This window comes from Nocardiopsis kunsanensis DSM 44524, from assembly GCF_000340965.1.
In the GTDB taxonomy this organism is placed as follows: Bacteria; Actinomycetota; Actinomycetes; order Streptosporangiales; family Streptosporangiaceae; genus Nocardiopsis; species Nocardiopsis kunsanensis.
The window spans coordinates 1-57,042 of sequence record NZ_ANAY01000031.1 but is presented as its reverse complement, the minus strand read 5'-3'; the positions used below and the strand labels follow the sequence as shown (position 1 = coordinate 57,042).

Genomic DNA, 57,042 nt, shown 5'->3' with positions numbered 1-57,042 from the left:
GACCTCGCGCCCGTCCTTCCGGGGGAGGTTGAGGTCGAGCAGGATCAGATGGGGCCGGGGTGCCTCGGCGTACTCCCCCTCGCGGCGGAGGAACCGCAGGGCTTCGACGCCGTCGGAGACCACGTGGAGGCGGTTGCCCACCTTGTGTTCCTCGAACGCCTCCTTGGTCATCAGGACGTCACCGGGGTCGTCCTCGACCAGCAGCACCTCGATCGGATGCACCAACATGACCTCGCTCACGCTTGCAGACCCCCGGTGACCGGGGGGACCCCTAGTCGTCGGAGGAAACCGTACCGCTGTCGGATCCCTCGGAGGGGCCCGTTCCGGCACCGCCGGGTTCGGAGCCCTGGCCGTCCTCGGCGCGCTCGTCCCCTTCCTCCTCGGCCCCCACGGGCAGGGACCAGCATATGCGGGTTCCGCTCCGGCCGGGCTCGCGCTCGGAGGTGTCCAGCCAGATCCGGCCACCGTGGAACTCCACGATCTTCTTGCACATGGACAGGCCGATCCCGGTACCGGAGTACTTGTCCCGGGTATGCAACCGCTGGAAGATCACGAAGATGCGGTCCGCGTACTGCGGTTCGATCCCGATCCCGTTGTCGGTGCAGCAGAAGATCCACTCCTCGCCCTCCCGGCGCACGTCGACGTGCACGCGGGGCGGTTCCTCGCCGCGGAACTTCACGGCGTTCCCCACGAGGTTGAAGAAGACCTGGGTCAGCAGGGTCCGGTCGCCTTCGATGGTGGGCATGCGGTCCCCGGTGACCTCGGCGTCCGCGTCCTCCAGGCGCGCGGAGAGGCTGGTGAGGGCGTCGGTGAAGGCCCTGTCCAGGTCCACGGGCGCGAAGTTCTTGGTGCGCCCGACCCTGGAGAAGGCCAGCAAGTCGTTGATGAGGGTCTGCATGCGTTTGGCGCCCTCGACCGCGAAATCGATGTAGGAGTCGGCACGGTCGTCGAGTTGTCCCCGGTAGCGCCGTTGCAGGAGCTGCACGAAGCTGGCGATCTTGCGCAGGGGCTCCTGCAGGTCGTGGGAGGCCACGTAGGCGAACTGCTCGAGTTCGAGGTTGGAGCGGCGCAGTTCCTCGGTCTGGGTCTCCAGGAGCGTGGACTGTTCCTGGAGTTTGCGCCGGGCGAAGGCGACCTCGTCGAGGTCCTGGACGATGCGTTCGCGCATGGAGTCCACGTCCTTGCCCAGACGCACGATCTCGGGCGGCCCGTGCAGGACGATCCGGTGGGCGTAGTAACCCTCCGAGACCTGGCTCATGTGTCCGGCCAGTTCCTCCAGGGGCCTCAGCACCCACTGCTGGAGCATGACCCACAGGAACACCGACAGGAACACCACGACCAGCCCGACCAGGACGAGCAGGGCCACGACCTGCTGGGTGGCCAGGGTCAGACCACTGCGGGCCTCGTCGATCTCCTCCTGGAGCTGCTGGCTGGTGGCGTCGCTGACCCGGTTGAGTTCCAGGAACAGGACCCGTCCGCGTTGCAGATCGGCCTGGGAGGGGGTCTCGCCGTTGCCGACCTGCTCCAGAGCGGGTGCGGCGAACTCGTCGGACCAGACCTCGCCGGCCTCGAGGAGTTCGTTGACGTTCTCGGCGACGTCGGGGTTCTCCTCGGCGAGCTGGGTGAGCTCGGCCTGGTGCTCCAGCAGGTTGAGGCGGGCCTCGACATAGGGCTGGAGGAAGTCGCGGTCCTGGGTCAGGATGTAGCCGCGCAGGGCATGGTCCTGGCTCAGGTAGGAGGCACGGGTCTGTTCCACGGCACTCAGGGCGGGCGTGAGCGAGTCGACCTGCATGTTCAGTGAGTCGCGGGCCTGGAACGCGGCCAGGGTGATCACCGAGACCGCAACGGTCAGTACCACTGCGACGACGGTGAGCAGGCTGGTGACACGGCGGCGCAGGCTCCAGGACTCGTGGGTGGAACGCACGCGCGGGCGCGGGGTCGCGTACACGAACCGGGTCCCGGCGTCGGAGCGGCGCCGGCCGCTCGCCGAACCCTCGGGGTCCTCCTCCGGGTCCGCTCCCCCGGCCTGGGCCGTGCCCTCCCCCTGCGCGGCGGGAACACCGTCCCGGGGGCCTTGGTGTCCTTGTGGGTTCTCGTGGTCGCCGGAGCCTGTGCCGCCTCCGGCGCTCACTGCGGGTCCCCGTGCTTGACCAGGAGCATGGCCACGTCGTCCTGGAGGGGGCCGCCGTTGCTGCGCTCGGCCTCGTCGACCACGTACTCGGGCAAGTGGTTCAGGGACACGCCCTGGTCCACGACGCGGGCCACGAGGTCGCGCAGTCCCCCGACCTCGAGGCGCTCGGGCGGTCCGTTGTCGTACGCGTCGACGAGCCCGTCGGTGTAGAAGAGCACGCTGGAGCCCTCCGGCAGCGAGAAGACGTCGGGCTCGGTGCCGGGATCCACGGGAAGGACCCCGAGCGGGGGCTGGGGCGAGGCCGGGACGACCTCGACCGCACCGTCGTGCAGGACCATGGGAGGCGGATGGCCCAGTACGCGCACCCGCATCCGGTCGGTACCGGTGTCCAGGCTGGACATGCACAGCGTCGCGTACATCTCCTCCTGTGCGCGTTCGCTGACCAGGATCCCCTCGAGGTGGGAGAGCACCTCGCGCTCGGCCACCCCGCCCATGATGAGAGCGCGCCAGGCGATACGCAGGCTGACACCGAGGGCGGCCTCGTCGGGGCCGTGGCCGCTCACGTCGCCGATGAGCACGTGGGTGGTGCCGTCCTTCTCGACGGCGTCGTAGAAGTCGCCGCCCACGAGCGCGCGTTTGCGGCCGGGGCGGTAGTAGGCACGGTGGCTGAGGGGGGAGCGTTCCAGCAGCACCTGTGGCAGCAGGCCCCGTTCGAGGCGCATGTTCTCGCGGGCGCGCATACGGGCCTCACGGAGTTTGCGCACGTTCTCGTCGGCGCGTTTGCGTTCGACCGAGTAGCGCAGGCTGCGCGCCAGCAGGGAGCCGTCGACCTGGCCTTTGACGAGGTAGTCCTGGGCGCCGGCAGCGACCGCGGCCAGACCCTCGTGTTCGTCGTCGAGCCCGGTCAGGACCACCACGGCCGCCGAGGGTGCGGCGTCCAGGATCTGCCGCAGCAGGTCCAGGCCGTGCGCGTCGGGCAGATTGAGGTCCAACAGGACGCAGCCGCGGAAGTTGCGGAGCTCGGGTCTGGCGTCCGCGAGTGTCTCGACCCAGGTGATGCGGGTGGTCAGGACCGTGTCGGCGAGCAATTCCTCGGCCAGCATGGCATCACCGGGGTCGTCCTCGACCAGCAGTACGTCAACCGATTCGACGGTAGCCTCCACCCGCTTGTTCAGGACGTCGTCGCCGCCCGGAGGGGCGGACCCGTGCGGCCCGCCGTCATGGGCAGCGCCGACGCCGGGGACGGCGCCCGCCGCTCCCTTGCCGTTCACGGACACGGGACCGTGTCCCGGGCTCCTGGTTTCCACTCATCGCCTCCGGTCGGGCCGGACGGTGTCGGCGTTGATCACGCCGACCGGTCCGAGCCGACAGCTCGGGGTCCTCCGGTCGGTTCCGACCACACGACACTCAAACGATAATCGCCGTTTCGGTCGCTTGACCAGCGAGCGCAGCGAGACACATCCGATGCCGGCAGCCGGAACCGTTTCCCCATTGTGCACGCGGTCACACCTCTGGAGGGTCATTGCGCCCGTGATCGGGCAAGCCACGCGGGCGCGGAGCCGCAGGTCCGCGGGGGCCGCGTTTTTCTGACAGCTTGTCGTATACCTATTGACAGTACTCCCTCGGGAAGTGACATCATGTCAGGAAAACGCCGACGGAAAGAGCGGAAGACCACGTTGAGCGCCACGGCCGCGGCACCCCCGACCCGACAGAGCCCTTCCTCCTTCTCCGAGCGACTCAAGTCAGCCACCTGGGGCGATCACGAGGCAGCCGAACAGCACGGGTTCACCCAGGCCCTGATCGAGGGCGACCTGCCCCTGGACGGGTACACCGCCATGGTCGCCCAGCACTACTTCGCCTACCTCGCCCTGGAGGAGGTCGGCCGCGCACTGAGCGGCCACCCCGTCACCGCGCCTTTCCTCCAGCCCGAGCTCGAACGGGTTCCGGCCCTGGAACAGGACCTGGCCCACCTGCTCGGCGACGGATGGCAGGACCTCGTCCGTCCCAGCGCCCCCACCCGTACCTACGTGGCCCGGCTGCACCAGATGGCCGACCACCCCGCGGGGTTCGTCGCACACCACTACACGCGCTACCTCGGCGACGTGTCCGGCGGACAGTTCATCTCCAGGGCCGCCCGCCGCACCTACGGACTGACCGACGGCGCGGGGGTGCGTTTCTACGATTTCCGCGCGCTGGGGAGTCTGCCGAAGTTCCGTGCGCGTTACCGGGAGAGCCTGGACGCCCTGGAGCTGCCCGAGGCCGAAGAACACTTCCTGCTACGCGAGGCACGTCTGGCCTACCAGCTCAACACCGAGGTCCTGGCCGACCTGGGACGCGTGTGCACACCCTGAGCCCCGGGGCGGGCGCCCGACCGTGTCCCACGCGGCGCATCAGCCGCCGGCGCGCCCTGCCCGGGGCACACTCCGTGCCACCATGGGGACCATGCCCAAGATCACCGCCCCCACCATCGCCGCGCACCGTACCCGTACACGCGAGCGCATCATGGAGGCGGTCGACACACTCATCCAGACCCAGGGCATCGACCGGGTCTCCATGACCGACGTGGCCGGAACCGCCGGCATCACCCGCACGGCGCTGTACAACTATTTCCCCGACAAGCCCGCGCTCCTGCTGGCCTTCACCGAGCAGATCAACAACACCTTCGTGGAGCGCTACCGGCAGGAACTGCCTTCGGGGGTCTCGTGCGCGCGTCGCCTGTCGGCCTTCGTCCGGCTCCAGCTGGAGGGCATCGTCAAGCACCCGCATCCGCCGGCGGCCGAGCTCGGCGCGAGCCTGGGGCCGGACGCCTACCAGCGCCTGGCCGACCACGTGGCCCCGATGCAGCGCCTACTCGCCGAGATCCTGGAACAGGGCGCCTCCGCCGGGGAGTTCGACCCCCTGCCCGCGCACCCCACGGCCGGGCTCACGCTGTCCATGGTCGGGTCCCAACGCATCCCGCTCGTGCGGGGCGAGGCCGACCTCGACCGCACGCACGCGCTCATCACCCGGTTCACCCTGCGCGGCCTGGGCGTTCCCACCGAAACGGTGGAGACCGTCGTACCGAAAACGGCAGCGGAGAGTGGCCGGGACTGACCCAGTGCGATAAAGGCGGACCCGGAACCCGGCCCGTCGCGTTGACCAGTTGGAAACCGAGTCGCTACCGGACAGATATTTCCGTAAGAATCAGGGGCCCCGGACCGAACAATCGACTCGTGAGGCCCTGACGTGACCCTGGTTCTGATCCTCATCGGCGCCGCGCTGGTCGCGGTCGCCACGTTCAACAAGATGCCGCAGTTCGTCCCCGGAAGGGTCGTGCCCCCGCGCGTACCGTCCCGGCAGGGGGCAGCAGCCACCTCCGAACGGGTGGAGTACCCGCGTGTGCGGATCGCCTCGGCCCGCCTGACCGAGAACGGCCGTGCGCTGCTCACCACGATCGGCGGCAGCGCCCTGATCATCGCCTTCTTCCTCACCCTGTCCGGTTTCTGAGACCGGCCAGACGCACCAGCATGCCGCCCGCGGCGGTCGCGGCCACGCCCCCGGCCACCACGGCGGCGGTCGCCATGCGGCGGCGGGACCTGGTGCCGTGGCGGGCCGCGCGCTCGGCGATCATCCGGTCGGTCTCCCCGAAGGCTCCCCCGCACAGCAGCGGGTCCAGCTCGACCGGGCGCCACGGCCGTCCCCAGGCGCGCGGCGCCTCCAGACCGCCCGGGAGCGGGAGGGTGCGCGGCTTCCGGCGGGCCGGTTCGGGGCCGTTCGCACGCGGGGCGGACAGCACACGCGGCGGCGCTCCCCGGTAGCGCAGGGTGCCCGGGGCGTTGGCGATGAGCTCCACCAGGAGCATCGCGCAGGCACGGGCGTCCCCCAACGCCGTGTGCTGGCCCGTGGGCCAGTGGCCGCTGAGTGCGTGTGAGGCCCGGGGCAAGGAGTAGCGTTCCAGCTCGACCTGGGAGCGCAGGGCCCGCAGTGTGCACAGGCCCGCCTGCCCCTCGGGAAGGCCGGCGGGGACCAACTCCGAGCCGAGGAAACGCTGCTCGAAGTCGAGGTTGTGACTGACCACGACCGCACCCGAGAACAGGCGGGTCAGGTGCGGTACGAGGTCGGCGACCGTGGGCGCGCCCACCACGTCGCCTGCGCCGATGCCGTGGAACTCCTGTCCGGAGACCTCGGCGCGCGGGTCGACCAGACTGCTGAACTCCTCCACGACCTTGCCGTCACCGCGCACACGCACCACCGCGACCTCGACCACCCGGGCGCCCGAGCCCGGATCCAGGCCCGTGGTCTCCATGTCGAGCACCGCGTACTCCAGGTCCGCCGCCCGTACACCGACCCTTCGGCGGGTCAGCGCGCCCGTCCGCAGCGTTCCCATCGTCGTGTCCACCCTCCTGGCCGTCGTTCGTCCCGGTCAGCGCCCGGGTACGGCATCCGACCCTACTGCCCACCTCGGACATGCTTTTCCGGCCGACGCGCGGATGAGCGCCGCTCCGGGAAGAAAGCCCCCCTGTGCAACGTTCTGGGCCGGTGCATCCCCCGGGTGCACGAGCCCAAGGGTGTGTTCGGTGACACGCCCCGAGACCCCCCGCTGCGCCGTCCGCGCAACCGGGGCCACGACGAGCAGGAGAGCGCCTCCCATGTCCCAGAACCCGATCCCCGAGTACGTACCGCTCGCGGAAGCCGTCCGATCAGGGATGCGGGAGAACGTCCACTACGGGGCGGTGGTCGGGCTGAATGCCGACGGGAGCATCGGCTACGCCCGCGGACCCGTGCACCGGCCGATGTTCCCGCGTTCCTCGGCCAAACCGTTCCAGGCAGTGGCGATGTTGCGCGCCGGGGCGGACCTGGAGGGCGAGTCGCTGGCGATCGCCGCGGGCAGCCACGGTGGGGAGGAGTTCCACGCCGCCGAGGTCGGACGGATGCTGGCCAAGGCGGGGCTGGCCCCCGACGCACTCCGGTGCCCTGCCGACGTCCCTGGCTCCGCCGAGGCGCGGACCGAACACATCCGGGCGGGCCACGGGCCCGACCCGGTGCTGATGAACTGCTCGGGCAAACACGCCGGGTTCCTGACCGCGTGTGTGCGCAGTGGGTGGAGCACCCACGACTACCTCGAGAACGGCCATCCCCTGCAGGTACTGGTGCGTGAGGTGATCGAGGAGCTGTGCGGTGAACCGGTCGCCCACACCGCCGTGGACGGCTGCGGGGCCCCGCAGTCGGCCGTCACCCTGGCCGGGCTCGCACGGGGCCTGTACTCGATGCGCACGGCCCCCGCCGGGGGCCGGGAGCGTGCCGTGCTCGACGCGATGACCGAGCACCCCGAGTACGTCTCGGGCACCGGCCGGATCGACACCGACCTCATGCGACGGATGCCGGGCCTGGTCTCCAAGGTCGGCGCGGACGGGGTCCTGGTGCTCGGCGCGCCCACGGGGGAGACGGTCGCGGTCGAGATCAGCGACGGCGACGCCCAGCTCAGGGCCCGTACGCTGGTCGGACTCGACGCCCTGCGTGCACTCGGGGTGGACGTCTCCGCCGTGGCCGACCGGCTGCGTGTGGCCGTCCCGGGCGGCAGGGAAACCGTGGGCGAGGTCCGGCCGCTCTGACAACGGCCCGTCGAAGGCATCGGCCGGACGGGGCCCACACCCACCGGCCCACGGCAGACCAACGGACACGAAGGGAAGTGGCACACGGTGCGGGAGAGCATGGACCGGATCGTCGTCGTCGGCGCGGGGATGGCCGGGCTGCACACGGCTGAGGCGCTGCGCGCCCAAGGATACCTGGGAGGGTTGACGATCGTCGGGGAGGAGGAGCACCGCCCCTACTCCCGTCCCCCACTGTCCAAGGAGGTCCTGACCGGGGTGGGGCTGGCCCCCTCGGGCGGGGACCCGGGCTGGCTGGCCGGGCACCGGGCGCTGCAGCTGCGTGACGAGACCGTGGTGGAAGCGATCGGGGCCGACTTCCGGCTCGGGCGTTCGGCCGTGGGCCTGGACACCGACGCCCGGCGCGTGCATGTGCAGGGGCCCGAGGGCGAGGAGGAATCGCTGTCCTACGACGCTCTGGTCGTCGCCACGGGCGCACGGGCCCGCAGACCGGAGACCGACCTGGCGGGTGTGCACGTGCTGCGCACCCTCGACGACGCCGAGGCGGTGCGTTCGGAGTTCGATTCCGGGGGCCGCCTGGTGGTCGTCGGGGGCGGGTTCGTCGGCGCCGAGGTGGCCGCGAGTGCCCGGGCCGTGGGCATGGACGTGACCCTGGTGGAGGCCGAGCAGACCCCGCTGACCCGGGTCGTGCATCCGGCCGTGGGCGAGGTCCTCACCGAGCTGCACCGCGAGAACGGCGTGGACGTACGCCTCGGGGTGAGCGTGACCGGGTACGAGGGCGGTTCCCGTGTGGAGCGGGTGCGCCTGTCCGACGGCAGCACGGTCCCGGCCACGCTGGTGGTCGCGGGGATCGGGGTGCACCTGAACACCGAATGGCTCCGGGGCTCCGGCGTGGAACTGTTGGAGGACGGTTCTGTGGCCTGCGACGAGTACTCGGCCACCTCGGCCCCGGGTGTCTACGCCGTGGGCGACCTGGCGAACTGGCCGCATCCGCGCTTCGGCGGCCGGATCCGCCTCGAGCACTGGACCAACGCCGCGGAACAGGGTGAGATCGCCGCACGCAACATACTCGCGTGGGCCGCGGGTGAGGAGCCCACACCCTTCACCCCGGTGCCCTACTTCTGGTCGGACCAATACAAGATGAAGATTCAGCTGCTGGGCCAGGGCACCCCGGCGGATCAGGTCTCCTTCGTCCACGGTTCACCCGATGACCGGAAGTTCGTGGCCTTCCTCGGGCGCGACGGGATGCTCACCGGCGTGGTCGGGTTGCGTTCGACGCCCCGGACCATGCGCTACCGCCGGCTCCTGGAGGAGCCCACCACGTGGGAACAGGCGCTGGCCGCCGCCGGCAGCAGCTGACCCGGGGACGCGACCGGGCGTGCCACCGCGTCCACGGTGGGAGGGGCTCACGACCCCTCCCCCGGGTCACTTCACCCGTGGACGGTGATGGCCCGCTTCGGGCAGAGCCGTTCGGCCTGGCGGACCTTCTCGTGCAGTTCGGGCGAGGGCTCCTCCGTGAGCAGGTACAGGAAGTCGTCGTCCCGGACCTCGAACACCTCGGGCGCCCGGCCCATGCACAGGGCGTTGCTCTCGCACTGGTCGTGGTCGACCTCGACTCGCACGTTCGTGTTCCTCTCCTTCGCGCGGACGTTCCACGACCCTAGAACACCCACGTTCCACACACATCGGGATCGGGGCCGCCACATAAAGGGTTCAGCCCCAGAACACGTACACGGTGCAGACTCTCCCCCGCCACAAGAAACCCAGACGCTCCACCACACAAAGGGCTTAGCCCCAGCCCTCTATGTGGCTGAGCATCCGGGTCTCTTATGGACCGGGAGACCCAGCACCGTGCACCTGCCCTGGAGCCCAGCCCCTCGTGTACTGGAGCACGGAAACCCCCTTGGAGCGGGGGTTCCCGTCCCCGTCACCCCTGCGCGAAGCGGTCGGTGGCGTCCAGCAGCCGATCCATGATCCCGGGTTCGCTGAAGGCGTGCCCGGCGACATCGACGATGTGGAAATCCGCCTCGGGCCATGCCTTGTGCAGGTCCCAGGCGGTACGCATCGGGGTACACACGTCGTAGCGGCCCTGCACGATCACGGCGGGGATGTGGCGGATCCGGTCGGTGCCCGCGATGAGCTGGCCGGGGGTGAAGAACCCGAGGTTGTGGAAGTAGTGGTTCTCGATCCGCGCGAACGCGAGCGCGTACTCGGCTCCGGCGTGGTGCTCGCGCAGCTCGGGGTCGGGGCGCAGCTTGACCGTGGAACCCTCCCACACGCTCCACGCCCGGGCGGCCTCCAGGCGGGTCTCCCGGTCGGGGGCGTTGAGGCGCTCGGCGTAGGCGGCCACGAGGTCGCCGCGCTCCTCCTCGGGGATGGGGGCGAGGTAGTCCTCCCACAGGTCGGGGAAGAGCATGGAGGCGCCGTGCTGGTAGAACCAGGCGATCTCCTCCTCGCGCAGGGTGAAGATCCCGCGCAGCACCAGTTCGGTGACCCGCTCGGGGTGGGTCTGTGCGTAGGCCAACGCCAGGCAGCTGCCCCAGGAGCCGCCGAAGACCTGCCAGGACTCCACCCCGACCATCGCTCGCAGGCGTTCGATGTCCTCGACCATGGTCCAGGTGGTGTTGCGCGACAGGTCGGTGTCCATAGCGCTCGCGTGCGGGGTGGAACGGCCGCAGTTGCGCTGGTCGAACAGGAGGATGCGGTACTTCTCCGGGTCGAACAGGCGCCGCTGGTTCGGGTTGGTTCCCCCGCCGGGGCCGCCGTGCAGGAACACGACGGGCTTTCCCCCGGGGTTTCCGCTCAGCTCCCAGTAGAGGCTGTTGCCGTCGCCGACGTCGAGCATGCCGGAGTCGTAGGGCTCGATGTGCGGGTACAAGGTGCGCAAGGTGCGGGCCTTTCCGTGGCTGTTCGTTGTCGTGCGCCGAGTGCGGCGCGGGATGTGCGGGCCGGCCACGGGGCCGGACCGGCCGTGCGGTCCCGGGCGTTCAGATACGGGCGAGGAGTTCGGCCTTCTTGTCGGTGAACTCCTCGTCGGTGACCAGGCCCTCCTCGCGCAGCCGTCCGAGCTCGCGGATCTTGGCGAAGACCGTCTCCGCGTCGTCACCGCCGGCGGCCTCGATCGCCTCGGGGCCGGACCCCGGCCCCGGACCGGCCCCGTCCTCCTCCCCGACCACGGCCCCGGCCAGGTGGGCGTTGACGGTGGCGGCCATGAGGAGGGCCTCCTCGTTGCCCTTGACGCCGTGGGTCGCGAGGGTGAAGAAATCGTGGCTGATGTCGGTGGCCCCGGGGATGGTGACCCCGCGCAACACGATCCGCAGCCACCCCTCGCTGAGGTCCACGGGCGGCTGCCAAGCGGCCCGTTCGATCTCCGGCAGCGGGTACTCCCGCTGCTCCTCGGTCTGCTTGGCGGTACTGGCGAAGAAACCGTCCCAGCTCAGCCGCACGCGGGACCCGTCGAAGACCGCGCGGCCCTCCCCCGTGCGTGCCTGGAACGGCAACCGCGCGACCAGGCCCCGGCAGACCGCTGCGGGGTCGGGCCGCTGCGCCGTCTCCCGTTCCATCCGCGCGGAGGCGGAGATCTGGTCGGCGAAGTACTCCGCGATCAGTTCCTTGTCGTGGGCTCCGGTGAGCAGCAGCGGGGTCAGGTCCTCGCTCTCGAAGGCGCCCAGTCCCGTGTAGGGGTCGGCGCCCTCGACGAGACGCAGACGCATACGCCAGCCCTGTTTGCGGTCGCCGCGGTCGAAGTCGACGTCCGCGACCGCAGCCAGAGGCACCGTGCACGACCCCAGGGCCTTGAGGAGTGCGGGCACACGGCGTCCACCGGAGAAGGACATCCGGAGCTCCTCCGGGCCCAGCCGCCATGTTCCGTGTCGTCCGCGCAACTCCTCCATGGGCGACATCCTACGGCGGTAGGGCAGGGCCCACATCCCCGGAGACGGGCAGGCCACCCACGCCCGCGCCCCGGCACATCCCCTCCGCGCTGCTCCCCCGCCTCCTGCGGCAGGCGTCACCGATTCCGTTACCGGGTAGGAACAACCGCACGGTCCGTCCGGGCGGGGCACGGTCACTCACGTCCACGGCCCCGCCCTTCCCGTCCCAGTGATCCGGAGGGCGAAGCGATGTCGAACGAAACCTCCGCCGGTGCGGCGGAGTTCCGCGCCGCGCGTGACCTGCTCCTGGAGCTGCGTCTGGAGCAGGCCACCGCACACGACCGGTTCACCTGGCCCCGAACCGACGAGTTCAACTGGGCGATCGACCACTTCGACGACGTCGCCGAGCGCCGTCCCGACCGCACCGCCCTGTGGATCATCGAGGAGGACGGTGCCCACGACCGCTACACGTACCGGCACATGTCGGAGCGTTCCAACCAGGTCGCGAACTGGCTGCACTCGCAGGGGGTGCACCCCGGCGACCGGGTCATGCTCATGCTCGGCAACCAGGTGGAGCTGTGGGAGTGCGTACTCGCCGCCCTCAAACTCGGCGCGGTGCTGTGCCCCACACCGGTCGCCCTCACCGAGACCGATCTCGTGGACCGCCTCGACCGCGGCGACATCTCGCACGTGATCTGCGGTCCGCCCGAGACGGAGAAGTTCGCCGGGCTGAACGGCCACTGGACCCGCATCTGCGTGGGTTACATGGAGGGCTGGCTCAGCTACGCCGACTCCGAGTACGCGGGGCTGGAGTTCCGTCCGCCCGAGCCCGTGGGGCCCGACGACCCGTTCCTGCTCTACTTCACGTCGGGGACCACGGCACTGCCGAAACTGGTCACACACAGCCGCGTCTCGTACCCGGTCGGGCACCTGTCGACGATGTACTGGCTGGGGGTACAGCCCGGCGACGTGCACCTGAACATCTCGGTTCCCGGATGGGCCAAGCACGCCTACAGCAGTGTCTTCGCGCCTTGGAACGCCGAGGCGACGGTACTGGTCCTCAACCACTTCGGGTTCGATCCCGTGCGCCTGCTGGACGAGCTCGTCGAGCGCGGGGTGGACACCCTGTGCGCTCCCCCGACGGTGTGGCGCATGCTCGCGGAGCAGGACATGGCCTCCCGCGACGTGCAACTGCGCGAGGTCGTCTCCACCGGCGAGCCGCTGACCGACGAGGTCGTGGAGAAGGTCCGCGCGGCCTGGCACCTGACGGTGCGCGACGGCCTCGGGCAGACGGAGACGACGATGCTGGTCGGCAACGCTCCGGGCCAGGTCGTGGTTCCGGGTTCGATGGGGCACGCCCTGCCCGGTTACGACGTGGTGGTCCTGGACCAGGAGACGGGGCGGCCGACCCGGGAGGGGGAGCCCGGTGAGCTGTGCGTGGACCTCGGGCGGAACCCCGTCGGGGTGATGCAGAACTACACCGACGACATGGAGCTCTCGCACAGGACCACCCGGGGCGGGGTCTTCCGCACGGGCGACATCGCGGTCCGGGACGAGGAGGGGTACCTCACATACGTGGGTCGTACGGACGACATGTTCAAGGCCTCGGACTACAGAATCTCACCATCTGAGCTGGAGAACACGCTGTCGGACCACCCGGCCGTGGCGGAGGTGGCGGTGGTGCCTTCCCCCGATCCGCTGCGCTTGTCGGTGGTCAAGGCGTTCGTGGTCCCGGCCGACGGTGTGACTGCGAACGAGGCGACCGCACGCTCCATCCTGGAGTACTCGTGGGAGCGGTTGTCCCCGTACAAGCGGGTACGACGTCTGGAGTTCACCGAATTGCCCAAGACGGTCTCGGGTAAGATCCGACGGGTGGAACTGCGGCACGCGGAGGCCGATCGCGGGCACGTCGTCGACGGGTCCCGCAACCGCCGCGAGTTCTGGGAAGAGGATCTCGCGGACTGACCGATCGGCTCCCCCGATGAACGGACACCCCGCCTGTCTCACTCCATGAGACACAGGGCCGGTCCGCTCAGCCGGAATCGGCAGCGCCTGCGCAGCGTCCGTTCCAGACAGCGTCCGTTCCTATGAGTGCGGATCCAATGAGCACGGAAAGTCCTGCCGGTGCACTGTGGCCCGGCACGGACCCCCGTGACACGCGTACCGAGGGGAAGGCAGCATGCCGAGCACGAACGACACCAGGGTGGCCAGCTACCAGCCGCTCATCGCACCCAAGGACCTCCTGGCCGAGCTTCCCCTGGGTGCCGAGAGCAGTGCCCTGGTGGCCGAGTCCCGCGCCGAGATCAAGCGGGTGCTGGACGGCGAGGACGACCGCCTCCTGGTCGTGGTGGGCCCGTGCTCGGTGCACGACCCCGCCTCGGCGATGGACTACGCCCGGCGCCTGAAGGCCTTCGTGCCGTCGGTGCGCGACGAGCTGTGCGTGGTCATGCGGGTCTACTTCGAGAAGCCCCGCACGACCGTGGGGTGGAAGGGCCTGATCAACGACCCGGCCCTGGACGACACCTACGACGTGCACCGCGGCCTGCGCACCGCCCGCAAGCTGCTGCTGGACATCAACGAGCTGGGCCTTCCCGCAGGCACCGAGTTCCTCGACCCGATCACCCCGCAGTACATCGCCGACGTCGTCTCCTGGGGCGCGATCGGCGCACGCACCACGGAGAGCCAGGTGCACCGCCAGTTGAGCAGCGGCCTGAGCACCCCGGTCGGGTTCAAGAACGGAACCGACGGCGACGTGCAGGTGGCCGTGGACGCCGTCGGTGCGGCCGCGGCCTCGCACACGTTCTTCGGTGTGGACCCGCGCGGCGCGGGTTCGGTCGTGGTGACCGACGGGAACCCGGACGGCCACGTGATCCTGCGCGGCGGCCGCGGCGGCCCCAACTACGGGCCCGAGTCCGTGGGCCAGGCCCTGGACGTCATCGAGGGCGCCGGTCTCGCCCGCCGTTTGATGATCGATGCCAGCCACGCCAACAGCGGCAAGGACCACAAGCGCCAGCCCGGTGTGGCGGCCACGATCGGTGAGCAGCTGGCCGAGGGCGAGAAGGGCATCGTCGGTGTGATGCTGGAGAGCTTCATCGAGGAGGGCAACCAGAAGCTCGGCGACCCCGCGGAGCTGACCTACGGGCAGTCCATCACCGACAAGTGCATGGGTTGGGACACCACCGAGAGCGTGCTCTCGGACCTGGCCGAGTCGGTGCGCCGGCGCCGCAAGGCCTGACCCTCCGGTCGACACGGTGGCCGCAACCTCCCGGAACCCGGGATGCTGCGGCCACTGTCAGAACCCGGGCGGGGCTGCAGGGCCCGGCCGGCGGCCCCCTTCCCAACGGATGTCCTTGACGGTCTCTCCGCCCTGCAGCACGAGCTTCACGTTGTCAGGGTCACCCAGGAGCGAGACGTCGGCCAGCGGGTCGCCGTCGCACACGACCAGATCGGCGAGTTTTCCGGCCTCCACCGTCCCGACGCGGTCGTCGGTGCCCACCAGTTCCGCCGCGTCCCGGGTACCCGCCACGATCGCGGCCATCGGGGAGAGCCCGACCGAGACGAGCTGGGTGAGTTCCCGCAGGTTGCGGCCGTGCTCGCTGATCCCCGCGTCCGTCCCCATGGCCACGCGCACCCCGCGCTCGACGGCGCGGGAGACACAGCGGTAGGTCTCCTCCGTCAACGCACGCTTGGTGTCGACGGCCTTCTGCGACATGAGGTGGAGACGCTCCTCGAAATAGAACGTACTGAGGGTGGGTACGAGGAACGTCCCGTTCTCCAGCATGAGGTCGATGCCCTCGTCGTCGACGAGGTAGCCGTGTTCGATGCTGGCCGCACCGCCGCGCACGGCGTTGCGGACACCGGCGGCGCCCTGCGCGTGGGCGGCGACCGGTCGCCCGCCGTGCCTGGCGGTCTCTGCGACGATCGCGGCGATCTCCTCCTGTGTGAGGCCCTCGTCGGTGGGTCCGTCGGAGGGGCTGGTCAGGCCGCCGGTGGCACAGACCTTGACGACGTCGGCACCGTCCCGCACCAGTCGGCGGGTGGCGACCACGGCTTCCTGCGGGGAGTCGGCGATCTCCGCGCCGGTGTGGGCGCAGTCGTGCGGGTTCTGCCCGGAGGGCAGGGTGAAGTCGGCGTGCCCGCCGGTGTGGCTCATCAGGCGCAGCGCCATGTTCATGCGCGGCCCCCGCACGAGGCCGCGTTCCTGGGCCGCCCGGAACCCGGCGTCGGCACCGCCGAGATCGCGCACCGACGTCACCCCGGCCTCCAGTGTGCGTCGCATACGGTCACCGGACTCGAACGCGTGCAGGCTTCGCGGGACCGACGCGTTGTTGGCCGCCAGCTCCTTGCCGCTCTCGAAACCGATGTGCACGTGGGCGTCCACGAATCCGGGCAGCACGGTGCGCCCGCCGAGGGGCACCTCGAGGTCGCCCGGCCGGGGCTGCGGGGCCTGCTCGCGCGGGCCCGCGTGGACGATGGTGCCGCCCTCGACCACGATCACCGCGTCGGCGACGGGGGAGGCTCCGGTCCCGTCGACGAGGGTGAGGTCGCGGTACAGGGTCCTGGCGGCGGTCATGGGCAGCTCCTCTTTCGGACGGGGGCGGGGGGATCACCACGTGTCACTCAGCGGTACGGCGGAACCGGTACCACGTCGGCGAGGTCCTGTTCATCGGCCATCCCGTACCGGCGGTCTCCGCGTCCTCCACGGAGAGGAGTTCCCGTCCCGGGAACGCCGCCTCGACCCGCAGCCCGCCGTGCGCGGCCCGGGCCCTGGAAGCAGCCGATGTCGAGGAAGAGGTCGAACGTTTCCAGGTCGGCCGGCTCGAGGCCGGTCGCATCCCCTACGACGTAGGTGATCTCCGCCGGGCCCCGGCGCCGAGCGGCCCCGACGGTCTCGGGCCCGATGTCGACGCCCACCGTTTCCCACCCGTTCCGGACCAGTTCGGGGGTGAACCGGCCACGTCCGCAACCGATGTCCAGGGCCCGCCCGGGAGCGCTCGAGAGCTCCCGTACCTCCCGGGCGAGCAGGGCGTCGAACTGTGCCCCGCTGGTGGCGCCGGGACGCTCCCACGGGGTGGGGCCGAGGCGGTACATCCACGCGTATTTCGTCATGGCTCCATGTCAGAGCAGGGCCGTACGGCCCTCAGGACGGGAACACGTCCAGTTCGTCGAGCAGTTCACGGCCGAGGGGTTCGCGCAGCTCCATCTGCTCCTGGCCTGCGCCCTCCAGGCGCAGGGCGAAGGTGTGCAGGCCCTCCCGGCCCTCGACCCAGCCGACCCACCAGCCCGGGGACCGATCGGCGTCGGCGTTCCAGCCCTCGGTGGCGTACAGGGAGCGTTCCTGCTCCTGCTCGCGCAGCACGACCTCGTGCAGGGCCTGCTGGTGCTCCACCTGCACCGGCAGTTCGGCGCGCGCCAGCCCGGCCAGGAACACCGTCTGCTCCAGCGGCGAGATCTCCAGCGGGCCCTCCAGCCACTCCTGGCCGTTCCCGTTCCCGTCGTCCATGGCACGGTTGCCGTAGTCGAACCGGTCCACCCACGTGTGCAGGTCCCGGGACCCCATCCGTTCGGCGAGCTCGCGCTGCACCGCCACGTCCGAGTCGGGCAGGGCCTCGCGCAGGCTCCTGGCACCGCCGGAACCCTCGTGTTCGATCTCCTCGTCGACGTCGGCGACCTCACCGGTCTCCAGGGCCACGAGGCTGTTGAGCAGCTCGAAGGTCGGGCCGGGGACCGAACGCTCCCGGGCCGACTCGGAGCCCACGACCGTGGACGTGCCGTTGTCGGCGTCGTGCAGGACGAAGGTGCCCTCCACGCCGGCCTCACCGAAGACCGTCTCCAGGTCGTCGCGCTCCTCGGTGGGTACGTCTCCGCGGCCCATCTGGCTCACGTCGGCGGAGTTCTCCACCTCCTCGGGCTCCGACCCGTCCGCGGAGCAGGCCGTCCCGACCATGACGGTGAGGGCCCCGACCGCGGCCAGGCCCCCGCGCATGCGGGCGATCGGTCGGCGGACAACCGTCGGTCCCCGGCTCCCGGTCTCGGTACGCACAGGCCACCCCTTCGACATCGATGGGCTCTGTCCTCCGGACACGCTAACCGCTCCCACCGTTCAACAGTGGTGGATTTCCAGCGCTGTCTGCGTGTCCCCCGACCGAAACCCCCTTCCGGGTGTGTGCCCGGCGTGCCGCGATCAGTGGTGGTCGGCCTTGGGCCGCCAAAGCGCCGCTGCTACGCTGAACCACGTTGCTGACCCCGTACGGGAGAGTGTCCGAGCAGCCAGCTCGGGCCGCCGAAGGAGCAATCCTCCCCGACTGACAACCTCTCAGGCACACGGACCGTGCGGGCGAGACCACTCTGGAAAGCAGGGACCGGGAACGGACCCCTCGCCGAAGGTGCAAGCCACGCCGCGCGCGGGCGAAGCTCTCAGGCACCGATGACAGAGGGGGAGGATGGCAACGCCACGCACGAAAGACGCCCATCCTCTCGGGAGTGCCCATGTCAGAGTCTCCGGACGAGCCGCGTACCACGGTCCTGCACGACGTGCACGAGAGCGCGGGCGCCACCCTCGTCGACTTCGCCGGCTGGCTCATGCCCCTGCGTTACGGCAGTGAGACCGCCGAACACAAGGCCGTACGCGAGGCCGCAGGCCTGTTCGATCTCTCCCACATGGGTGAGATCCGCGTGAGCGGACCGCAGGCTGCCGCGGTCATGGACCACGCGTTCGTCGGGTTCTTGTCCAAGGTCAAGATCGGCCGGGCCCGGTACACGATGCTCACCGGCACCGACGGCGGTGTCCTGGACGACCTCATCGTCTACCGCCTCGGCGAGGACGAGTACCTGGCCGTGGCCAACGCCGCCAACGCCGACGTGGTCGCCTCCGTCCTCGCCGAACGCGCCGAGGGCTTCGACGCCCGGGTCGAGGACGAGTCCTCCCAGTACTCCCTCATCGCGATCCAGGGTCCTCGTGCCGCCGAGATCCTGGCGCCCCTGACCGACGCGGACCTCGGGGAGATCCGTTACTACGCCGGGTACGAGCACACCGTCGCGGGTGTCCCGGTCCTGCTCGCCCGCACCGGCTACACCGGTGAGGACGGGTTCGAGATCTTCGTGAAGCCCGCCGAACACGCCACCGACATCTGGTCCGCACTCATGGAGCAGGGCGCCGACCGGGGGCTGGTGCCCGCCGGGCTCTCGGCCCGCGACACCCTGCGCCTGGAGGCCGGAATGCCTCTGTACGGGCAGGAACTCTCTCCGGAGCTGACCCCCTACGACGCCGGTCTCGGCCGGCTCGTGAAGCTGGAGAAGGACGAGTTCGTGGGACGGCACGCTCTGGAGGAGGCCTCCCGCAACACCCGTCCCCGCCGCCTCATCGGTCTGGCCTCCCGCGGACGCCGCCCCCTGCGCAAGGACCAGCAGGTCCTGCGCGACGGCGAGCCCGTGGGCACCCTCACCAGCGGCGCACCTTCCCCCACCCTGGGCCGTCCCATCGCCATGGCCTACGTGGACAGCGAACTCGACACGGCGACCGGCGTGTTCACCGTGGACGTACGCGGCCGCGGTGAGGCCGTCGACGTGGTCGAGCTGCCGTTCTACCAGCGCGACACCTGACAGGGGTCGCGGCGCACGTAGTACGGCAGAAGTCAGAAAGCACTCCAAGGAGAGTTGAAGTGAGCGTTCCCACGGAGCTGGGTTACACCGCCAAACACGAGTGGGTCCTCGTGAAGGACGGGGTCGCCACCGTCGGCATCACCTCGTTCGCCACCGAGGCCCTCGGGGACATCGTCTTCGTCGAGGTGCCCGAGGTCGGCACCGAGGTCACGCTCGACGACCCCGTAGGCGAAGTGGAGTCCACCAAATCCGTCAGCGACATCTACTCGCCCGTCAAGGGTGAGGTCGTGGAGATCAACGAGTCCCTCGAGGACTCCCCCGAGACGATCAACTCCGCTCCCTACGGGGACGGCTGGCTGTTCCGGGTCCGCATTTCGGAGGACCCCACCGGACTGCTCTCCGCCGAGGAGTACACGAAGCTGACCGAAGGTGAGGAATAAGCCGAGTATGGCTAGCGACAACACACTCGATCAGTCGTTGAGCGAACTTGACCCCGAGATCTCCGCAGCGGTGGACGCCGAACTGGTGCGCCAGCGCGACACCCTGGAGATGATCGCCTCGGAGAACTTCGCTCCCCAGGCGGTCCTGGAGGCACAGGGCACCGTCCTGACCAACAAGTACGCCGAGGGTTACCCCGGTAAGCGCTACTACGGCGGCTGTGAGAACGTCGACGTCGTCGAGCAGCTCGCGATCGACCGCGCCAAGGAGCTGTTCGGCGCCGAGTACGCCAACGTGCAGCCCCACTCGGGCGCACAGGCCAACACGGCCGTCTACTTCAAGCTACTCTCCCCCGGCGACACCATCCTGGGCCTGGACCTGGCACACGGCGGCCACCTGACCCACGGGATGAAGATCAACTACTCCGGCAAGATCCTCAACCCCGTGGCCTACCACGTCCGCGACGAGGACGGCACCGTCGACTACGACGAGGTCGCCCGCCTGGCCGAGGAGCACCGGCCGAAGATGATCGTCGCCGGCTGGTCGGCCTACCCCCGTCAGCTGGACTTCGCCCGGTTCCGGGAGATCGCCGACAGCGTCGACGCGCTGCTCATGGTCGACATGGCCCACTTCGCCGGTCTGGTCGCCGCGGGGCTGCACCCCAACCCGGTGCCCTACGCCGACGTGGTCACCACCACCACGCACAAGACCCTCGGCGGTCCGCGCGGCGGCATGATCATGGCCAAGGCCGACCTGGGCAAGAAGCTCAACTCCGCTGTCTTCCCGGGTATGCAGGGCGGGCCGCTGGAACACGTCATCGCCGCCAAGGCCGTCTCCTTCAAGGTCGCGGCCGGCGAGGCCTTCGCCGAGCGCCAGCGCCGTACCGTCGCGGGTTCCCGCATCCTGTCCGAGCGCCTGACGCGTCCGGACATGGCCGGGGTCGGCGTCAAGGTCCTCACCGGGGGCACCGACGTCCACCTGGCCCTGGTCGACCTGGTCGATTCCGAGCTCAACGGCCAGGAGGCCGAGGACCGCCTGCACGAGGTCGGGGTGACGGTCAACCGCAACGCGGTGCCCAACGACCCGCGTCCTCCCATGGTCACCTCCGGTCTGCGCATCGGTACCTCGGCGCTGGCCACCCGCGGCTTCGACGACGAGGACTTCGCCGAGGTCTCCGACGTCATCGCCGAGGCTCTCAAGCCCGAGTTCGACTCCAAGGGCCTGCGGGCCCGTGTCGAGGCGCTCACCGCCAAGCGCCCGCTCTACCCCAACCTGTAGAGCTCCGGGTGCGTGCGGCGAGCACCGGTCGAGGACGCCCGCCGCACGCACCTCTCCCTCCGTGCGGGGCCGCCGGCCCCGCACGGTCCCCGACGCCACTGTGCTCAATGAGGAGGACGGCCATGGCGATCAGCGTGTTCGACCTGTTCACGATCGGGATCGGCCCCTCGAGTTCCCACACGGTCGGTCCCATGCGGGCCGCCCGCACCTTCGCCGCCGAACTCGCCGGGGACGGGCCGACGTCCCGGCTACGGCACGTGCGTGCCGAACTGTACGGTTCCCTGGCTCAGACCGGTAAGGGCCACGGCAGTGACACCGCCGTCGTACTGGGCCTGACGGGGCACACTCCCGAACAGGTGGACGTGGACGCCGTCCCCGGCCTGGTGGAACGCGTCCGCCAGGAGCGCCGGGTGCGCCTGGGCGGCCCACGGGGGCCGGAGGCCGGTTTCGATCCGGCCGTGGACGTGGACTTCCGCCGCAAGGAGAGTCTGCCCGACCATCCCAACGGGATGCGGTTCGTGGCGTTGGACGAGCACGGCACCGAGATCACCGCGAAGGTCTACTACTCCGTGGGCGGCGGGTTCGTCGTGGACCAGCGCGAGGCGGGCGCCGACCGCATCAAGCCCGACGACACCGTCGTTCCGTACCCCTTCGACACGGCGGAGCAGCTGCTGGGGCTCTGCTCGCGGACGGGCATGTCCATCAGCTCGATCATGCTCGCCAACGAGCAGGCCTTCGGGCGGACACCCGAACGCATCCGCACCGGACTCCTGGAGATCTGGACCGCCATGCGCCAGTGCGTCCGGCGCGGGGTCATCACCGAGGGCACTCTGCCGGGCGGGCTCAGGGTTCCACGGCGCGCCCACCGCCTCTACCGCCAGCTGGGCGGCCGGTGCGACGAGGACGGGCTGCTGGCGCCGGCGCACGTGGACCCCGACCCGATGCGCGGCAGCGACTGGATCAGTCTCTACGCGCTGGCCGTCAACGAGGAGAACGCCGCCGGGGGCCGTGTGGTGACCGCGCCGACCAACGGTGCCGCGGGCATCATCCCTGCCGTTCTGCACTACCACACGCACTTCAGCCCGGGTGCGGACGACGAGAGTGCGGTGCGTTTCCTCCTGACCGCCGCCGCGATCGGCATCCTCTTCAAACAGAACGCTTCGATCTCCGGCGCCGAGGTGGGGTGTCAGGGCGAAGTCGGATCGGCCTCCTCCATGGCTGCCGCCGGGCTCGCCGAGGCCCTGGGCGGTACCCCGGCCCAGGTGGAGAACGCCGCCGAGATCGCCATGGAACACAACCTGGGCCTGACCTGCGACCCCATCGGGGGCCTGGTCCAGGTGCCCTGTATCGAACGCAACGCGTTGGCGTCGGTGAAGGCGATCAGCGCGGCCCGGATGGCCCTGCGCGGCGACGGGAACCATTTCGTGTCGCTGGACAAAGTGATCAGGACCATGCGCGACACCGGCCGGGACATGCACGACAAGTACAAGGAGACCTCGCGCGGCGGCCTTGCCGTGAACGTCGTCGAGTGCTGAGCGCGCAGCAGCAGCGCAGCTCCGGAGCGTCTTCCCCACGGCCCCGGCGGTCCGGCCCCCGCACGACGCGGCTCTTGCGTTCCCTCACGGAAAAGCCCCGGGGCGGACCTCCCCGGGGCCGGTACGAGGCCGCACGCCTCAGGCCAGGCTGCGCCGTGTGTGGCGGGTCGGGGCCGTCATCGACATCCGCACCACGGCCGGTACCTCCTCCAACCCCAGGGACCGGCGCAGGTCCACCAGCGCATTGGCGCGCACCCGCTGCCAGACCTGGGCGACGTCGGCGTCCTCGTCCAGCATCAGGGCCAGGCGCAGGTGCGGGTGGTGCACCGACTCGGTCAGGTGGGCGCGGGCCCGGCGCACCCCCGGGTAGTCGGTGATCTCGTTCTCGACCACGTCGCTGACCACGTCCTCGTCGACCAGGACCCGCCCCTCGCCACCGCCCTCCAGGGACAGGCGACGGATCGTGTCCTGGACACCCTGCGACATCAGCCAGCGCAACGCGAGGAAGGCCGCCACGAAAGCGACCGCCACGGCCACGTAGGGGACCCACTGTTGGTTGAGCACCCCCTGTGCCGTCCCGCCGAGCAGGGGCCGGCCCGCCGGGTCGGCCCCGAAGAGCCCCTGGCCGACAGCCAGGGCGGCCAGACCGGCCGCCAGGAGCACGGCGCCGACCACGGCCAGTCCCCACCGGTTGCCGCGCGCCGAGCGGCGGTATCTGTCCCTGGCCATGGTCACCCCTCCGTGTACCGGACGTCGGTGTTGATCCGCATGTTGCGCAAGGGAGCGAGTTCGGCCAGCCGGTGTTCCACGGACTCGGTCACCCGGGCGGGCAGGTCCGCCGAGTCGCGCAGCCCGGTCCGCACGTGCACGCGGAGCCGGTTCCCGCGCACCGCCACGTCCGCGCCGTCGACCCCGCTCACGTCCTGGGCGGCCGCGGCGACGGCACGGCGCAGGGCCGGCCGGGTCAGACCCACGACCAGGGCGGGATCATCGGTCCGCAGTGCGGTCCAGTGACCGTTGCCCGGAGCGAGGGCGAGCACGATGAGCATGAGCCCGATCAGCGCCAGGACCGCCGAGGCGATCTGTACCGAGGGCGCGGACCAGGTCGTGGTCGCGGCGTACCCGGCAGCACTGCCCACCGGGATCAGACGCAGTGGGTTCCCCGCCAGGGCCGCGATGACCTCGGCAGCCGACACCACCGCGAGCGCCAGGACGACGATCCCGGTGATGACGGCCGGCCAGGAACGGCGGGGCCGGAAGGTGTGTACGGCGACGCGACGCGCGCGGCGTGCGTCGACGCTCTGATCGGGGCGGCCCAGGGCCTCTTCAACGGTGGTCATGTCAGCGCACCATCTCCACGATCTCGATGTCGATGTGGTGGACCCGCGAACCGGTCAGATGCTCGACACGGTCACGGACGCGCTCACGCACCCGTGCAGCGGTCTCGCGGACCGGTTCGGGATAGCGGACGCCGATCCGCAGTCGCAGGAGGACGGCCCGACCGCTGACGCGGACGCGGGACGCGCGGTGCCGGGGTGTGGTGACCCCGGCGACCCCGCGCGCCGCGCAGGTGGCCGCCTTTTCGATGACGGTCGGCACGATGTCAACGCGCCCGCCGGGGTCGTGGACCTCCGGGAGCGGGTGCCGCCCTCGGGGCAGTTCCCTCTCGTCCCCCTGCCGCTGCGGAGGGACGGTATCGGTCTGTACGTGCGCCACGGCGACACCCACCTAGGCCGAGCGCCGACTGAAGAGTTCGGCGAGGTCGACCTCGCCCTCCATGGCACGTCCGGCGACGAAGCCGACAACCCCGAGCACAAGGACCAGAGCGAAGGCGATGAATCCTCCGAACGCCCCGGCCAAGCCGAGCACCGTCCCGAAGGCCAGTCCGACGATGGGCCACATGGCTCCCCCTCTTGCAGTATTGGTGTCCGGTTCCTCAGCCGCCGGACCGTGCCCCGCTGTGGCCGACGACCACGTCCTCCACCGACACGTGGACGATGCGGCCGCCGGCGAGCGGGGCGAGTCGCCCTCGGAGTTCGGCGGCGATCTCCAGCAATGCTCTGCCGTAGCTGACGACTACCCCGACCTCGATCTCCGCCGGTCGGACCGCCACGCCCCTCACGATCCCGCCCGGGGCGGGTGTGGCCAGGGTCGAGAAGTGGCCGACGGACAGGTCCACGACGTCGGGGTGGCCCTTGGCAGCGTCGGCGACGCGCCGGGCGATGCTTTCCGGGAGCTCGTCGTCACGCACGACTACTGGACCCTCGGCTCGGACTCCGGCTCGTCCTCGTCATCGGGCAGGTGGATGTCGTCGACGTTGATGTTGATCTCGGTGACCTCCAGGCCGGTCATGCGCTCGACCGCCTGGCTGACGTTGCGGCGCACGGCCGAGGCCAGGTCCTGGATGGCTGCCCCGTACTCGACGACGAGGTCGATGTCGACAGCTGCCTGGCGTTCCCCGACCTCCACGGAGACACCTCTGGAGACCGCTCCCGCATCGCTGCTGCGAGTGACGGCGTCGCGCACGGCACCGACCGCCCGTGCCGTTCCGCCGCCCATGGCGTGGACCCCGCCGATCTCACGGGCGGCCATACCGGTGATCTTGGCGACCACCCCGTCGGCGATGTTGGTCTGGCCGCCTTCCTCACGGCCGCCACCGCGTGTGCCCTCGCGGGCGCTGGGCACCTTGCCTTCGTTCTTGGTCTCCGACACTGGCTCCCCCTCGACAGTGTGTGGTGACGGGATCACGGTCCCGCCACCCCTCTTCACACGGATCCGAACGTTCAGCGCTTCTTGAAGGCGTCCCGGGCCTTCTCCGTCACGTTGTCGGCGGCTTCCTCGGCCTTCTTCTTGGCCTGTTCCGCTTTCTCCTTGGCGCCGGCCTTGGCCTGGTCGGCCTTGCCCTCGGCCTCCTCACCGCTGTCCCCGGAGAGCTTGCCGAAAGCTTCCTTGCCCTTGCCGGCGGCGTCGTCGAAGTTCTTGCCCATGAGTTCCCCCTCCCGGACATATGTCCGTGGGCGTGACCGAAAATCGACATCCCGACCTTTGGAGTAGGTCGAAAACATCGGTCAGATCACACCTTATACACACTCTATGTAGCCGACAAGGCACTTCGAGAGAGGTTTTCCTGGTCAAAGTAGGTAACGGCAGTACCATCCTTGCCCCAAAAATGCGCCGGGAACCCCTGCTGACCCAGAAAACGAAAGGGGCGCCCGTGGGCGCCCCTCGATGTGTCCGGAACCCGTTCGTTCCGGGTCCTCGACTCAGTCGAACACGACTGTTTTCTCCCCGTTCAGGAGCACGCGGCGCTGCGCGTGCCAATTCACCGCCCGCGCCAACGCGACCGACTCCATGTCGCGGCCGATGGCGGTGAGCTGCTCAGGGCTGTGGGTGTGGTCGACCCGGGAGACCTCCTGCTCGATGATGGGCCCCTCGTCCAGGTCTGCGGTGACGTAGTGGGCCGTGGCACCGATGAGCTTGACCCCGCGCGTGTGTGCCTGATGGTACGGCCGGGCACCCTTGAAACTCGGGAGGAAGGAGTGGTGGATGTTGATGATGCGGCCCGACATCTTCGTGCACAGCCGCTCGGACAACACCTGCATGTACCGCGCCAGGACCACCAGATCCACGTCGTAGCTCTCGACCAGCTCCAGCAGGCGCGTCTCCTGCTCGCGCTTGTTCTCGGGCGAGATCGGCAAGTGGTGGAAGTCCACCCCGTAGGACTCGGCGAGGAACTCCAGGTCCGGATGGTTGGAGACCACCGCGACGATGTCGGCGTCCAGCAGACCACTGCGGTGCCGGTAGAGCAGATCGTTGAGGCAGTGCCCGAACTTGGAGACCATGACGATCATCTTCGGGCGGGCCTCACGCGGGCTCAGGTTCCACTCGACGACCGAGCCGCTCCTTCCCCCGAAATCAGCGGCCAGGGCCGCGAAGGCCCCGCGCAGGGTGTCCTCGTCGGTGGTCTCCCCCTCGCGCCCCTCCGCGACGAACTGCATCCGCAGGAAGAACCGGCCGGTGTAGTGGTCCCCGTACTGCTGGCTCTCGGTGATGTTGCACCCGTGCTCGGAGAGCAGGTTGGCCACAGCGGCCACGAGGCCCCGACTGTCGGGGCAAGCGAGGGTCAGGACGTATTCACACTCACTCAACGGAAAACACCACTCCAGGGAAGGGACGGCCGAACGGCCAAGACCTCCCAGGATATCGGCCCGCACGCCCTCACCTGCGTGTTCGGCAACGTTCGTCCGGACACACCGTCCGCGCCCTCCGGAGGGCGCGGACGGAGCCCGGGGACCCACCGGGAAGGTGAAAGCGATTCACGTTCTGGCATCCTCGAGACATGACAAGTCCGCGCCAGAGCTACGAGAGCGCCACGCGCGACCTCGAACCCCCCTTCGCCACGGTGGACCTGGCCGCCTTCCGCGCCAACGCCGCCGACCTGACCCGCCGCTCCAACGGACGCCCCATCCGCGTGGCCAGCAAGTCCGTGCGCTGCCGTGACCTGCTGCGCACCGTCCTCGACCTGCCCGGCTACCAGGGCGTCATGGCCTTCACCCTGCCCGAGGCCCTGTGGTTGGCCACCGACGACGGCAACGGCCGCGGCCCCGTCAGCGACGACGTCCTGGTCGCCTACCCCACGGCCGACCGCCGCGCCCTGGCCGAGCTCGCCCGCTCCCCCGGAGCGGCCCGCGCCGTCACCCTCATGGTCGACGACACCGCACATCTCGACCTGATCAGCGCCGCGGCCGCCGAGGCCCGCGACGAGGGCGTCGACATCCCGCCCCTGCGTGTGTGCCTGGACATCGACACCAGCTGGCAGCCGCTCGGACCGGCCCTGCGCATCGGCAGCTACCGCTCCCCCGTGCGTACCCCCGCACAGGCCGCCGCGCTCGCCCGCGCCGTCGCGGCCCGCCCCGAACTCGAGCTCGACGGCATCATGGCCTACGAGGCCCAGATCGCTGGTGTGGGCGACGCTCCCCCGGACCGTCCCCTGTACGCGCGCCTGCTACGGGCCGTGCAGCGCGGCTCCGCGGTGGAGCTGGCCAAACGCCGCGCGGCCGTCGTGGACGCCGTCCGCCGGATCAGTGACGTGCGCTTCGTCAACGGCGGTGGGACCGGAAGCCTGCACTCGACCGGCCGGGAGAAGGCCGTCACCGAACTCGCCGCCGGGTCCGGCCTGTACCAGCCCCACCTGTTCGACCACTACCGGTCCTTCACCGGACGTCCCGCAGCGCTCTTCGCCCTGCCCGTGGTCCGGCGCCCCGCAGCGGACGTGGCCACCGCGTTGGGCGGCGGATACCCGGCCTCCGGTCCCTCCGACCGGCACCGTGCACCCGTGCCGTACCTGCCCGCCGGGCTGTCCTTCTCCCCGGACGAAGGCGCCGGCGAGGTCCAGACCCCGCTCATGGGGAAACCGGCCCGGGACCTGGCCGTCGGCGACCGGGTGTGGATGCGCCACGCCAAGGCCGGCGAGCTGTGCGAGCGTTTCGACCGCCTGCACCTCATCGACACGGACACCGGTTCCTACGTGCGTTCGGTCCCCACCTACCGGGGCGAGGGCCGCACCTTCCTCTGACCGGAGGCCCGTACGGTGGAGGGCGCCGGGGCCCTCCACCGTGTGACCGTACGGGCCAGACCGCGGCCGACCCGCCGGGAACGGCTCACTTGCGCTTGCGGCGCACGGCCCAGGCCACCGCACCGACGGCGACGACCGTGCCGACACCGGCCGCGAGGATGATCGCCTCGGGGGGAAGCTGACTACGCGACTGGTACGTGGTGATGACCTCCTCGTCGCCCTTGACGACGATGGTGCCCTCCTCCGGTTCGACCAGGCGGCTCTCCAACCGGACCGCCCCGCCGCCCAGGACCAGGGCCCGGGCCTCGTCGACCAGCCGCGCGCCGCGCTCCCGCGCCTTGCCGAGCTGGCGGCGGGCGATGTTGCCCGGGCGGGCCGCTTCCTCCAACGCGTCCAGGGTCTCGGCGAACCGGCGTTGTTCCCGGTCGATCTCCGCCTGGATCTCAGCGGGGGTCTGGCGCGGCTCGATGGTGTCGCTTGACGACATGGGGTTGCCCTCTACTTCCTCTAGCGCAGGGTTGCCTGAGAGTCCGGGTCCGAGCCGGTCTCCCGGCCTTCCTCCTCCGCGCCGTCGGACGGACCGGAGAATCTCAGCGCGCCGTCGATTCCGTCGACCACACGGAAGAAGTCCCGCGTGGACAACCACAGTTTATAGATGATGGCGATCTCGAAGGCGAGGAGCAAAACGCCCGACACAGCCGTGATCCACACGATGGAGGACGGACCGAACAGCCCCGCGGCCAGGGGCGCGAACACGAAGATCGCCATCTGGAACTCGATACCCCCGAACAGGTGGGTGCGCACCCGACGGGCGTTGAGGGCCGTCCAGAACCGCTGGTACCAGGGGAAACGGTGGCGGAACTCCTGGTGCAGGTCGACCTTGGGCAGTGTCAGCTCGGGCTGTTTCCCGGCCCGCCGGCTGTTGCGGTTCTCGCGTTCGTCGTGGTTGCGCAGGATCTGTTCCAGGACCGAGATTCCGTGCCGCAGGACCGCCTGCTCCCCGCCGTCGCTCATCGTGCGGTTGCCGCTCCCGGTGGCCTCCGCGGTCTCCTGCTCGGCCTCACGCCCGCTCTCGCTCTCGGGCGGCTCCAACATCGACAGGGTGGCGCGCGCACGCTCCAGAGCGGCGGCCAGGTGCGAGCTCATCTCCCGGCGCACCTTGTAGACCTGCAGCGCGTTGAGGTAGCGCAGCATGTCGAGGAAGACCACCGCCAACGCCATCCACACGAACCACACGGGCGGGGCACCCGGTTCCTGCTGGGAGGCCACGACGTACTGTCCGCCCATGAGCGCCACCACGCAGACCAGGACACGGAACCGGTCGGAGACGTAGTCCATCCAGGAGCCGAACAGCGTCTCGGTACCGGTGATGCGGGCGAGCTTTCCGTCGACGCAGTCCAGGAGGAAACACAGGTAGTACAGCAGCGCGCCCAGCACCAGGAAGTACCAGTAACCGAGCGCGAAGCACACCGCCGCGCCGAGCCCCATGAAGAGCGCGGCGACCGTCACCTGGTTCGGTGTGACCGAGGTCCGGTTGGCGAGCAGGCGCACGACCCGCACCGCGATCGGGTCCGCGAGGTGCACCGTCCACCAGGAGTCGCGCTCCTTGAGGGTACGTTCCCTCACCTCGTCGAGTGTGTGTCCAGGCATCGTCGCCAACTACTCCCAATGCGAAGCGGATGTGTTCGGTCCGGCGGCCGCACGCCGCCGGAAGAGAGCTACCGCCCGGCCGGCCCCCGCACCCGCGCCACGCCGGGTCAGGAACGGGTCGACCAAAAGTACGGGTCCGGTCAACGATAGGTGATCCTGCGAACGGTCACCGCCCCGGCCGGGGAACCGAACCGCAATCGCAACCCCGACCGGCCCGGGGGGCGGCGCGGCCGCGTTCCCCGCGCCGCGTCCGACCTGCGGAGCGTGTTTCGCGGACACGCACTCCGCTGCGCGGAGCCCACAGGACACCTTCTAGGCTTGGCCTCGTGACACGCGGGTGGCGAGAGCCTCCCGAGCAGAACAGAGGGGAACACACGTGAGCGAACCGATCCGCCTCCAGTCCGGCGACCAGGCCCCGGACTTCACACTGAACGACGCCGACGGCAGACCCGTGACCCTCAGCCAGGTCCTGGCCGAGACCGGCAAGCGCGTCGTGCTCTACTTCTACCCGGCCGCCATGACCCCCGGATGCACCACGGAGGCCTGCGACTTCCGCGACAACCTGCGCGAGTTCGAGTCCGCGGGGATGACCGTCATCGGCATCTCCCCCGACAAGGCGGACAAGCTCGGGGAGTTCCGCGACAAGGAAGGACTGACCTTCACGCTCCTGGGCGACCCCGACAAGGAGACGCTGAGCGCCTACGGGGCCTTCGGGGAGAAGAAGAACTACGGACGCCTCGTCCAGGGCGTCATCCGCTCCACGGTCGTCGTCGGCACCGACGGCAAGGTCGAGAAGGCCTTCTACAACGTGAAGGCCACCGGCCACGTCGACCGTCTCAAGCGCGACCTGGGTCTGTGACCCGCTCCCCGCTGGGCCTCGCGCGAACGTCCGGACCCGCGCACCGGCGGGCCGGGGGCGATCCCCGGGGCCCTGCGGGCGGGGTACAGTTGGGCCACGGGGGCCGTAGTCCAACCGGCAGGAGACGGCAGCTTTAGGTGCTGTACAGTGCGGGTTCGAATCCCGCCGGCCCCACCACGACCGCACAGGCGCGCGAATACCTCGCGCGCCTGACGTGTTCTCCGGGAGGCGGCCCCTTCTCAGGCGGCGGCGACCTCGGGGCCCGGTCAGCGCCCCAGCAACGCCCACAGCACGATCGCGAGCAGCACGAGCACCCCGAGGGCGACGGCGAGCACGACCGGAAGTTTGCTCCGGTGGTCGGCGTGCCGGCCCGAGCTGGTCAGCCCCAGGGTGTCGGTGGACTCCCGGATCGAGGTCATGATCGAGTTCATCGCCTCGGGGCTGTGCCGGATCCGTTCGTTGATGGACTCCGCGAGCACGTGCGCACCGGCCCGGAAGTGCTCCTTGGCCTGTTCGCGGGCGGACTCGTGCTCATCGACCTCGGCAACGGCCGGACGCGGCTCGGCCGGGGCCGGGGCGTGCTCGGCGGTCTTCTCGTCGGTCTGGGGCGCCCACGGGGCCAGCGCGGCGATCCGCAGCATCTTCGTGGCGTTCTCCGTGGTCAGGCGCTCGGAAGGCTCGACCTTGAGCAGGCCGGCCAGTACTGGCGCCAGCGGCCCCGCGTTGGTGGCTTCCGCGGGCTCGTCCAGTTCGGCCTGGCGCAGGATCTTGATGTAGCCCTTGCGGTCGTAGGGAGGCCGGCCCTGCACCGCGGTGTAGAGGGTGGCGCCCAGGGACCACAGGTCGGTCTCGGGCCCCAGGGGCCCGGCCTTGGCACGCTCCGGCGAGATGTAGGCCGGCGAACCGATGATGCGGCCCGAGGAGCTGAGCGCGGACTCGCCGTTCCAGGCGGCCAGCCCGAAGTCGGTGAGCACGACGCGGCCCTCGGTACTGATCATCACGTTCTCGGGCTTGACGTCGCGGTGGACGATGCCCTCGTTGTGCGCGACCTTGAGCGCGTCGATGAGCTGCAGGCCGATCTCGGCCACACGCTGGTAGGGCAGCGGGCCGCCGAGCGTGATGAGCTCCTCCAGGGTGGAGGCCTCGACCAGTTCCATGACGATCCACGGGCGGTCGTCCTCGTCGACGACGTCGAGGACGGTCACGAGGCTGGGGTGGGTCAGCCTGCCGGCGACCCGCGCCTCACGCGTGGTGCGCCGCAGCAGGGACTCGCGCTCGCTGCGGCCCATGTCCGCGGGGATACGCAGTTCTTTGACCGCCACCTCGCGGTCGATGATCAGGTCGATGGCACGCCAGACGGTACCGACGCCGCCACGGGCGATCTCGGAGACCAGCTGATAGCGGCCCTTGAGCAGGCGGGGCTCGGGGTTCTGGGGCCCGCCCTGGGTCTCGTCAGCGCTGATGGCCGCCTCCGACTCTTCGGGGGCGGCTGACGCCTCTGGCCTCTGGGTGTGAGGGTTTTCTAGGGAGGACACGGTTATCCACGGGTCCATTCACCGGCCATGGTGGCCTCCTGCGGAGCGTTACTGTCGCCGCCACCACTCAGGTGGTCGGGTCCATCGTTATACCAGCCTGGCACGGGGATCATGCCGACGGTTACCGGAAGACCGGTACAAAGGTTCGCTTTCGTTATGTCCGAGCTGGGCGCCGACATGCTGTGACCTGCGCCACGCGTAAGTGCGTCTTCGCCGGACAGGGGATCGCAAAACCCATGTCAGGGGCACGTGCAGGCGTCCATGCACTCACACGTGCCCTTGATCACGAATCGATTTCGCTCCGCCGGAGGGGGCAGGCCCGGCGGCCGGGGCTCAGGCCCAGAGGGTCTCGGGGTCGAGGACCTCGACCGGGCCGACACCGGCCCCGGACAGGGGCTCACGCAGGCGTTCGGCATCACCGGCCACGACCACGACCGCCTGCTCGGGGTGCAGGTACTCCTGAGCCGCCGAGTCCAGGCTCTCGCGGGTGAGCTTCTCGTATCCGGCGCGCTGACGGTCGATGTGGTCGTCCGGAAGGTCGTGCACGACCATGTCCACGAGCGCGCCCGCCATGGAGCGGGCGGTGGAGTAGGACACCGGCAGCCCCACGGTGTTGGACTCGCGCACGGTCTCCAGCTCCTGCTCGGTGACCCCCTCCTCGCGCAGTTTGTCCATCTGCTCCAGGGAGGAGGTGATCGAGTGCGCGGTGGTGTCGGCCTCCACCTGAGTGCTCATGAGGAACACCCCGGCGTCGCGGCGCAGGTCGAAACCGGAGCCGGCGCCGTAGGTGTACCCCAGGCGCTCGCGCAGCTCCATGTTGAGGCGGGAGGTGAACATGCCCCCGAGGATCTCGCTGACCCCCTCGGCGCGCGGCAGGTCGACCTCCTTGCGGGAAGGCACGCGGTGGGCGACGACCAACGCCGACTGCACCGAACCGGGCCGGTCCATGACGACCACGCGCGGCAGCTCACCGTCCGGTGCCTCGGGCGTACTCAGGTCCCGCTCGCGCGCGGCGGCGGTGTCGCCGAAGACGGTCCTGCCGAGCTCGGTCAGGTCCACACCGGTCAGGTCGCCCACGACCACCAGCGTGCCGGCCGTGGAGGCGAGGCTGTCGCCGTGGAAGGCCGCGACCTGCTCGGGGGTGACCGTCCCGAGCTTGCCGGGACCGCCGGCCAGCGGGGTGCCGTAGCGGCCCGTGAAGAGCTGCCTGCCGACGCTGCGCATCGCCAGGGTCTGGGCGGAGGCGGTCTCCAGCCAGAAACGTTCCACGAGCTGTTCACGGCGGCGCAGGACGTCGTCGGAGTTCAGGGCGGGCCTGCGCACAGCGTCGGCGAACAGCCGGACCGCTTGGTTCAGACGGTTGGCCGGGACGTCGAGTCCCGTGACGAAGGCGTCCCAGGTGACACGGGAGGTCCACTCGGCGCCGTGGCGTTCCAGGGCCGGGGCCAGGGAACTGTTGCCGTCGGGGCCGTCCTCCAGGACCTCACTGGTCAGGAGGCCCACGCCCATGGCGTCCAGCGGCTCGAGCGCGGCGCCGTGCTGGTGGACGAGGCGGAGGGAGACCAGGAGCTGGCCGGGGACGTCGATGGCGACGACCGTGCCGGCCCCCACGTCGATGCGCTGGGGCCGGGGGAAGGTGAACGAAGCCGGGGCCCCGAGTTCCGGGCGGGTCTGCGACATGCTGTGCGGCTCTTTCTGCTGCGAACGGCTTGACGGTGGGAACCCGGGCGGGCGGCACCTCCCGGAACGGTCCGGGGGCCGCACCGCCGCGCGGTCAGGAAGCGGTCGGAGTCAGGGTGCGTTCGGTGGATGCCTTCCGTCGCTCGGACCAGTACTGCGCCGAAGGCGCCCGTTGAGGGTTGGTGGCGGGCGACGGGTGAGCGTATCCAGTGGTGCTCTCGCAAGGCCGAAGAAGGAGTCGGCCTGGATGTGCCGTCGACTGACGAGAACACAGCGAGAGTGCCGCTGGGGCGACGCGCAGCAGGAAAACGGTGTCCACCGAGCGTGCCCTACGCTGTCTCGGGGTCGAAACGGACCACGAGCATGTTGTCGTCGACGAGCAGGCGCTCGGCGGCTGCGCGCACCTCTTCGGCGGTGATGTCACTCCAGCGGCTGGGCCAGGTGTAGGCCAGAGTCGGGTCGTCGAACAGCTGGGTGCAGGAGCTGAGGCTGTCGGCGAGGCCGGACGGGCCGGAGATGCTCTGGAGGTGGTCGAGTTCCAGGATCGCGCGGGCGCGGTCCAGCTCCTCCTCGGTCACGCCCTCGGCCAGCGTGGCCACGGTCTCGCGCACGGCCTGCTCCAGCACGTCTCCGCTCACGCCCTCACGGGCGAGCATGTTCACCAACAGCAGGCTGTCGGTGTAACGGAAGGGCAGGATGTCGGCGGCCCCGCCTCCGTCGTCGGCTGCGATGGGGCGGTCCACGACCAGGTCGCGGTACAGGCGGCTGCCCTGTCCCTGGCCCAGCACGGCCGAGGCCAGGTGCAGAACGTCGAACTCGCGCTCACCGTAGGAGGGGGTCCGGAACCCGACGAACACGCCGGGGGCGGGCACGGTCTCCACGACCCCGTCGCGCACGGGCCCGTTCAGGGGCGAGTTCAGCGCGGCGTCGGGGGTCTCGGGCAGCTCCCCCCGGGCCGGGACGGAACCGAAGAACTCCTCCACCCGCGCCAGGACGTCCTCGGGGTCCAGGTCGCTGACGACCGTCAGGACACAGTTGTCCGGGCCGTAGTGGGCCTTGTGGAAGGACTTGACGTAGTCCAGGTCCGCGGCGTCCAGGTCGGCCATCGAGCCGATCGTGGGGTGGTGGTAGGGGTGGCCCTCCGGGTAGGCCAGACCCAGGATGCGCTCCAGGGCCGTGCCGTAGGGCTGGTTGTCGTAGCGCTGGCGGCGCTCGTTCTTGACCACGTCGCGCTGGTTGTCCAGCACCTCCTGGGTCATGCCCTCGCGCAGGCTCGCCAGACGGTCGGCCTCCAGCCACAGGATGAGGTCCAGGGAATGGGTGGGCACCGTCTCGAAGTAGTTGGTGCGGTCGGTGGAGGTCGAGGCGTTGATGTCACCGCCCAGACGCTCCACCACGTCGAAGTGCTCGGCCTTGGCCACGTTGCCGCTGCCCTGGAACATCAGGTGCTCGAACAGGTGGGCGAAGCCGGTACGCCCGGGCACCTCGTGGCGGGAGCCGACCCCGTACCAGAGGTTCACGGCGGCGACCTGGCCGGTGGACGCGGGCGCCGTCACCAGCCGGAGTCCGTTGTCCAGTGTGAACTGTCCGATCCGTTCCGCCGATCCCATGGTGGTCACCAGGCTGCACCCCGCATCTGCGCCGTAGCTGAGCTCTTCTTCGTGTAGTGCCTACGACCCTATGGCCTCCGGGGACCGCGCAGGCCCCCGATCGCAGAATCTGCGGGGCCGATCAGTTCCCGTGGGCGGTGGTGTCCATGGTCTCGGCGGCCCGCTCGTAGACCTGGTCGTACTGCGGGTCGGCCGACCACACGTACAGGAGCACGTCCGAGACCGGCAGGAACCACATGCGCACCTCGAAGCTGTCGCCGTTGACGCAGGAGACGTCCCAGACCGCGTGGTGCGACTTCAGCTCGTCGGCGTGCACGAAGAACTCGGCCGGGTTGGTCAGCTCCGCGCTCTCCACGCCGATGTTGCCGGAAGCTGCGGTGTTGAGGCTCCGGCAGCTGTCGGTGTTGTCGGCCCAACCGTCGTCGGCGGCGAAGGCATCCCCCTCCAACGGCCAGTTCTGGGGGTGCTGGTCGGCGGCGCCGGTGAGGAGCTGGAGTGAGCCGTAGGCGCAGGCGGGCTGGCCGGGAGGGGTCAGGCACAGGTTCCCGCCCTCTTCCTGGATCTCCCAGTCCTCGGGGACCTCCATGCTCACCCCGTCGGCGTCGACGGTGGTGGTGCCTTCCTCCTCGGTCGGGGCGACCGGCGGCATCATCCCGCCCTCGCCCGCTTGGAGTTCGACCTCCTCCAGGGACCCGCCGTCCCCGCCACAGGCGCTGAGCACGAGCACGGCGGCCGCGGCCCCCGCCCCCAAGCCGACGCGTCCGCGCAACCTGCCGTGGGCAGCCCCACCTGTCGTGCCCGCCATGTCGCTCCTCTCAAGCCTTGTGTCCCAGGTGCAGAACAGACCCGACCCTAGCGCCGATCCGGCACACCACGCGCACCGGAACGGACCGGACAAGAGCCCACATGTCCGGTCCGGTCGGGCCGGGGCCGGTCGATCACCGCGCGGACGGCTGTGATGGCGGAACCGGGCGGCAGGTCCGGCCGTGGACGGCCCGGTTGTGTCCGAGCCCCGTCCCGGCCCGGACCACGGGTACTAGGCTGACCCCATGGTGGACCTCGCAAAGATCACGGAACCCCTGTCCCTGAAGCGGTTCGTACCCGGGCCCAAGGCCCCTCTGGTGCTCGAACTCGACCTGACGGAAGGGGTGACGGACGAGAACCCCGGCGATCCTCTCGGGCAACTGCTCAACCGGCGCAAGCAGCACTACCTCGAGGTGATCGAGGGACTGCGCCGCGGCGCCCGCGACCCCCGCGTGGCCGCGCTCGTGGTCCGAGTGGACGCACGTTCCTTCCACACCGCACGCGCGCAGGAACTGCGGGACTGCATCGCCGACTTCCGGTCCACGGGCAAGACCGCCGTGGCCTGGGCCGACACCTTCGGCGAAGCCGACAACGGCAACCTGCCCTATTACATCGCCACCGCCTTCTCCCGGGTGATCATGGCACCCACCGGGCTGCTCGGACTCACCGGGATGCAGTGGCAGCAGGTCTTCGCCAAAGGCGCCGCCGACAAACTCGACGTCGACTTCGAGGTCGGTCGGCGCCACGAGTACAAGAGCGCGATGGACACATACACCGAGACCGGGTTCACCGACGCCCACCGCGAGGCCGTGGACGCGATCCTGGAGTCGGTGAACGGCCAGCTGGTGAAGGCGGTCTCCGAGACCCGCGGGCTGACCGAGGAGCGGGTGCGCGAGCTCGTCGACCGCGGTCCGGTCCTGGCCGGGGAAGCTCTGGAAGCCGGGCTCGTGGACCGCCTCGGCTACCGCGACCAGGTCTACGCCGACCTGCTGGAGGAGGTCCGGCAGGAACACGGCGTCGAGCCGCGCCTGCAGTTCGTCACCCGCTACCACCGCCGACACGCACCCCAGCCCCGGCCGCGCGCGGCCGGGGGCCCCGATTACATCGCGGTGATCTCGGCCGGCGGCGCCATCATGTTGGGCAAGTCCCGCAGGTCCGCGCTCTCGGGCGGCACCGTCATGGGGTCGGACACCGTCGGGGCGGCCTTCCGTGCCGCCCGCCAGGACCCGCAGGTCAAGGGTGTGGTCTTCCGGGTCGACAGCGGGGGCGGTTCGGCCGTGGCCTCCGATCTCATCCGGCGGGAGAGCGAGCTGACCAGGCAGGCGGGCAAGCCGGTCGTCACCACCATGGGAGGTGTGGCCGGCTCCGGCGGTTACTACGTGGCGCTGGGCTCGGACGCGATCGTCGCCCAACCCGGGACCATCACCGGTTCCATCGGCGTGATCACCGGAAAGGCCGTCTACGGCCGGCTCATGGAGCGCCTGGGCCTGACCACGGACTCGGCGGCCCGCGGCGAGCACGCCGGGATGTTCTCCTCCGACCGTCGTTTCACCGAGTCGGAGTGGGAACGGATCAACGCGATCCTGGACAGCACCTACGAGGACTTCGTCACCAAGGTCGCACGCGCCCGCGGCCGCACCTGGGACGAGATCCACGAGGTCGCCAAGGGCCGCATCTGGACCGGTGCCGACGCCCACGAGCGCGGCCTGGTGGACGAGCTCGGCGGGTTGGAGACCGCGATCCGCCTGGTTCGCGACCGGGTCGGCGCGGGTGCCCTGCCCGTGCGCGGGTTCCCGCGTACGCACCCGCTCGACCAGCTGCGCCGGCACGAGTCGAGCGAGGACCTGTCGGCCGCCGACCCGGAGACCACCCTCAGCCCGTGGGGTGCGCTGGCCGACGTCGCGGCGCAGCTGGGACTGCCCGAGACGGGGCCGCTGACCATGCCCGGCAGCTGGGACCTGCGCTGACCGGGACCGCCCGAGCTTCGACACGGGGAGCACGACGACAGTGAGCGATCAGTACTTGGACGCGATGTCCGCCTTCGCGACGGGGGTGACCGTCGTGACGGTGGCCGACGGACGCGACGACATCGGTGCGACCGTGACCGCCTTCGGTTCGGTCTCGGCGGAGCCTGCGGTGATCTCGGTGAACGTCGACTCCTCCGGTTACATGGCCGAGGTCATGGAGGAGGTGGGGGCCTTCGCGGTGAACGTGCTCGGTTCGTCGCAGAAGGCGCTGGCGGGGCGCTTCGCTGCCGCGGGCCGCCCCAGCGCCCGCCTGTTGGTGGCCAACCAGCCGCACGACCGCGGCGACCGGACGGGCGCGCTGGTGCTGAAGGAGGCGCTGGTGGCCTTGGAGTGCCGGGTGCGGCACACGGTGGAGGTCGGCGACCACATGGTCTTCTTCGCCGACGTGATCGGACTGCCCGGGGTCGACGGCCGCGGCTCGGCGCTGGTGCGCCGCGAGCGCAGGTACCAGGACGTGGAGTAGGCACACACGTGTGCGTCGGGGCCCGTGCCGTCCGGCCGGGCCCCGAGCCGTTCCTGTCCGGGCCTCAGTCCAGGCCGGCCTCGGCGAGCCAGTCCTGTGCGACGTCGGCCGCGTTCTCGTTGTCGATGACCACACGCTCGTTGAGTGCGGTGACCTCCTCCGTGGTCAGCTCCGCCGAGACCGCGTTCAGGGCTTCGCGAGCGGTGTCGCCGACCTGGTCGGAGTTGACCAGGGGCGTGATGTTCTGGGCCCCGAAGACGTTCTCGGGGTCCTCCAGGACCACGAAGTCCTCCACGGCGACCTGCGGGTCGGTGGTGAACAGGTTCGCGGCCTGGATGTCGCCGTCCAGCAGCGCCTGCGTCAGGAGCGCGACCTCCAGGGCACGGAACTCGCCGAACTCCACCCCGTAGACCTCCTCCAGACCCACGAGACCCTGGTGGCGGGTCTCGAACTCGGGCGGGCCGCCGAGGACGAGGTCCTCAGCGACACCCTCCAGATCGGTGAGGCTCTCCAGGCCGTGCTCCTCGGCGACCTCCTCGGTGACGGTGACCGAGTCCTTGTTCTCCGCCTCGGAGGACTCGAGGGTCTCCAACCCCTCGGGCAGGGCCTCCTCCACAGCCGCGTCGGTCTCCTCGGAGGTGCCGCTGGGGGCGTCGTCGTCCAAGTAGGCCAGGATCGCACCGTTGTACTCGGGGAAGACCGAGAGGTTGCCTTCCTCCATCTGGGAGTAGTAGACCTCGCGGCTGCCGATGTTGAGCTGGTAGTCCACGTCCACGCCCCGGGCCTCCATGGCCCGACCGTAGACCTCGGCGAGCACGGTGCTCTCGGGGAAGTCCGCGGAGCCGACGACGACCGTCCCGGCCTCGCCGCTCTCCTCCTCGTAGGGGTCGCTGGCACCGCACGCGCTCAGCATGAGTACCGAGAGGGGCACACCGGCCAGGGTGAGCCTGTTGCGCATGTCGTTGGTCCTATCACTCGTGGGAACCGGGGCGGGCCGCCTACCGTCCGGTGGCGGCGAGGGCTCGCAGTCCGGGGGCGACCAGGAGTCGGCTCAGACCGGCGAACAGCAGTGTGGTGACCACGGCCAGGAACACCACCAGGAGGGAACCGCCGACCATCATGGTCAGGTCCTGGCGGGCCTGGCCGTCCACGATGTAGCGGCCCAGCCCGCCCACACCGACGTAGGCGGCGATGGTGGCGGTGGCCACGACCTGCACGGCCGCAGTACGCATGCCGTTGATGATGAGCGGGACGGCCACGGGCAGCTCCAGGTGCATCAGCACCTCGCGTCCGCGCATGCCCATGCCGAGCGCGGCGTCCTTCAGCGCGGGTTCGACCTGGCGCACCCCCTCGTGGGTGTTGACCAGGATCGGAGGCACGGCGAGGGCGACCAGGGCGATGATCACGGGCATCAGTCCGATGCCGACCAGCAGCACGATGAGGAAGAGCACCCCGATGGTGGGCAGGGCGCGGGCGAAGTTGGCCAGGCTGGCGGTCGCGAACCCGCCGAGGCCGGTGTGCCCGGTGAGGAGGCCGACCGGGACCGCGACGAGGGCGGAGATCAGCAGCCCGAGCAAGGAGTACTGGAGGTGCTCCGCGGTGCGCGCGGGGATCCCGGCGGGCCCGCTCCACTGGCCGGGGTCGGTGAACCAGGCCACCAGTTCGTTCAGGACATCCATGGGTGTGCCCCGTTCCCGGTCTCGGCGCTCTGTGTCGGATCGGCCCCCGCGTCGACGGCGGCGGCCTCGCCCGCGGGTACGGCGGCCCGCTGCTTGCGCTTGCGGCGTCGGCCGTCGCGGCGGACCCAGGGGGTGAGCAGGCGCTGGGAGAGGACGAGCAGGGCATCGGTGACGAACGCCAGCACGACCGTCAGCACGATGCCCACGACGATGGGTGCGTCGAACTGGCGTCGGAACCCCTCGCTGAGGATGAGCTGCCCGAGCCCGCCGAGCCCCACGAGGGAGGCGACGCTGACCATGCTGATGGTGGCCACGGAGGCGACCCGCAGCCCCGCGATGATCACCGGGACGGCCACCGGGGTCTCCACGGTCAGCAACCGCCGCAACGGACCGAACCCCATCGCGACGGCGGCCTGGCGGACGTGGTCGGGGACCTGGCGCAGCCCGTCGACCACGTTGGGCAGCAGGATGACCAGGGTGTACAGCGCCAGCGGCACGATCGCCGTCCAGTCACTGAACCCGGTGTAGGGCAGCATGAGGAAGAACAGCGCGATGGAGGGCACCGCGTAGAGCACGTTCACGCCGGTCAGCACGGGTGGGTAGAGGCGGGTCCAGCGCACGCAGGCCAGTCCGAGCGGGAGCGCCGCCGCCAGTCCGATGAGGATCGACAGGTAGGCCAGGCGTGCGTGCTCGACCAACCGCGGCCACACACCGCGCTCCTGGTCCCCGGGCGGGTTCCAGTTGGCCGCCGCCCAGTCGGCGACAGCGGAGATCCAGTCCCACACGGCGTTCATCAGGACACCGACCAGATGGCGTTGCCGAGGTCGGCCTGGGAGACGACACCGAGGACCCTCCCGTCCGGGTCCACCCCCACGGCGCGCCCGGCCGGCGAGAGTACCGCGGCGTCCAGTGCGGCCCGCAGGGAGTCGCGTTCGACGTCGAAGGTGTGCCCGTAAGCGGTCAGGGTGAGCCGTCCCAGTTCCAGGCCGGAGGGTTCGTGGCGGAGCCGGTCGACGTCCACCCACCCGAGCGGCATGCGCTGGGCGTCGACCACGAGCGCCCATGGTTGGCCGGCGGTGTCGACGGTGTTGAGCGCGCGTTCGACGGTGTCCTGGTCGTCCAGGAGGACGTCCTCGCGCAGGGCGAGTTCGTTCGCGGGGAAGAAGGCCAGGCGCCGCACCCCGCGGTCGTAGCCGATGAAGGACTCCACGAAGTCGTCGACGGGGTGTGTGAGCAGGCGTTCGGGGGTGTCGTACTGGGCGAGTTCCCCACCGGGTCCGAAGACTGCAATCCGGTCGCCGATCCGGATGGCCTCGTCGATGTCGTGGGTGACGAAGAGGACGGTCTTGCGCAGTTCGGCCTGCAACCGGAGGAGCTCGTCCTGCAGGCCGGTACGGACCACCGGGTCGACGGCGCTGAAGGGTTCGTCCATGAGCAGGATCGGGGGGTCGGCGGCCAGGGCGCGCGCCACGCCCACACGTTGTTGTTGGCCGCCGGAGAGCTGGTGGGGGTAGCGCTTGGCCTGGGAGGGTTCGAGCCCGACCGACTCCATGAGTTCTGCGGCACGCGCCCGTGCCCTGCTGCGGCCCCAGCCGAGCAGGAGCGGGACGGTGGCGATGTTGTCGCGGACCGTGCGGTGCGGGAACAGGCCCGCCTGCTGGATGACGTAGCCGATGGAGCGCCGCAGCCGGGCCGGGTCCTGGGAACGCACGTCCTCGCCGTCGACGAGGACCGTCCCGGAGGTGGGCGCGACCATACGGTTGACCATGCGCAGGGAGGTGGTCTTACCGCTGCCGGAGGGGCCGACGAAGACGGTGGTGCGGCCGCTCTCGACGGTGAGGTCGAGGCCCGCCACGGCGACGGTGCCGTCCGGATAGTGCTTGGCGGCTCCCTCGAACGTGATCATCGGTGGGTGGTCTCCATTCGGGGGACGGTGGTGGGGTGCGCCCCGTGAGGTCGGTCCCGTGCGCAGGTTCGCACGGTACCCACTTTCCTGGGGACCAAACGGGCGACACGCCGCAGCACACACAAGTCAGGCACAGCGGGGACGGGTGTACGACGGCTGCGCGGGGACCGTGCGCACGCACCCGGGGAGGGGCCCTCCACGGCACCGCAGGCCGCACGGCCCGGACCGGCACACGCCCGTGCGGTCGCGGCCCCGGGAGGGATCAGGCGCGGTTGTGTTCGGCGATCCAGGTGTCGAGACCGAACAGGTCGTCCACGACGACGTCGGCACGGGCGGCCTCGGGGCGCTCGGCATGGCGGTACCCGTAGAGGCCGCGGCGCAGCAGTGCGGTGCGCATCCCGGCGGCACGGGCGGGGAGCACGTCGTTGTCGGTGCGGTCGCCGACGTAGAGCACCTCGCGGGCCTCGGTCCCGGGCCGGGCCTCACGAACGAGGTCGAGCGTGCGGTCGAAGAAGGCGGGGGCGGGCTTGGCCACGCCCCACACGTCGGAGATGCCGATGCCGGACACCCCGAGGTCCATCGCCTCCAGGGCGGGGCCGGCCTCCGGGGGCTGGTTGCCGGCGACCACGAGGGTGAGGTCCTGGGCACGCAGCGCGGCGAAGCCCGGACGCACGTCGGGATAGAGGTCCGCGGGGCCGAAGTGCTCCCGGGGCCCGTCGGGATCCTCGTTCCGCCAGCGCAGGCTCTCGCTCGACAGGTCGAACCCGGGCACGAAGAGGCGGAAGGCCTCCAGGATGGTGCCACCGGTGGCGATGACCCCGCCGATGGTGCCGAAGAAGGCCATGTGCGGCACGCCGAGGCGGTCGGCCCAGCGGGTGAAAATTGCGGTCTCGTCGATCAGCGTCTCACCGACGTCGAACACCACGGTACGAATGGTCACGTTCTGGGAGTGTACACGCCCTGTCAGGGCGCGTTCGGCGGGCGCAGGACCGCGAACTCGTCGGTGACCTGCAAGCTCCGGTCCCGGAACCGGAAGAGCGCGGCGGGCCGTCCGCCCGAACGCCCCGAGGGGACCGAACGCCCGGTCTCCTCGATCTGTCCCCGGCGCAGCAGGACCCTCCGCAGGTTCGTGGCTGCCACGTCGTGGCCGAGGGCGGAACTGTAGTAACCGGAGAGCTGCGACATGGTGAACTCCGGTGGGGCCAGGGCGAACCCCACGTTGGTGTAGCCGAGTTTGGCCCGCAGCCTCCGCCGTCCGGACCGGGCGATGGAGGCGTGGTCGAAGGCCATGGCGGGCAGGTCGGCCGTGGGGTGCCAGCCGGTGTCCTCGGGCACGATCGGATCGACGTCGGCGGGCACGAGGCCGAGGTAGGCGGTGGCCAGGGTGCGGTGCCGGGGATCGCGTTCGGGGTCGCTGCGGGTCTCGAGTTGTTCGAGATGGGCCAGGTCGCGCACGTCGACCTTCTGGGCGAGCTGTCTGCGGATGGACGCGCCCAGGTCCTCCTCTCCGCCGAGCCTGCCCCCGGGCAGCGCCCAGGCGCCCTCCCACGGGGGCAGCGCCCGCCGCCACAGCAGCACACACAGCTGGTCCCCGCGGATCTGGAATACGACGGCGAGCGCCTCGTGGCCGAACTTGCGGGGGTGCGGGCCCGAGAGGCCGCCCTCGCCAGTGGGTACGGTTCGTCCGTTCGCGTGCGGGATATCCACCCTGTCCCTTCCGTTCTCCACCATGTTAAGCTTCACCGAGTTTGTGCCTGACAGACAAAAACCCGGGTCGGGCCCGGACGCGCCCCCGCACGGCGTCCACCGCCGTGCGATCCCCAGCCTCGAGGAAGTAGTTCGACATGGCACCGGTCACCGCCACCGCCGACAGCACGACCAGACAGGAACGGGCCCAGGAGATCCGCCGCCTGGCCGAGGAGCACAACGCCGTCATCCTCGCGCACAACTACCAGCGCCCCGAGATCCAGGACGTGGCCCACCACACGGGCGACTCCCTGGCGCTGTCCCGGTTGGCCGCCCGGGTCGAGGCCGAGACCATCGTCTTCTGCGGCGTGCACTTCATGGCCGAGACCGCGAAGATCCTGGCCCCGCAGAAGAAGGTCCTGCTGCCCGACCCGAACGCGGGGTGTTCCCTGGCCGGCACCATCACCGCCGAGGACGTACGCGTGTGGAAGGCCGAACACCCCGGCGCGGCCGTGGTCGCCTACGTCAACACCACGGCCGCGGTGAAGGCCGAGACCGACATCTGCTGCACTTCCTCCAACGCGGCCGACGTCATCCGGTCGATCCCCGAGGACCAGGAGATCCTGTTCCTTCCGGACCAGTTCCTGGGCGCCCACGTCAAGCGGGTCACCGGACGCGAGAACATCCACGTGTGGATGGGCGAGTGCCACGTGCACGCCGGCATCGACGGCCACACCCTGCGCGAGCGGGTGGCCTCCGAACCCGACGCCGAGGTCTACGTGCATCCCGAGTGCGGCTGCGCGACCTCGGCGCTGTACCTGGTGGGCAGCGGCGCTGTACCCGAGGACCGCGTCAAGGTGCTCTCCACCGGCGGCATGCTCGACGCCGCGGCGAAGACCGACGCGGAGAAGGTCCTCATCGCCACCGAGACCGGCATGCTGCACCAGCTGCGCAACGCCAACGACACCACACGGTTCGAGGCGGTCAACAGCCGGGCCGAATGCCACTACATGAAGATGATCGACTCCGAGAAGCTGCTGGACTCCCTGCGCCACGGCACCACCGAGATCACCGTGGACAGCACGACCTCCGAGCGTGCCCGCCGTTCGGTGGAGCGCATGGTGGCCATCGGCCGCCCCTCACGTGGGGGCGAGTGACCGCCGGGAGGAACGCACCCCCAGGACCTCCGGTGCAGGGCCGTCCCGCCGGGGACGGCCCCCTTTTCGACCCGCAAGTAGGGGTAACAGAACCCTTACCTTCAGGACACAGCTCATCGATTCCCCCGCGCCGCCGAAAACGCGTCGCTAGCGTCACCAGGAGAGCGGGGGGAGAATCGTGACCAGAGGTACCGAATCCGGCGAACCGACGAACGTCGACGCGCACGCACTCCACGATGCCTTCGCCGCGCCGCTGTACCGTTACGCCTGGTCGTTGCTGGGCGGGGACGGAGAGCGGGCCGCGGAGGCGGTCCACGACGCGCTCGTGGCCGGAACAGCACTGGACGGCGAACGCGCCACCCGCACCGAACGCACCCCCTGGCTCTACGCCCTCACGCGTGCCGCCTGCCAACAGCGGGGCCTGGCCGCCACCTGCCCCTACGCCGGACTGGCCACCGTCCCGGCCGAGGAACCCGCCGCGCGTATGTTCGCGCACCTGCCCTCCGGCCACAGGGAACTCGTCGAACTCGACCTGCGCCACGGCCTGTCCCCGGCCGAGGTCGCCCGGATCCTGGGCCTGTCCCCCGGCATGTGCGTCGAGCTGACCCGGTCCGCCACCCGCCGGGCCGCTGACAACCTGCACGGGCTCCGGAGCGGTCCCGAACCGAGCACGGAGGACCAGTGCGACGAGCAGGCGCCCGCGACCCTGCGCCGGCACAGGGCCCGGCGCGTCGCGGCCGCCCTGGACCTGCTGCGCCCACCCGGCCCTCCCCCTGGATTGCGGGGTGAGATCCTCGCGACCGCCACCGTGCCCGAGCTCGCCGTGGTCCGGGACCGGATCGTCGCCGCGATGCGCCCGCTCGACGAGGACGGCTACCCGGCCCACCGGGTCCGGACCCCGGACGCGGGCCGGGAGGAGGCCGACGCCGCCCCGGAGCCCCGGGAGAGCGGACGGGGCGCCACTGCCGCCGCCCCCTTGCCGCGTCCCCTGCCGCAGGACCGCCTGACCACGGCCGACCACCCGGTACGCACCGAGCATACCGCATCCCTGGCGGCCCCCGGCGAATCCCCTGCGCCCGTCGAACCGGAGCGTCCGCGCCGTGTGCTGCCGGTCGTGTCCGGACTGGTCACGGTGGCCGTGGCGGTCACGCTGTGGCTGTACGCGAGCACGCTCGGCGGACCCGTCACCGTCGTGGGCCCGGAGGAGGCGGCCGCACCCACAGGACCGCACCCGTCGGGGTCCTCGACACACGCATCCGACAACGCCCCGGGACCGACGCTGCGGGAGGAGCCCGGTGGCCGCCCCTCCCCCGGCACCGAGGAGATCCCTCCCTCCGCACCCCCCGGGAACGGCACCGGTCCACGGTCCCCGGCCCCGCCCCAGGACAGGGACGGCAGCGACGGCGGCGGGGAATCGCCGGGCCGGCCGCCGGCCACGGGCGCACCGGAGCCCCCGCAGGGGGAGGACCCGTCCACCCCGGCGCCGGAGGACCCCGGGACACCCGGGGAGGAGGACCCCGAGGAGGACCAGGACCGCAACGGGGTCCTCGACGGGCTGTTGGACCTGTTCCTCGGCTCGGAGTGACCCGTGTCCGGAGGACGCGGGCGCACCGCAGGGCGGATCGGCGGGCAGGTGCTCGCGTGCACGGGTGGGCGCCTCCCGTGCAGCTGCACTCGGGGCAGGTGCGCCCTTCCGGGCCTGTTCGGGGCCTGGGCCCTCGCGTGCTCCCTCAGAAGTCGGCGAGCAGGCGCTCGGCGGTCACCTGCAGACGTTCCTCGGCCGCTTCGACACTGCGCCGACCCTTGAGGATCTCCACCAGTTCGAAGATCCACACACTGGTCAGCGAACCCACGAGCACGTAGTCGGGGTCGCGGTGCTCCGCCGGTCCCGACGTCGCCGGGTTCCCGTCGGTGTGCAGGGTGCCGGTGGCCACACGCCAGACCAGTTCGGTGATCCGCACGTCCAGCTCGACCTTGACCTCGGCCATGATGAGCGAACGCACGAGGGCGTCGGCCAGCTCGGGCTCGCGCATGAGCCCGCGGGTAGCACGCAACAGCACGTCGACGGCGCGGCCCGCGGGGCTCTCGGCCGTGGGCGGACGGCGCATGATTCCGCCCTCGAGCAGGTCGAGCTCCTCGGTGACCACGGCGACCACGAGATCCATCTTGGACGGGAAGTACCGGTAGAGGGTGCCCAGGGCGACCCCGGCGCGTTCGGCGACCGAACGCATCTGCATGGCATCGACACCACCGCGCACGGCCAGCGCCGCGGCGGTCTGCACGATGCGTTTGCGACGCTGGGTCTGACTGCGCGACAGCGTTCCGGTCGGCGCCTGCACGGCCACAGGATCTCTCCCATTCCTCGTCGGAGCGCGCGCCATTCCTCCACCGCGGCCCCTGGAAGCCAGCTCACCGGCGCCGCACCCCTCCACGCGAACGCCGCAATGAGAACACGTTATCCGAGGCTTTCCCGCGTGCGCAGCCGATCGAACCCATGATCCATCCCTCATAGGCCGACGTAACGACGGTTATCCGAGAGCCGGACGTGGGTTTTCACCCCTTCCGTCCGGGCTTAGTAGAATATGTTCTACCTACCTTCCTCCGCTCCGGTAACATCGAACCCGATTCGGTTTCTATTGGAGAGGTGCCAGGATGCGCGAGATACCCCAGGTCGAAGAGCTCGGCCACGGTGTCTGGAGCCTGCCCGTACCCATCCCCGGCAGCCCCCTCGGTTTCACCTACGTCTATCTCGTCTCCGGCGACGACGGCGCGGTCCTGGTCGACACCGGCTGGAACCACGACGAGACCTGGGAGACCCTCGTCCGCTCCGTCGAGCAGACCGGCCACCGGATCGAGGACGTCCGCGGTGCGGTCCTCACCCACTTCCACCCCGACCACGCCGGCCTGGCCGGACGCCTGCGCGCGGCCTCCGGAGCCTGGATCGCCATGCACCCGGCCGACATCGCGGTCACCGAACGCTTGGCCGCGAGCCCCGCACCGGACCGCCTGGCCACCATGGCCGAACAGCTCCGACGCGCCGGTTTCCCCGAGGAGGACCTCGCCGCCTTCGCCGAACAGACCGACCTCTCCACGAACACGACCGTGCCCGACCGCCCCCTCGCCGACGGCGACACCGTCGACCTGGCCGGGCGCCGCCTCCGCGCGGTGTGGACGCCGGGCCACAGCCCCGGACACCTGTGCCTGCACCTGGACGACGCCGACGTGTTCTTCACAGGCGACCACGTGCTCCCCCGCATCACCCCGCACGTGGGCCAGTTCCCACTCCTGTCGACCGACGGCGACCCCCTCGGCGCCTTCCTCACCGCACAGGCCGACGTCGGCCGCATGCCCGGGGCCGACCGCCTGCTGTGCCTTCCCTCACACGAACATCGCTTCACCGGGCTGACAGAACGCACCGAGGCGATCGTCACCCACCACGAGGACCGCCTCGACGAGATGGCCGAGCTCCTCCGGCGAGAGGGCCGTGCGACGCTGTGGCAGGTGACCTCCGGCCTCACTTGGCGGCGCCCCTGGGCCGACATGCGTGTACGGGCCCGCCACATGGCCGCCGCCGAGACCGTCGCCCACCTGCGACTGCTCGAAGAGCGCGGCCGAGCGGCCCGCACCGGGACGGCCGACCTCCCCCTCTGGTCGGCCACCACCGCCGACGTCCCCGCACAAGATCCGTCCAACACCCCCGGCCCTCCCTCGGCCCCCACCCCAACTGCCGAGTAACATAAGGGCGCCCACGCCTGTTCACCGGCGGACTCGCACCCATGCCGTCGACCACCGCAGCCCGGGCGGCCCGGTGGCGCAGACCGGGGACGGACAACGCCGGCGCCCTCCGAGGGGCCGCCGAGGGGTGGCGGGTACGACGGGCCAGCGAACCGACGAAGAGGTGGACTCTTGACCCTGCCGGGCAACAACACGGGACCGAGCCCGCGGCCCTCCCGCACGCGCCCCCTCCGGGTGGCCCTGCTCTCCTACCGGAGCAAGCAGCACGTGGGCGGCCAGGGTGTGTACGTCCGGCACCTCTCACGCGAACTCGCCGCGCTCGGCCACGAGGTCACCGTCCTGTCCGGCCAGCCCTACCCCGAACTCGACGACGGCGTGGCCCTGGAGAAAATCCCCTCCCTCGACCTCTACAACGACGTCCGCCCCTTCAAGGCCCCGCCCCTGCGCGAGTGGCGCGACTGGATCGACGTCCTCGAGGTCGCCACCATGTGGACCGCCGGTTTCCCCGAACCCCTCACCTTCTCCCTGCGCGCCGACCGCGAACTGCGCCGCCGCCTGGCCGACTTCGACGTGGTCCACGACAACCAGACCCTCGGCCGGGGCCTGCTCGGGATCCGCGCTGCCGGGCTGCCCCTGGTCACCACCATCCACCACCCCATCAGCGTCGACCGCCGCATCGAACTGCAGGAGGCCAAAGGCCTGCAGAGACTCACCAAACGCCGCTGGTACTCCTTCGTACGGATGCAGGCGCGGGTGGCCCGCAAACTCGACCCGATCCTGGTCCCCTCCCGGTCCTCCGCCGACGACATCGCCCGCGAGTTCGGGGTGCGCCCCGAACGCATGGAGGTCACCCCGCTGGGTGTGGACACCCGCCACTTCCACCCCCGCCCCGACACCCCCCGCGAGCCCGGCCGCATCGTCTGCACCGCCAGCGCCGACAGCCCTCTCAAAGGGGTGGCCGTGCTGCTGCGCGCCGCCGCCCGCCTGGCAGAGGAACGCGAGATCTCCCTCACGATCGTCAGCAGACCCAGACCCGGAGGGCCCACCGACCTGCTCGTGGACCAGCTCGGGTTGCGCGACCGCGTCGAGTTCGTCAACGGCATCGACGACACCGCCCTGGGAGAGCTGATCGCCTCCGCCGAAGTGGCCGTCGTCCCCTCCTTCTACGAAGGCTTCTCCCTGCCCGCAGTGGAGGCCATGGCCTGCGGGACTCCCCTCATCGCCAGCAACGCCGGCGCCCTTCCCGAGGTCGTGGGCGTCGACGGCGACGCCGGCCGCCTCATCACCCCCGGCGACGACGAACTCCTCGCCAAGGAGATCGGTGCGCTCATGGACGACCCGGACGAACGCGCCCGCATGGGCGCCGCCGCCTGGGAACGGGTCCAGGAACGTTTCACCTGGCGTGCCGTCGCGGAGCTGACCGCCCGGCGCTACGCCGCCACCATCGACGGGTCCGCCCCGCACCCGACCAGCACCCACCCGACTCGCCCTAGGAGCTTCCACTGATCACCGTCGACTTCTCCCTGTTCCCTGTCGGCCCGGGCAACCGCGTCCTCGACATGGGCTGCGGCGGCGGCCGCCACGCCTTCGAGGTCTACCGCCGCGGTGCGGACGTGGTCGCCTTCGACCAGAACGTCGCCGACCTCGCCGAGGTCGAGACCATGTTCGGTGCGATGAAGGCCGAGGGCGAGGCCCCCGGGTCCGCCACCGCCGAGACCGTCAAGGGCGACGCCCTCGACATGCCCTTCGGGGACGGCGGCTTCGACCGGGTCGTGGCCTCGGAGATCTTCGAGCACCTGCCCCACGACACCGCGGCCATGAAGGAGCTGTACCGGGTGCTGCGCCCGGGCGGTATCGCGGCCGTGACCGTGCCCAGTTTCCTGCCCGAGCGTGTGTGCTGGGCCCTGTCGGAGGACTACCACACCAACGAGGGCGGGCACATCCGCATCTACACCCGCGCCGAGCTGGAGGCCAAGCTCAAGGCCACCGGGTTCGAGATCGGTCCGCACCACCACGCGCACGCCCTGCACGCCCCCTACTGGTGGATCAAGTGCGCCGTGGGCACCGACAACGACGACCACCCGGCGGTGAAGAGCTACCACGAGATGCTCGTGTGGGACATGCTCCAGGCCCCGAAAGTCACCAGAGTCGCCGAGAAGCTCCTCAACCCCGTCATCGGCAAGAGCGTGATCGTGTACGTGCGCAAGCCCCTCGGTGCCGCGTGAAGTCGCAGATGACCGCCCCCGGACCGGAATCGGACGTCCCCCGCGCTCTGCACCTACCCGGTGTGCTCACCGCCGACGAGCTCCAGCGTTCGGCGCACTACCTCGTGCGCAGCCAGGAGCCCGACGGTGCGATCCCCTGGTTCCCCGGCGGCCACACCGACCTGTGGGACCACGTCGAGTGCGCGATGGCGCTGACGGTGACCGGCCTCGAGGTCCCCGAACACGCCGAAGCCGCTCGCCGTGCCTACCTGTGGGTGGAGTCCTCCCGCCGCCCCGACGGCGGGTGGCCCGCCAAATTCCGTCAGGGGGCGCCCGCAACGGCGCTGCGTGAGGCCAACCATGCTGCTTACCCGGCCGTGGGAATCCTGCACCACCTGTTGACGACCGGCGACACCGCGTTCGCCCGGCGCCTGTGGCCGACCGTGGAGAGCGGGCTGGAGTTCGCGCTGGCGCTGCGCGGCGACCACGGGGAGATCCTGTGGGCCCGTTCGGAGGACGGCTCCCCCGGCGACCATTCCCTGTTGACGGTGTGCGCGAGTGTGCACCATGCGCTGCGCTGCGGCGCCGCGCTGGCCGAACGTCTCGGCGAGACCAGGCCCGCGTGGTCGGCGGCTGCCGACCGGCTGGCCGTACTCATCAACGACCACGAGGACCTGTTCGCCGATCGCAGCCGGTTCTCGATGGACTGGTTCTACCCGGTCCTGGGCGGTGCGGTGCACGGTACCGCGGCGAAGGAGCGCCTCGACGAGCGCTGGGACACCTTCGTCCTGCCCGGGCTGGGTGTGCGGTGCGTGAGCGACCAGCCGTGGGTGACCGCCGCCGAGTCGTCGGAGCTGGTGCTCGCCCTGGCCGCCATGGGCGAGCACGACACCGCGGTCCGGATCATGCGGGACATCCAACACCTGCGCGACCCCGCCGACGGCGTGTACTGGACCGGGTACCAGTTCGCCGAGCAGGTCCGGTGGCCCGTGGAACGCAGCACGTGGACGTCGGCGGCCGTGATCCTGGCCGTGGACGCTCTCACACTCACCACCGGGGGCTCCCGTGTCTTCCTGCACGCTTCGGAGCAGGCCCCGGCCGTCTGAGCCGTACTCACCGGCCGCCACGGACGACAACGGCGCCCCCGCCGACGGCGGGGGCGCCGTTGCTGCATGCACGAGTCCGTGTCACTCGTTCTCGTCGCTGCGTGCCATCTGGTCACCCGGATCGAACGGGTCCTCGGGGATGCCCGGTTCCTCCGGCGGCTCCGGGGCCTCCGGGGGCTCCTCCGTGGGCGGGCCCTCGGACGGCGGTTCCTCCTCCGAGGGCGGCTCCTCGGCCGGCGGCGGTTCCTCCTGCGGAGGCTCCTGGGACTGCTGCGGCGGTTCCTGGGGCTGCTGCGGCTCCTGGGTGGCCGTGTCCGGCGCCCAGTTCTCCGTCGTACCCTCGTTGGCCGGCTGCGGGAACGACTCCCGCTCGTACCCTTCCATGGCCCGCGACATGTAGTTGTTCCACAGGGTCGCGGGCAGACCGCCACCGGAGATGTTGTGCCCGGGGATCGAGAAACTCTCGTTCTTCCCGCTGTAGACCCCCACCGACGTCGACAGCTGCGGTGTGTAACCCACGAACCAGGCGGCCACGCTGCCGTCGGTCGTGCCGGTCTTGCCCGCCGTCGGGTGGCCGCCCAGCCGCGCAGCCGTGCCCGTACCCCCGTTGACGACCTGCTGCAGGGCATGGGTGACGTCCGCGGCGGTCGTCTCCTTCAGGGCCTGGCTGCTCTCCACCTCGGGGCGTTCGTTCTCCCCGTCGGTGTTGTTGACCTCCTTGATCACGTGCGGCTCGACGTGCACACCTTCGTTCGCGAAGGTCCCGAACCCGCTGGCCTGGTCGATCGGGCGAACACTGACCGCGCCCAGCGGCATGACCGGGACGAGCTGGTTGTCGCCGATGCTGCCCTCGGGGAAGCCCGCGGCGTAGGCGGTGTCCCGGATGTTCTCGTACCCCACCTGTTCGGCGAGGTCGACGTACCCGAGGTTGTTGGACTCCTTCGTGGCCTGGATCAGGTTCATCACACCGCCGGGGTCGTTGCCGGCGTTCTGCACCCGGGATCCGTGCACGTTGCGCGGACCGCGCCCGTCCACGGTCGACCGGAGGCTGTAGCCCTCTTCCAGCGCGGTCGCGAGCACGTACGGCTTGAAGGCCGAACCGGCCTGCGCTGCCCCGTGGAAACTCGTGTCGTACTGGTTCTCGAGGTAGTCGTGGCCCCCGTAGAAGGCCAACACCTCACCCGTTTCCGGGTCCACGGTGCTCATGCCGAGATTGACGTCCTCGGGGACGGTCTCGTGCGGGACGGTCTCCTCGACCGCGTCGTGCGCGGCCTCCATCAGGTCCTCGTCGAAGGTCGTGACGATCTCATAGCCGTGCCGCTGGATCATGTCCTCGGTGAAGCCGAGCCGGTCGAGCTCGTTCATGGCTTCCTGGAGCATGTACCCCTTGTAGCCGCTGACATCGGTGCTGTCGGTGGGCCGCTCGGCCTCGGGGACCGGGAACTCCATCTCGCCGGCCTCGTCCGCGGTGATCGCCCCGGTGGAGACCATGCCGTCGATGACGTACTGCCAACGGCGCTCCAGGGAATCGGTCGACTCCATCACGTCCGCCTCGCCGTAGTAGTGCGGCTGCTGGATGGCGGCCGCCAGGAACGCGGCCTCCTCGGGAGTGAGCTCGTCGACGTCCTTGTGGTAGTAGACCTCGGCGGCCGCCTGGATCCCGTACGCCTGCCGGCCGAAGTAGATGCTGTTGAGGTACTGCTCCATCACCCACTGCTTCGACTCGCTCTGGTCGACCTTGATGGAGATGATGATCTCCTTGATCTTCCGAGTGATCGTCTGTTCACGGGAGACGCCCTCGTAGTAGTTGCGGACCATCTGCTGGGTGATGGTGGACCCGCCCTGGACCTGCTGTCCGGTGATGGTGGACCATACCGCACGGGTCGTGCCGCTGAGGGACACGCCGGGCTCCTCCCAGAAGCCGCGGTCCTCGGCGGAGGTCATCGCGTCGACCACGTGGTCGCCGCCCGCGGTCATCTCGTCGTAGGAGACCGGCTCCCGATTGGTGCCCCGCTCCGCGAACTGGGTCTCCCCGTCGGCGAAGTAGAAGGTGGAGCCCTGGTCGGTGGCCTCGGCCTTTGCGGCGTCGGGCACCTCGACCGTGGTGTACAGGTAGACGAAACCGGCGATCCCCAGAACCGTGAAGACGCCCATGAGGACGAGCACGGGACGCAGGATGCGCCACCACATCGGCCGCTTCTTCTTCGCGGCCTTGCCGCCCGGCTTCTTGGGCCCGCCGGGGCCCTTCGTCCCGCCGGAGCCGACCGGGCCGGCGGCCTCTCCGGGTCCGGAGCCTGCACCGGCCTCCTGTTCCCCGGGGGCCCGAGCAGCACCGGCTGCGGCGCCCGCAGCTGCCGCGCCGGCCCCTGCCGCCGCAGCTGTACCGGAAGGTTCGGCATCGTCCTGGTCCCCGGCCGCGGGCCCGGACCGGGCAGCCTCCTCGGAGTACTCCGAGAACCGTTGCGGTGCGGGCCAGAAGGAGGGCTCGGCCTCTGCGGCACCGTCACCGCCGGTGTCATCGCCGGTGACGGCCCCGTCACCGGCGGCCACGTCACCGGTGCCGGACAGCTCGCCGGTGCCGGCGGAGGGGGCCTCGCTGCCCCCCACGTCCTCCCCTGCTGGGGGTGGGAAGGGTGCAGTGGGCGTCGGGGCGCCGACCACGCTCTCCCCCGCCCGGTCAGCGGGTTCACCGTCCTCGGCGGATGCGGTTCCGGCCGTCTCGGACGGGGTCTCGGTGTCCTCACCGGCCCCGGGCACAGCAAAAGCCTCCGTGGCGGGCGAAGCGTCCGCGGGTTCCTCGTCCGCGGTACCGCCCTCGTCCTCGCCCCCGGTCCCGGCCCCGGGGACGTCCTCGGCGTCGGCGGAGGGGATCGGGATGGCCTCGGTCTCCGGGGGGTCGTCGGGGGTCCCGGACCCGGCGTCCTTCTCGGACGTGTCCTCGGAGGTGTCCTCGTCACCGGTCATCGTTGCTGCACCCGCGCTCGCGGCCGCGGCAGCGGCTGCTGCGGTGCCGGCCCCTCCGGAGGAGGTGTCGACGGTGGTGTCCGCGTCATCTGTGTGACCGGCAGACCCGCCACCGCCGGGGTCCTCGTCGTTCTCCTCCACCGAGGGGATGGAGGAGGTCTCTGACCCGGTGGGGTCGTCGGCTTCGTCGGCGGCGCCCCCGGCCCCGTCCGGGACCGTGTCCGCGGGGCCGTCCTCACCGGTACGGGGGGTGTCCGCCGCTTCCGGTTGTCCGACACCACCGGAGGAACTGTCCTCCTCGGCCGAGGAGGCCTTCTCCTCCCGGTCCTGGTCCTCGTTGTCCCCGGAACCGGTGTCGTCGGAGGCCGTTTCGCCCTGCACCACCGCGGAGGAAACCTCTTCGGGGGAGGATTCGCCGTCCTCGTCGGCGTCCCCGCTCCCGGGGGACGTGCCCTCGGGGCCGTACCCCTGCTCGGCGAGGTTGCGGGCCACACGGTCCCTCAGGAAGGTCCCGCTCGTCTTGAAAGCCACCGCACCGCCGGGCACGAACTCGGGTTCGGGCCCGGCATCGTCGTCGCTGTCCTCGGCGGAGGTCCCGTCGCCGGTCCCGTGTTCCGCACGGCCCTCGTCCTCAGTGGATTCGCTCCGGCCGCCTACGGTCTCGGGCGCCTCACCCTCGGTCGTGGGTTCCGTGGTCAGCTCTTCAGCAGAGGTCTTGTCCGTCTCCGGCGCGTCAGTGGCGGGACGCTGCCCATCCGTCCCGCCGTCGCCGTGTTCGCTCTTGCTCAGCTCCCCGCCCCCATGATCAAGTCATGAACGGCACCATGCCGTCTTGATGTTCGACGCGCGAGTGCCCCTGATCGGTTCAGTTCGAGTCAGTACCGACGCGGTATTTCGGGGAATAACGCCGCCATCGCTGCACCCTCATCGCTACGATACCCGCCCGTAACCACGACACGGCCGGTTCCGGCCGGTTCCTTGAGCACGCATGGCCTTCTTGCCGAAGGCTTACCCGGAGCATGCGTGTTCTTGGACAAGCGTTGACGCAATCACTGGTCGCCATGGCCCAGCACTCACATGACCACCCAAGAATAACCGTCCAGAGATAAGGAAACCGTGTACGGAGCATCACCTCCGCACACGGTCCGTGGAGAGGGTCGTCACACACGGGCGCTACGGCGCAGAACCCTCATGGAGCCGACCGCCCGGACCTCCTCGAACTCACCCGAGTCGAGCGCACGGCAATAAATGTTGTACGGGGGCCGGCCCCCGTCCGCGGGGTCGGGAAAGACGTCGTGGATGACGAGCACGCCGCCGTCGGCCACGTGCGGGCTCCAGTGCGTGTAGTCGTCCTGGGCAGCTTTCTCGCTGTGACCGCCGTCGATGAACAACATGCCCAGCGGTTTGCCCCAGACCGACGCCACGTCGACGGAGGCACCGACTACGGCGATGACCTCGCCGTCGAGGCCGGCCCGGGTGATGGTCCTACGGAAATGCGGGAGGGTGTCGAACCGTCCGGTCCCGGGATCGACCAGGTCGGCGTCGTGGAACTCCCAACCCTCCTGGTGTTCTTCCGAACCGCGGTGATGGTCGACGGTCACGATCTTGGTTCCGGCCGCACGTGCCGCGGCGCCCAGGAAGATGGTGGACTTACCGCAATAGGTTCCGATCTCCACCACAGGACCGAGATGTGCATGATCCAGCGCGGTCTCGAAGAGAACGGTTCCTTCGTCGGTGGGCATGAAACCCTTGGCCGACTCTGCCGCCGCGAGAAGCTCCGAGGGAATGGTGTTCGTCATGCGACGATTCTCCCACCGAACGCTGTTCCGGCTTTCCTCGCCCCTCCACCGCTCCGCACCACCCCTCGGAACGGCCCGCATTTTTCACATGTTCACAAGCCACACAAAAAAGAAGAGGGGCCACCCACAACAGGCAACCCCTCCCCAAGAAAAACCGTG

At 70.4% G+C, this 57,042-nt stretch carries 53 protein-coding genes, 1 tRNA gene, 1 pseudogene and 1 riboswitch (1 of these 56 only partly in view); of the genes and pseudogenes, 22 read left to right on the top strand and 33 right to left on the bottom strand.

Annotated elements, in window-relative coordinates; all coding sequences use genetic code 11:
* The 3 genes in view from D456_RS0118145 to D456_RS0118135 are tightly spaced (at most 43 nt apart) and all read right to left on the bottom strand, a layout consistent with a single transcriptional unit that may run on beyond the window.
* Positions 1–228: the 5' portion of a response regulator gene (locus D456_RS0118145; protein WP_026115989.1), read on the bottom strand. Its footprint begins 207 nt before the window's first position; 228 of the gene's 435 nt are visible here — the first part of the coding sequence; the start codon lies at positions 226–228; its stop codon lies beyond the left edge, outside the window.
* A gap of 43 nt (positions 229–271) precedes the next feature.
* Positions 272–2,131: a sensor histidine kinase gene (locus D456_RS24465; RefSeq protein WP_017577603.1), complete on the bottom strand. Its 1,860-nt coding sequence runs from the start codon at positions 2,129–2,131 to the stop codon at positions 272–274.
* Positions 2,128–3,408, bottom strand: coding sequence for a PP2C family protein-serine/threonine phosphatase (locus D456_RS0118135; protein WP_017577602.1), 1,281 nt, complete (start codon positions 3,406–3,408; stop codon positions 2,128–2,130). The genes D456_RS24465 and D456_RS0118135 overlap by 4 nt, the downstream gene beginning before the upstream one ends.
* Before the next feature lie 399 nt (positions 3,409–3,807).
* On the opposite strand from D456_RS0118135, the gene D456_RS0118130 reads away from it, so the two are divergent.
* From D456_RS0118130 to D456_RS0118120, 3 genes are all read left to right on the top strand, one after another.
* Positions 3,808–4,482 (top strand): biliverdin-producing heme oxygenase, encoded by a 675-nt coding sequence (locus D456_RS0118130; RefSeq protein WP_017577601.1) that lies wholly within the window; start codon positions 3,808–3,810, stop codon positions 4,480–4,482.
* 91 nt (positions 4,483–4,573) lie between these two features.
* Positions 4,574–5,224, top strand: coding sequence for a TetR/AcrR family transcriptional regulator (locus D456_RS0118125; protein ID WP_017577600.1), 651 nt, complete (start codon positions 4,574–4,576; stop codon positions 5,222–5,224).
* A 132-nt stretch (positions 5,225–5,356) separates the two neighbouring features.
* Positions 5,357–5,617, top strand: a complete 261-nt coding sequence (locus D456_RS0118120; protein ID WP_017577599.1) for a hypothetical protein — start codon at positions 5,357–5,359, stop codon at positions 5,615–5,617.
* Here D456_RS0118120 and D456_RS0118115 read toward each other — a convergent pair.
* On the bottom strand, positions 5,598–6,497 hold the full coding sequence (locus D456_RS0118115) for a 3'-5' exonuclease (RefSeq protein WP_017577598.1): 900 nt from the start codon (positions 6,495–6,497) through the stop codon (positions 5,598–5,600). The genes D456_RS0118120 and D456_RS0118115 overlap by 20 nt on opposite strands.
* 262 nt (positions 6,498–6,759) lie before the next feature.
* On the opposite strand from D456_RS0118115, the gene D456_RS0118110 reads away from it, so the two are divergent.
* A complete protein-coding gene (locus tag D456_RS0118110) occupies positions 6,760–7,722 on the top strand; it encodes an asparaginase (RefSeq protein WP_017577597.1) in 963 nt (320 codons plus the stop codon).
* Positions 7,723–7,821: 99 nt separating this feature from the next.
* Positions 7,822–9,078, top strand: a complete 1,257-nt coding sequence (locus tag D456_RS0118105) for an NAD(P)/FAD-dependent oxidoreductase (protein WP_373295703.1) — start codon at positions 7,822–7,824, stop codon at positions 9,076–9,078.
* Between the two features lie 71 nt (positions 9,079–9,149).
* On the opposite strand, the gene D456_RS0118100 is transcribed toward D456_RS0118105, so the two are convergent.
* The 3 genes from D456_RS0118100 to D456_RS0118090 all read right to left on the bottom strand — a co-directional run bounded on the left by D456_RS0118100 (position 9,150) and on the right by D456_RS0118090 (position 11,612).
* Positions 9,150–9,341: a ferredoxin gene (locus D456_RS0118100; protein WP_017577595.1), complete on the bottom strand. Its 192-nt coding sequence runs from the start codon at positions 9,339–9,341 to the stop codon at positions 9,150–9,152.
* A 305-nt stretch (positions 9,342–9,646) separates the two neighbouring features.
* Complete coding sequence (gene pip, locus D456_RS0118095; protein ID WP_017577594.1) at positions 9,647–10,606, bottom strand: prolyl aminopeptidase; 960 nt, start codon at positions 10,604–10,606, stop codon at positions 9,647–9,649.
* Between the two features lie 100 nt (positions 10,607–10,706).
* A complete protein-coding gene (locus D456_RS0118090; protein WP_017577593.1) occupies positions 10,707–11,612 on the bottom strand; it encodes a DUF4429 domain-containing protein in 906 nt (301 codons plus the stop codon).
* Between the two features lie 228 nt (positions 11,613–11,840).
* Between D456_RS0118090 and D456_RS0118085 the strand changes: the two genes are divergently transcribed.
* Both D456_RS0118085 and D456_RS0118080 read left to right on the top strand, forming a co-directional pair.
* On the top strand, positions 11,841–13,556 hold the full coding sequence (locus D456_RS0118085) for an AMP-binding protein (RefSeq protein WP_017577592.1): 1,716 nt from the start codon (positions 11,841–11,843) through the stop codon (positions 13,554–13,556).
* Positions 13,557–13,770: 214 nt separating this feature from the next.
* Complete coding sequence (locus D456_RS0118080) at positions 13,771–14,826, top strand: 3-deoxy-7-phosphoheptulonate synthase (protein ID WP_017577591.1); 1,056 nt, start codon at positions 13,771–13,773, stop codon at positions 14,824–14,826.
* Positions 14,827–14,883: 57 nt separating this feature from the next.
* Here the strand turns inward: D456_RS0118080 and D456_RS0118075 are convergent, their stop codons facing one another.
* The 3 genes and pseudogenes from D456_RS0118075 to D456_RS0118065 form a co-directional block, all read right to left on the bottom strand.
* Positions 14,884–16,164, bottom strand: coding sequence for a metal-dependent hydrolase family protein (locus D456_RS0118075; RefSeq protein ID WP_017577590.1), 1,281 nt, complete (start codon positions 16,162–16,164; stop codon positions 14,884–14,886).
* A 43-nt stretch (positions 16,165–16,207) separates the two neighbouring features.
* Positions 16,208–16,682, bottom strand: a pseudogene (locus D456_RS24460) (class I SAM-dependent methyltransferase).
* A gap of 49 nt (positions 16,683–16,731) precedes the next feature.
* Positions 16,732–17,634, bottom strand: a complete 903-nt coding sequence (locus D456_RS0118065; RefSeq protein WP_017577588.1) for a penicillin-binding transpeptidase domain-containing protein — start codon at positions 17,632–17,634, stop codon at positions 16,732–16,734.
* A 198-nt stretch (positions 17,635–17,832) separates the two neighbouring features.
* A riboswitch (glycine riboswitch) is annotated at positions 17,833–17,933 on the top strand.
* Between the two features lie 147 nt (positions 17,934–18,080).
* Here D456_RS0118065 and gcvT point away from each other — a divergent pair.
* The 4 genes from gcvT to D456_RS0118045 all read left to right on the top strand — a co-directional run bounded on the left by gcvT (position 18,081) and on the right by D456_RS0118045 (position 22,444).
* Positions 18,081–19,193 carry a glycine cleavage system aminomethyltransferase GcvT gene (gene gcvT / locus D456_RS0118060; protein WP_017577587.1) on the top strand — a complete coding sequence of 371 codons (1,113 nt, stop codon included), beginning with the start codon at positions 18,081–18,083 and terminating at the stop codon, positions 19,191–19,193.
* 59 nt (positions 19,194–19,252) lie between these two features.
* Positions 19,253–19,633: a glycine cleavage system protein GcvH gene (gene gcvH, locus D456_RS0118055; RefSeq protein WP_017577586.1), complete on the top strand. Its 381-nt coding sequence runs from the start codon at positions 19,253–19,255 to the stop codon at positions 19,631–19,633.
* A gap of 7 nt (positions 19,634–19,640) precedes the next feature.
* Positions 19,641–20,909 carry a serine hydroxymethyltransferase gene (locus tag D456_RS0118050; protein WP_017577585.1) on the top strand — a complete coding sequence of 423 codons (1,269 nt, stop codon included), beginning with the start codon at positions 19,641–19,643 and terminating at the stop codon, positions 20,907–20,909.
* A 122-nt stretch (positions 20,910–21,031) separates the two neighbouring features.
* Positions 21,032–22,444 carry an L-serine ammonia-lyase gene (locus D456_RS0118045; protein ID WP_017577584.1) on the top strand — a complete coding sequence of 471 codons (1,413 nt, stop codon included), beginning with the start codon at positions 21,032–21,034 and terminating at the stop codon, positions 22,442–22,444.
* Between the two features lie 138 nt (positions 22,445–22,582).
* Here D456_RS0118045 and amaP read toward each other — a convergent pair whose 3' ends face one another.
* The 8 genes from amaP to purU form a co-directional block, all read right to left on the bottom strand.
* On the bottom strand, positions 22,583–23,173 hold the full coding sequence (gene amaP / locus D456_RS0118040; protein ID WP_193373848.1) for an alkaline shock response membrane anchor protein AmaP: 591 nt from the start codon (positions 23,171–23,173) through the stop codon (positions 22,583–22,585).
* A 2-nt stretch (positions 23,174–23,175) separates the two neighbouring features.
* Positions 23,176–23,784, bottom strand: coding sequence for a DUF6286 domain-containing protein (locus D456_RS0118035; RefSeq protein ID WP_017577582.1), 609 nt, complete (start codon positions 23,782–23,784; stop codon positions 23,176–23,178).
* 1 nt (position 23,785) lies between these two features.
* Entirely contained in the window at positions 23,786–24,172 is a 387-nt protein-coding gene (locus D456_RS0118030) for an Asp23/Gls24 family envelope stress response protein (protein ID WP_017577581.1), read from the bottom strand.
* The gene (locus D456_RS27125) at positions 24,173–24,346 is read right to left on the bottom strand and encodes a hypothetical protein (RefSeq protein WP_017577580.1); all 174 of its coding nucleotides are present in this window, start codon (positions 24,344–24,346) and stop codon (positions 24,173–24,175) included. It lies immediately after the preceding gene.
* A gap of 34 nt (positions 24,347–24,380) precedes the next feature.
* Entirely contained in the window at positions 24,381–24,695 is a 315-nt protein-coding gene (locus D456_RS0118020; RefSeq protein ID WP_017577579.1) for a hypothetical protein, read from the bottom strand.
* Positions 24,696–24,697: 2 nt separating this feature from the next.
* Positions 24,698–25,156 carry an Asp23/Gls24 family envelope stress response protein gene (locus D456_RS0118015; protein WP_017577578.1) on the bottom strand — a complete coding sequence of 153 codons (459 nt, stop codon included), beginning with the start codon at positions 25,154–25,156 and terminating at the stop codon, positions 24,698–24,700.
* Positions 25,157–25,227: 71 nt separating this feature from the next.
* Positions 25,228–25,431, bottom strand: a complete 204-nt coding sequence (locus tag D456_RS0118010) for a CsbD family protein (RefSeq protein ID WP_017577577.1) — start codon at positions 25,429–25,431, stop codon at positions 25,228–25,230.
* A 276-nt stretch (positions 25,432–25,707) separates the two neighbouring features.
* A complete protein-coding gene (purU, locus tag D456_RS0118005) occupies positions 25,708–26,592 on the bottom strand; it encodes a formyltetrahydrofolate deformylase (protein ID WP_026115987.1) in 885 nt (294 codons plus the stop codon).
* Positions 26,593–26,783: 191 nt separating this feature from the next.
* On the opposite strand from purU, the gene D456_RS0118000 reads away from it, so the two are divergent.
* A complete protein-coding gene (locus D456_RS0118000; RefSeq protein ID WP_017577575.1) occupies positions 26,784–28,019 on the top strand; it encodes an amino acid deaminase/aldolase in 1,236 nt (411 codons plus the stop codon).
* A gap of 85 nt (positions 28,020–28,104) precedes the next feature.
* Here D456_RS0118000 and D456_RS0117995 read toward each other — a convergent pair whose 3' ends face one another.
* Both D456_RS0117995 and D456_RS0117990 read right to left on the bottom strand, forming a co-directional pair.
* Complete coding sequence (locus D456_RS0117995; RefSeq protein ID WP_017577574.1) at positions 28,105–28,506, bottom strand: DUF3618 domain-containing protein; 402 nt, start codon at positions 28,504–28,506, stop codon at positions 28,105–28,107.
* Between the two features lie 20 nt (positions 28,507–28,526).
* Positions 28,527–29,669 (bottom strand): CDP-alcohol phosphatidyltransferase family protein, encoded by a 1,143-nt coding sequence (locus tag D456_RS0117990; protein ID WP_017577573.1) that lies wholly within the window; start codon positions 29,667–29,669, stop codon positions 28,527–28,529.
* Between the two features lie 376 nt (positions 29,670–30,045).
* Between D456_RS0117990 and bcp the strand changes: the two genes are divergently transcribed.
* Both bcp and D456_RS0117980 read left to right on the top strand, forming a co-directional pair.
* The gene (bcp, locus tag D456_RS0117985) at positions 30,046–30,528 is read left to right on the top strand and encodes a thioredoxin-dependent thiol peroxidase (RefSeq protein ID WP_017577572.1); all 483 of its coding nucleotides are present in this window, start codon (positions 30,046–30,048) and stop codon (positions 30,526–30,528) included.
* Positions 30,529–30,627: 99 nt separating this feature from the next.
* Positions 30,628–30,705 (top strand) — tRNA-Leu (locus tag D456_RS0117980).
* 89 nt (positions 30,706–30,794) lie between these two features.
* Here D456_RS0117980 and D456_RS0117975 read toward each other — a convergent pair.
* The 4 genes from D456_RS0117975 to D456_RS0117960 form a co-directional block, all read right to left on the bottom strand.
* On the bottom strand, positions 30,795–32,081 hold the full coding sequence (locus tag D456_RS0117975; RefSeq protein WP_083904618.1) for a serine/threonine-protein kinase: 1,287 nt from the start codon (positions 32,079–32,081) through the stop codon (positions 30,795–30,797).
* Positions 32,082–32,396: 315 nt separating this feature from the next.
* Entirely contained in the window at positions 32,397–33,743 is a 1,347-nt protein-coding gene (locus tag D456_RS0117970; RefSeq protein ID WP_017577571.1) for a M16 family metallopeptidase, read from the bottom strand.
* A gap of 329 nt (positions 33,744–34,072) precedes the next feature.
* Entirely contained in the window at positions 34,073–35,353 is a 1,281-nt protein-coding gene (locus D456_RS0117965; RefSeq protein WP_040699621.1) for a M16 family metallopeptidase, read from the bottom strand.
* A 121-nt stretch (positions 35,354–35,474) separates the two neighbouring features.
* Positions 35,475–36,158 carry a hypothetical protein gene (locus D456_RS0117960; RefSeq protein WP_017577569.1) on the bottom strand — a complete coding sequence of 228 codons (684 nt, stop codon included), beginning with the start codon at positions 36,156–36,158 and terminating at the stop codon, positions 35,475–35,477.
* A gap of 244 nt (positions 36,159–36,402) precedes the next feature.
* Here D456_RS0117960 and sppA point away from each other — a divergent pair, with 244 nt between their 5' ends.
* Both sppA and D456_RS0117950 read left to right on the top strand, forming a co-directional pair.
* Positions 36,403–38,124 (top strand): signal peptide peptidase SppA, encoded by a 1,722-nt coding sequence (sppA, locus tag D456_RS0117955; protein WP_017577568.1) that lies wholly within the window; start codon positions 36,403–36,405, stop codon positions 38,122–38,124.
* Positions 38,125–38,188: 64 nt separating this feature from the next.
* On the top strand, positions 38,189–38,647 hold the full coding sequence (locus D456_RS0117950; protein ID WP_040699619.1) for a flavin reductase family protein: 459 nt from the start codon (positions 38,189–38,191) through the stop codon (positions 38,645–38,647).
* Positions 38,648–38,711: 64 nt separating this feature from the next.
* Here D456_RS0117950 and D456_RS0117945 read toward each other — a convergent pair whose 3' ends face one another.
* The 6 genes from D456_RS0117945 to D456_RS0117920 form a co-directional block, all read right to left on the bottom strand.
* Positions 38,712–39,605, bottom strand: coding sequence for an ABC transporter substrate-binding protein (locus D456_RS0117945; protein ID WP_017577566.1), 894 nt, complete (start codon positions 39,603–39,605; stop codon positions 38,712–38,714).
* Positions 39,606–39,645: 40 nt separating this feature from the next.
* Entirely contained in the window at positions 39,646–40,326 is a 681-nt protein-coding gene (locus tag D456_RS0117940; RefSeq protein ID WP_017577565.1) for an ABC transporter permease, read from the bottom strand.
* Positions 40,314–41,120, bottom strand: a complete 807-nt coding sequence (locus D456_RS24455; protein WP_017577564.1) for an ABC transporter permease — start codon at positions 41,118–41,120, stop codon at positions 40,314–40,316. Before D456_RS24455 ends, D456_RS0117940 begins: the two co-directional genes overlap by 13 nt.
* Positions 41,120–42,232 (bottom strand): ATP-binding cassette domain-containing protein, encoded by a 1,113-nt coding sequence (locus tag D456_RS0117930; protein ID WP_017577563.1) that lies wholly within the window; start codon positions 42,230–42,232, stop codon positions 41,120–41,122. The genes D456_RS24455 and D456_RS0117930 overlap by 1 nt, the downstream gene beginning before the upstream one ends.
* Before the next feature lie 262 nt (positions 42,233–42,494).
* Complete coding sequence (locus D456_RS0117925; RefSeq protein WP_017577562.1) at positions 42,495–43,172, bottom strand: HAD family hydrolase; 678 nt, start codon at positions 43,170–43,172, stop codon at positions 42,495–42,497.
* A gap of 23 nt (positions 43,173–43,195) precedes the next feature.
* Complete coding sequence (locus tag D456_RS0117920) at positions 43,196–43,939, bottom strand: NUDIX hydrolase (RefSeq protein WP_373295702.1); 744 nt, start codon at positions 43,937–43,939, stop codon at positions 43,196–43,198.
* A 137-nt stretch (positions 43,940–44,076) separates the two neighbouring features.
* Here D456_RS0117920 and nadA point away from each other — a divergent pair, with 137 nt between their 5' ends.
* Together nadA and D456_RS0117910 are read left to right on the top strand one after the other, a co-directional pair.
* Positions 44,077–45,075 carry a quinolinate synthase NadA gene (gene nadA / locus D456_RS0117915; protein WP_017577560.1) on the top strand — a complete coding sequence of 333 codons (999 nt, stop codon included), beginning with the start codon at positions 44,077–44,079 and terminating at the stop codon, positions 45,073–45,075.
* A 178-nt stretch (positions 45,076–45,253) separates the two neighbouring features.
* Entirely contained in the window at positions 45,254–46,660 is a 1,407-nt protein-coding gene (locus D456_RS0117910; RefSeq protein WP_026115985.1) for a hypothetical protein, read from the top strand.
* Between the two features lie 145 nt (positions 46,661–46,805).
* Here the strand turns inward: D456_RS0117910 and D456_RS0117905 are convergent, their stop codons facing one another.
* The gene (locus D456_RS0117905) at positions 46,806–47,420 is read right to left on the bottom strand and encodes a TetR family transcriptional regulator (RefSeq protein ID WP_017577559.1); all 615 of its coding nucleotides are present in this window, start codon (positions 47,418–47,420) and stop codon (positions 46,806–46,808) included.
* Positions 47,421–47,727: 307 nt separating this feature from the next.
* On the opposite strand from D456_RS0117905, the gene D456_RS0117900 reads away from it, so the two are divergent.
* The 4 genes from D456_RS0117900 to D456_RS0117885 all read left to right on the top strand — a co-directional run bounded on the left by D456_RS0117900 (position 47,728) and on the right by D456_RS0117885 (position 52,120).
* The gene (locus D456_RS0117900) at positions 47,728–48,810 is read left to right on the top strand and encodes an MBL fold metallo-hydrolase (protein WP_017577558.1); all 1,083 of its coding nucleotides are present in this window, start codon (positions 47,728–47,730) and stop codon (positions 48,808–48,810) included.
* 171 nt (positions 48,811–48,981) lie between these two features.
* Positions 48,982–50,316: a glycosyltransferase family 4 protein gene (locus D456_RS0117895; protein WP_017577557.1), complete on the top strand. Its 1,335-nt coding sequence runs from the start codon at positions 48,982–48,984 to the stop codon at positions 50,314–50,316.
* On the top strand, positions 50,313–51,035 hold the full coding sequence (locus D456_RS0117890; RefSeq protein ID WP_026115984.1) for a class I SAM-dependent methyltransferase: 723 nt from the start codon (positions 50,313–50,315) through the stop codon (positions 51,033–51,035). The genes D456_RS0117895 and D456_RS0117890 overlap by 4 nt, the downstream gene beginning before the upstream one ends.
* 8 nt (positions 51,036–51,043) lie before the next feature.
* Positions 51,044–52,120, top strand: a complete 1,077-nt coding sequence (locus D456_RS0117885) for a glucosidase family protein (protein ID WP_017577555.1) — start codon at positions 51,044–51,046, stop codon at positions 52,118–52,120.
* An 81-nt stretch (positions 52,121–52,201) separates the two neighbouring features.
* On the opposite strand, the gene D456_RS26665 is transcribed toward D456_RS0117885, so the two are convergent.
* Together D456_RS26665 and D456_RS0117875 are read right to left on the bottom strand one after the other, a co-directional pair.
* Positions 52,202–55,630, bottom strand: a complete 3,429-nt coding sequence (locus D456_RS26665; protein WP_017577554.1) for a transglycosylase domain-containing protein — start codon at positions 55,628–55,630, stop codon at positions 52,202–52,204.
* A gap of 614 nt (positions 55,631–56,244) precedes the next feature.
* The gene (locus D456_RS0117875) at positions 56,245–56,883 is read right to left on the bottom strand and encodes a class I SAM-dependent methyltransferase (RefSeq protein ID WP_017577553.1); all 639 of its coding nucleotides are present in this window, start codon (positions 56,881–56,883) and stop codon (positions 56,245–56,247) included.
* Between the last annotated feature and the right edge of the window lie 159 nt (positions 56,884–57,042).

Coding starts and splice junctions, on each gene's coding strand:
- D456_RS0118125 (WP_017577600.1), top strand. CDS start 4,574: ATGCCCAAGATCACCGCCCCCACCATCGCCGCGCACCGTACCCGTACA.
- D456_RS0118115 (WP_017577598.1), bottom strand. CDS start 6,497: ATGGGAACGCTGCGGACGGGCGCGCTGACCCGCCGAAGGGTCGGTGTA.
- D456_RS0118110 (WP_017577597.1), top strand. CDS start 6,760: ATGTCCCAGAACCCGATCCCCGAGTACGTACCGCTCGCGGAAGCCGTC.
- D456_RS0118105 (WP_373295703.1), top strand. CDS start 7,822: ATGGACCGGATCGTCGTCGTCGGCGCGGGGATGGCCGGGCTGCACACG.
- D456_RS0118090 (WP_017577593.1), bottom strand. CDS start 11,612: ATGGAGGAGTTGCGCGGACGACACGGAACATGGCGGCTGGGCCCGGAG.
- D456_RS0118085 (WP_017577592.1), top strand. CDS start 11,841: ATGTCGAACGAAACCTCCGCCGGTGCGGCGGAGTTCCGCGCCGCGCGT.
- D456_RS0118080 (WP_017577591.1), top strand. CDS start 13,771: ATGCCGAGCACGAACGACACCAGGGTGGCCAGCTACCAGCCGCTCATC.
- D456_RS0118075 (WP_017577590.1), bottom strand. CDS start 16,164: ATGACCGCCGCCAGGACCCTGTACCGCGACCTCACCCTCGTCGACGGG.
- gcvT (WP_017577587.1), top strand. CDS start 18,081: ATGTCAGAGTCTCCGGACGAGCCGCGTACCACGGTCCTGCACGACGTG.
- D456_RS0118050 (WP_017577585.1), top strand. CDS start 19,641: ATGGCTAGCGACAACACACTCGATCAGTCGTTGAGCGAACTTGACCCC.
- D456_RS0118045 (WP_017577584.1), top strand. CDS start 21,032: ATGGCGATCAGCGTGTTCGACCTGTTCACGATCGGGATCGGCCCCTCG.
- amaP (WP_193373848.1), bottom strand. CDS start 23,173: ATGGCCAGGGACAGATACCGCCGCTCGGCGCGCGGCAACCGGTGGGGA.
- D456_RS0118035 (WP_017577582.1), bottom strand. CDS start 23,784: ATGACCACCGTTGAAGAGGCCCTGGGCCGCCCCGATCAGAGCGTCGAC.
- D456_RS27125 (WP_017577580.1), bottom strand. CDS start 24,346: ATGTGGCCCATCGTCGGACTGGCCTTCGGGACGGTGCTCGGCTTGGCC.
- D456_RS0118010 (WP_017577577.1), bottom strand. CDS start 25,431: ATGGGCAAGAACTTCGACGACGCCGCCGGCAAGGGCAAGGAAGCTTTC.
- D456_RS0118000 (WP_017577575.1), top strand. CDS start 26,784: ATGACAAGTCCGCGCCAGAGCTACGAGAGCGCCACGCGCGACCTCGAA.
- D456_RS0117995 (WP_017577574.1), bottom strand. CDS start 28,506: ATGTCGTCAAGCGACACCATCGAGCCGCGCCAGACCCCCGCTGAGATC.
- D456_RS0117990 (WP_017577573.1), bottom strand. CDS start 29,669: ATGCCTGGACACACACTCGACGAGGTGAGGGAACGTACCCTCAAGGAG.
- D456_RS0117975 (WP_083904618.1), bottom strand. CDS start 32,081: ATGGACCCGTGGATAACCGTGTCCTCCCTAGAAAACCCTCACACCCAG.
- D456_RS0117970 (WP_017577571.1), bottom strand. CDS start 33,743: ATGTCGCAGACCCGCCCGGAACTCGGGGCCCCGGCTTCGTTCACCTTC.
- D456_RS0117965 (WP_040699621.1), bottom strand. CDS start 35,353: ATGGGATCGGCGGAACGGATCGGACAGTTCACACTGGACAACGGACTC.
- D456_RS0117960 (WP_017577569.1), bottom strand. CDS start 36,158: ATGGCGGGCACGACAGGTGGGGCTGCCCACGGCAGGTTGCGCGGACGC.
- sppA (WP_017577568.1), top strand. CDS start 36,403: ATGGTGGACCTCGCAAAGATCACGGAACCCCTGTCCCTGAAGCGGTTC.
- D456_RS0117950 (WP_040699619.1), top strand. CDS start 38,189: ATGTCCGCCTTCGCGACGGGGGTGACCGTCGTGACGGTGGCCGACGGA.
- D456_RS0117945 (WP_017577566.1), bottom strand. CDS start 39,605: ATGCGCAACAGGCTCACCCTGGCCGGTGTGCCCCTCTCGGTACTCATG.
- D456_RS0117940 (WP_017577565.1), bottom strand. CDS start 40,326: ATGGATGTCCTGAACGAACTGGTGGCCTGGTTCACCGACCCCGGCCAG.
- D456_RS24455 (WP_017577564.1), bottom strand. CDS start 41,120: ATGAACGCCGTGTGGGACTGGATCTCCGCTGTCGCCGACTGGGCGGCG.
- D456_RS0117930 (WP_017577563.1), bottom strand. CDS start 42,232: ATGATCACGTTCGAGGGAGCCGCCAAGCACTATCCGGACGGCACCGTC.
- nadA (WP_017577560.1), top strand. CDS start 44,077: ATGGCACCGGTCACCGCCACCGCCGACAGCACGACCAGACAGGAACGG.
- D456_RS0117900 (WP_017577558.1), top strand. CDS start 47,728: ATGCGCGAGATACCCCAGGTCGAAGAGCTCGGCCACGGTGTCTGGAGC.
- D456_RS0117885 (WP_017577555.1), top strand. CDS start 51,044: ATGACCGCCCCCGGACCGGAATCGGACGTCCCCCGCGCTCTGCACCTA.
- D456_RS0117875 (WP_017577553.1), bottom strand. CDS start 56,883: ATGACGAACACCATTCCCTCGGAGCTTCTCGCGGCGGCAGAGTCGGCC.